We start from the raw sequence: 55,659 nt of genomic DNA, 5'->3' as shown, positions 1-55,659 counted from the left end.
AGTCGCTGAAGTCCATGAACTCCTCGGTCCACTCCTGGCCGATCGCGCGGGTCACGTCCGCCTCGCCGACGTCGCTGAACTTTTCGAACTCGCTCATACAACTCAGTGGTATCACGGCGTGGTTGAAAGAGGTTCCGGAATGGGTGTGAGACGGTGGCACCTCCGACCGGCGCGTGTTGGGCGGCCCTCGTGGCTGCCCCGATGTGCGCGAGGGACGACTGAGTGAGCAGAGCGAACGAAGGAGGAGGCTGGGGAGGTGTGAGGCCGGTGCTGTGCGGTCGCGGTAACTCATATGTGACGGCAGTAGCTAGCGGCAGCGTCGTATCGTCGCAAGATCGGATGCGGACACAACCCATCCGTCGCGATCGAAAACCGACCGAAACCCACCCGACACCCGTGATACCGCGACCCTCGGAAGCGTTATCCGTGCCTCGCCCCTCCCTATAGTTGCAATGGCGAAAGGAACTGTTGATTTCTTCAACGACACAGGCGGCTACGGTTTCATCTCTACCGACGACGCGGACGACGACGTGTTCTTCCACATGGAGGATGTCGGCGGCCCGGACCTCGAGGAGGGAACCGACATCGAATTCGACATCGAAGACGCCCCCAAGGGCCCGCGCGCGACGAACGTCGTCCGCGCGTAAGTCGGAAACCACGTCACACCGGGTGGCACACAGAACTGCGATTTTTGCGAGGACTCTATCACCGACGAGCCGACGTGCTGTTAGTGCAGCCGGCGCGCTGTTAGTGCAGCAGAAGTGCTGTTAGTCCAGCCGAAGCGCTGTCAGTCGAGGTCGCCCCGCCGAATCGCGCGCTCCGCTTCCTCCAGAGCCGCCTCGCGGTCGAACTCCGCGACGATCTCCTCCAGTGCCTCCTCGCTCGCGCCCGCCAGCTCCCGAGCGTGCGCCGTGATATTCGGAATCGCCCGGATGATGTTGTCGACGATCGGAATCGCGGCCGTCTGAGGCGAGCGCGACATCGGGTTCAGGTCCACCACGATCTCGGTCTTGCCCATCTCGGCCAGCGCCTCGGCGCGGTCGCCGTCCTCCAGGGGCACCAGCACCACGTCGGCCGCGTAGATGCCGTCATCGTCGACCTTCGCGCGCTCGTGGTCCAGCCCCGGGATCCGGGCGTCGGCCGCGAGGCCCTTCACGTCCTCGGCGCCGTGCTCCCGGAGGTGGTCGGCGATGGCCCGCATGCGCTCGTCGGTCCGGTTGAACAGGTTGACTTCCAGGTCCGCGTCGACCGCCTCCGCTAACTCCACCATCTCCTCCGGGACGAGCGCCGCGACGTTCCCGTTCACCGAGAGCACCGGGTGGTCGGCCAGCAGGAGCTGTGCCGCGGCGGCGCGCTCGGCCGCGTCGGCGCTGGGGATGGTCTCCTCGCCGAGCAGGTAGTCGAACGCCTCGCCGCGGCCCTCCGCGACCAGGCCCTGCCTGCTGGTGATGCCCAGTTCCACGCCCTCCTCGATGCGGTGGCGGGTGCGCAGCGACGCCGCCCGCGGGTGGTCCTCGGGGATCTCGGTCATACTCGACTCTTACTGCGGGCCACCGAAAAGGCGTCGTTCCGCCGAGCGCGGGCGGATGTCCCGGCAGGGACCCGCCGAACCGGAGGGACTCACTCGTCGTCCGCCGGCTCCAGGCGAGCGCCGCAGGGGTGGATCTCGCAGACCGCGGGGTCGTAGCCCGCCCGCGACAGTCCGTCGTCGAGCGCGAACACCGTCTCGCCGAGCATCGCCATCGCGGCCTCGCCGCCCTCGGCCCGCACGTCGTCGAGGACCTCGCGGACCTCGTCGGTGAGCAGGTCTGCCTCGCGGGCGAACTCCCGGGAGGCATCGAGCAACGTCGGCAGAGTGGGCACCTCGACGAGGCGGACGAGCATGTCGACGCCGACCTCCGAGAGCCGGTCGGTGTCGCCCGACAGCACCGCCTCGGTCGAGCGCTCGCCCAGCGTCAGGTACTCGACCCGGCCGCGGGCGGGCACGCCGTCGAGGCGGTTGTACTCCGGTGCGCCGGGGTCGAGCCGGATCGGGGCGCCGCCGCGGGCCTGGGCCACCACGTCGCCGAGTCCGGTCCCGGCCTCGACCTCGGCGGCGTGGGCGATCGCGACGAGTTCGTTCACCGAGCGCCCGCAGTCGAAGGTGTCGTTGGCGGCCAGCGCGGTTCCGAGCGCGGCCGCCCCGGAGACGCCGAAGCCCGCGCCCACCGGCAGGTCGGTCCGGGCGGTCACGCGGGCCTCGACGCCCAGCGCCGCCAGCACGCGGGTCACCGCCTCGACCGCGGCGGGCTCGTCGTTCAGCTGCATCGAGGTGTCCTCCGCGGGCTCGACCTCGACGGTCACGCCGTCCGAGAGGGTCAGGCCCGCGCCGCGCGAGCCCGCCTGTTCGGGGTCGTCGGCGTCGTGGACGCTGAAGAAGCCGGTGACGTGGCCCGGCACGAACGCCCGCGACGAGTCGTCGGTCATGTGCTGGTCTTGCGAGTCGGCCCGTATAACGTTTATAATCCGCGCCCGCCGGCCGACAGCGACTTCCGGGTCCCGCGGTTAGTCGGAGTTCCCAGTCACCGATGAGTTCCGACACCGACCCGTCTCCGACCTCCTACCGCGAGATACTGGGCCTCGAGATCGAGGAGGGACTGAGCCAACTGCAGCGCTCCAGCGTGGGCCTGGCGCTCTCCGGGCTCTCGGCCGGGCTGGACATCGGCTTCGGCCCCTTCCTGATGGCGGTCGTCTTCACGATGAGCTCGGGCGCGTTCTCCGACCCCGTGACCGGAATCCTGGTCGCGAACGCCTACGCCGTGGGGTTCATCTTCGTGGTGGTCGGCCGGTCGGAGCTGTTCACCGAGCACACCTCGCTGGCGGTCGTGCCGGTCCTCAACGGCCAGGCGTCGGTGGTGGACCTCGCCCGGCTGTGGGGAATCATCTACGTCTTCAACCTGATCGGCGGGACGATCTTCGCGGCGCTCGCGGTCCACATCGGCCCGCAGCTGGCGACCATCGACCCCTCGGCGTTCCGCCAGATCGCAAGCGGGCTGGTCCACTACTCGTGGTCGACGATGCTGCTCGCCGCGGTGCTCGCGGGGTGGCTGATGGGGCTGATGACGTGGCTGGTCGCGGCCGGACGCAACACCATCAGCCAGGCGTTCTTCGTCTGGCTGGTCGCGGTCGTCATCGGGCTGGCCCACCTCCCGCACTCGATCGCGGGGAGCGTGGAGGTCCTGTTGGGCGTGTTCTCCAGCTCCGCGATCACAGTCTCGGACTTCGGCCACTTCCTGCTGTGGTCGACCATCGGCAACGTCGTCGGCGGGTCGGTGTTCGTGGGCCTGCTCAAGTACGGCCACGGCATCTACGGCGGCACGGACCCCGAGGACATCGACGTGGACGTCGACGGGGGGTCCGCAGGACGGGAGTCGGGGTGACGGTCGGGTCGGCGGACCGTAACTTCATAAGTGATTACGGCGTACTACGATGTATACATGCCGTCTATCAGCGCTCGGATCCCCGACGACGAGGAGGCGACGCTGGAGGAAGTCGCTGAGTTGCTGGAGGAGGACAAGAGTACGACTATCAGAAAGGCACTTCGAGAGGGGCTTCGCGACATCCGCGTGCGAGTGGCCGCGGAGCGGTACCAGTCCGGCGAGGTCTCGGTAAACGAGGCGGCCAGAATTGCCGGTGTGTCGCTCGGCGAGTGGTTCGAAATCGCGCGAGAGCGGAACTTGACCTCGCAGTTATCGGCCGACGAACTGGAGTCCGACGCCGAATCAGCGCGCGAGCTATGAGGGTTCTGGTGGACGCGACGACACTCATCGCGTTAGGACAGGTCGGGGAACTCGATCTCCTGGCGTGGCTCGATGGTGAGTTGGTCGTGCCCGAGACGGCCCGGGCCGAGGTGTCGACAGAACCGGCTCGCACGAACGTTCAAAGCCACTCCGACTGCGTTCGACGGTGCGAGTGGGACTCACCGGGGCAACGGAACATGCTGTTCGCCCGGGCGAAGCAAACACTGGGTGAGGACACAGAGAACGGTGACGTAGCAATCGTTGCGAGCGTCCTCCGTTGGAGCGATCTCGAGGGACGCGATGTCGGTGTCGTCTCTGACGACCGGCGCGTGCGAACAGTTGCTCGAGGACTGGGGGCGACGGTTACCGGGACGGTCGGTGTTATCGTTCGGGCGGTCGAAGAACGCGGTACAACTGCCGAGGAGGGGAAGGAACTCGTCCGCCGGGTCGACAGCCACGGCCTCCACATGACCGGTGAACTTCGAGAGAAAGCGTACGAACTGGTCGCAGAAGCCGCAGAAAACGAGTAGTCGGCTTATGGCGACAGGCGCTGCCGGTCCCGCGAGACTCGCTCCGCTCGTCTCGCTGGCTCCCAGGGCTTGCCCTACGGGCTCAGCCGCTGGCGATCTCGCGGGAACACCGTCACTTCGCTCCGCTCGTGACGAGCTCCCCCTCGATAGGAGCGCCGTCGCCTACGGCGACAGGCGCTGGCGATCTCGCGGGAACAGCACGGCCTCGCGGATGTTCTCCAGGCCGAGCATCGTCATGACGAGGCGCTCGCCGCCGAGGCCCCAGCCGGCGTGGGGCGGCATGCCGTACTTGAACATCTTGGTGTAGTACTCGAACGCGTCGGGGTCGAGGCCCTGCTGCTCGAAGCCCTCGACGAGGCGGTCGTAGCGGTGCTCGCGCTGCCCGCCCGAGACCAGCTCCATGTTCGGGTGCATCAGGTCGAAGCCCGTCGAGAGGTCGGGGTCGTCATCGTGGTCCTTGATGTAGAACGGCTTGATCTCGCTGGGCCAGTTGGTGATGAAGTAGTGGCCGCCGACCTCGTCGCCCAGGGCCTTCTCGCCCTCGGTGGGCAGGTCGTCGCCCCACACCAGCTGCTCGTCGAGCTCGCCGGTGGCGTTGATGCGCTCGATGGCCTCCTCGTAGGAGAGCCGGGGGAACTCGCCCTCGGGCGCCTCGAAGTCCTCGTAGCCCAGGGCGTCGAGCTCCTCCCGGCAGTTCTCGGCGACGCCCTCGTAGGCGGCCCGCACGACGGTCTCGCAGGCGTCCATCGCGTCCTCGTGGTCGAAGAAGGCGCTCTCGAAGTCGATGGAGGTCGCCTCGTTGAGGTGGCGGGGCGTGTTGTGCTCCTCGGCCCGGAAGATCGGGCCGATCTCGAACACCCGCTCCAGTCCGGAGCCGACCATCAGCTGCTTGAACAGCTGGGGCGACTGGTTCATGAACGCCTCCTGGCCGAAGTAGGTGATGGGGAACAGCTCGGTGCCGCCCTCGGTCCCGGTGGCGACGATCTTCGGCGTGTTGATCTCGGTGCAGCCCAGGTCGCGGAAGGCGTCGCGGACCGACCGCAGCACCTCGGCGCGGATCTCGAAGATGGCCTTGGTCTCCTCCTTCCGGAGGTCCAGCGTCCGGTTGTCCAGCCGGGTCGAGAGGTCGGCGTCGACCTTCCCCGAGGGGTCCAGCGGGAGCTCGGGATCGGCCTCGGCGATGACCTCGACCGACTCGGGCACGATCTCGACGCCGGTCGGGGCGCGCTCCTCCTCCTCGACGTCGCCCGAGACCTTCACGACGCTCTCGCGGTTGACCTCCGTCCCGGTCTCGACGAGGTCGTCGTCCATCTCGTCCTTCTCGAACTTGACCTGGATCTTGCCCGTCGTGTCCCGGACGATGAGGAAGGCGATGCCACCGAGGTCGCGGATCTCGTGGGCCCACCCGGCCACGGTGACCGTGTCGCCGGGTTCGGCGTCCGCCGTGTACGTTCGGTGTTCCATGGGTCTGATTTTCTCCGGCGTTCTCTTAAACGCCGTCATTTCGCGACAGCAAATCGCGCTCGCATCGACGTATGTTTTCGGGACCCGTGCGACCGAGTGGCGCGTCAGGCTACCCGTCCGTCCGGGTCAACCCGGCCGCGACCGCCTCGATGAGCGCGTCCCGGACCGCCCGGTAGAACGCCTCGTCGTGGAACTGGTCCTTGTGGTACGCGACGAACTTCACCACGCCCATCGCGGCCGCCAGCACCTCGGGGTCGCCCTCGCGGAGTCGGCCCTCGGCCTGCCAGCGCTCGACGTAGGGCACCACGTAGCCCAGCGACTGGGCCTGCTCCTCGCGCAGCTCCTCGTCGCTGAACTGGGCCATCAGCCGCGAGAGGTCGCTGTCCGCGATCAGGCGCCTGACGAGCGGCTCGGTCTCCATCGCCTCGCAGATGCCGGTGAGGAACGCGACGATGGCGTCCTCCGGGTCGTCGCGGGCCTCGAAGGAGTCGGCGACGATCTCCTCGGCGAGCCGCTCGCCCTCCTCGCGGAGGATCTCGTAGTAGAGCTGCTCCTTCGACTCGTAGAACCGGTAGAACGTCCCGTTCGCGATGCCCGCCGGCCCGGTGAGGTCCGCGATGGTGGTCTTGTCGAGGCCGTAGCGCCCGAACAGCTCCCGACCGGTCTCCCGGAGCTGGCGGCGGATGCGCTCGCGCTCGTCGTCGTCGAAACCCCGCATTCAGTCTCCCCCTTCGTCCGTCACGCGATATCTCTCCTCCGGAACCACCACGCGGCCGCCGCGACCAGCGCCGCGGCCCCCGCCAGCAGGACGACCGCGCCGGCCCAGTCGTACTCGCCCCGGACCAGGACGGCGGTCGGGTCGTAGTACCGGGTCGGGCTGACAGCCCCGAGCCACCCGAGGTCGGCCGACTGGCTGACCGTCTCCACCAGGAACAGCCCGAAGATGGCGCCCAGCCCGCCCCGCTTGGCGACGTCCGCCGAGTCGAAGACGACCGACAGCACGAGGCCGATGGCGCCGCACGCCAGCAGGTACGGGATCGACAGCAGGTGGACCATCGCGAGGTCGGCGACGGAGATCGACTCGCCGATGGCGAGCACGGTGGCGTACACCGCGACGCCCACGACGACGTTGAGCGCGACCACGACCGGTACCAGCGAGAGGAACTTCTCGACGACCACGCGGCGGCGGGAGACCGGCGCCGCGAGCAGCACGTCCATCCGGTCGCGCTCGACGTCGCCCGCGATCAGGCCGCCGGCGACGTAGGCGGCGTAGATGCCCAGCATCAGCAGCCAGAAGAACTGGTAGAGCTCGACCGCCAGGAACCCCTCGATGGTCGTGAACGCGACCGCCCCGGTCGCGCCGAACGCGGCCCGCAGCGCGGGCGGGAGGCTCTCCATGTAGGCCTCGAAGTCGACGCCCGACGAGGCGATGGACGGGAAGAGGCCGACGAACAGCAGCGACAGCAGCGCCAGCAGGACCGCGAGGACGAGCGTGCCCCTGATGCGGCGCTCGGCCTCGTATCCCGCGATCTCAAGCATCGGACTCGCCTCCCGCGGACGCGGTCGTCTCGGCGGGCCCGCCGTTCGCGTCGGCGTCTCCGTCGCCCGCGGTCGGCGCGGCGTCGCCGTCGTAGAACTTCATGAACACGGCTTCGAGCGGCGCCTCCTCGATCTCGAGGTCCCGGACGCTGTAGCTCCGGAGGTGTTCGAGCAGCGCGTCGTACTCGCCCGTGAACATGAACGAGGCCTCGCCGTCGCCGACTTCGAGGTCGTGGACGCCCGCGAACCGGAAGTCGCCGGGGTCGAGCGACCCCGCGACGCTGACCCGGACCTGCTTGCCGCTCCGGTCGAGCAGTTCCTCGACGCCCTCCATCGCCGCGAGGCGCCCGTCGCGGATGATGCCCACGCGGTCGCAGACCCGCCGGACCTCGCTGAGGACGTGGCTCGAGAAGAAGAACGTCGTGCCCCGCTCTCGCTCGGTCTCGATGAACTCGTACAGTCGCTCCTGCATCAGCGGGTCGAGCCCCGAGGTCGGCTCGTCCATCACGACGAGGTCGGGGTCGTGCATGAACGCCAGTACCAGCGCGAGCTTCTGGCGGTTGCCCGTGGAGTACTCGCCGATCTCCCGGTCGACGGGCGCGTCGAACACCTCCAGCAGCTCGTCGCTGCGCTCGTCGCCCTTGAGGTCGGCGTGGTACCGGACGAGCCGGCGACCGGTCACGTCCTCGTCGAAGCCGGGGTTGCTCGGCAGGTAGCCGACCCGGCGCTTGGCCTCGATGAGCGCGGCCTCGTCGGTCACGTCCCGGCCCAGCACCGTCGCGGACCCGCCGGTGGGCTCGACGAACCCCAGCAGGGTCCGGATGGTCGTGGTCTTGCCCGCGCCGTTGGGGCCGAGGAAGCCGAACACCTCGCCCTCGCGGACCGTCAGCGAGAGGTCCTCGATGCCGCGGGTCTCCCCGTAGTACTTCGTCAGCCCGCTGGTCTCGATGGCGCTCATAACATCACGGTAACAGCTTCGCGCCGTGAATAGATGAACGATTCGGTTATGCGTTCACGAGCGGTCGATCCGACGCTGTCGACGGGTGGAGTACGCCGTCCGCGCATTCTGCGGGTCACGGGTTCCGGACCCACCACGGCCGGAAGAATGTAGGGGCGGCCTGAGTCGAGTCAGGCGACGTATAACGAAGTCGACACGGCGTTAAGCAAATACTGTCGGTCGACTCACGAGGTTAAGATTCGCATGTCAGGTGACCACCAGACGATTCAGACGACACGACCCGCCGCACGCGACGTCGAGCGCTCGATGGCGAAGACGGAGGTCGCGCTCCGGAACGAGGAAGCCGCCCAGATCGTCGAGGCGCTGCGGTGGTACGCGAGAGAGAACATCACCCCGCGGAAGCGGGCCCGGTGCGAGAAGCTCGCCGAGACCTTCGAATCGGGATTCGATATCTGAACCGGGCCGCAGCGAACAGAGTTCGGTCGGTCTCCGCCGGGAACGCCCGCCCGAGCGGGCCGAGGACCGGCGCCTCCCGAACAGACGAGGGACCGGCGCCTACACCGACTCGGGCGCGGCCGCCTCGGCGTCGTTCGCGCCCTCGACGGTCTCGCGGACGGCCTCGCAGCCCTCGTCGTGGACGAGGTCGCCGACCACGACGACGTCGGCGTGCTCGGCCATCGTCCGGGCCGACTCGTAGTCGTGGATGCCGCCGCCGTAGAACAGGGTCGCCTCTTCGAGGGCGTCGGCGGCGGCCTCGACGACGTCGGGGTCGCCGAAGGTGCCCGAGTACTCGACGTAGATGATTTCCTGGCCGTACATCTGCTCGGCGACCTCGGCGTAGGCCGCGACGTCCTCGGGCGTCTGGTCGCAGTCGGCGTCGGTGAGCTCGGCGACGCTGGCCTCGGGGTTCATGATGATGTACGCCTCGGTGGTCGTCCGGTCCCAGTCGACGTCGCTGGACTTCACCCACTCCTTGTGGAACCCGGTGGCCCAGGCGATGTCCCCGGCGTTGAGCACGGTCGGCACGAGGTAGCCGTCGAGCGCCTCGTGGTCCACGACGACCGCCGGGTTGCTCGGCTCCTGGTACAGCGGGACATCGTACTTCGCGCAGGCGTCGATGACCCGCTGCATCTTCTCCTGGGTCATGTCGAGCGTGCCGCCGATCTCGAGGGCGTCGGTGCCGGTCCGGCAGACGTCCTCGAACGTCTCGCCCTCGACGAGGGTCTTGTCGGGGTCCAGCTTGACGATGTGGTCCCAGTCGGACCAGGGTGTCGCGGTCATTGTTCGTGTAAACCGTACTGTCCGCTAAAACCTCTTCGGAACCACCTCTCGTGGGAAGTTGGGTGTGTTTACCGACAGTCTTAGGCGAAATACTCATCGGATTCGGGTTTCGCCCGACTGGACTTTCGACGCGAACAGACCGTAGTTTACCGCGAGCGAACGAACGTGAGCGAGCGGGCCAAGGAACCCTCGAAGGAGCGAAGCGACTGAGGGGGTGACGCAGTGCTTTTTCCCCACGTTTTTGCAAGGGAGCGCCTCTCGGGGCGCGACCGCAGGAAAAAGTGGGATTCAGTCGGCCTTCGCTTGCCAACCCCGCAGCCGATCTTCGCTCACGCCGGCGACCTCCGCGGCGACCGTCTCGACCTCGGCCTTCTTGAGGTCCTCGATGCTCTCGATGCCCGCGTCCGAGAGCTTCTCGGCGGTCTTCGACCCGATGCCGTCGAGGGTCTCCAGGTCGCTGCCCGACTCGCTCTCGCGGGCCTTGAACTCCCGGTAGTTGCAGATGGGACAGCCCAGCTCCCACGGCTCGTCGCCGCTGTGGACGACGAGTTCGGGCAGGTCGTGCTCCTCGCAGCGCTCGTCGGTGACCTCGATGTCGCCCCGGCGGGGCAGCGGCAGCGAGTAGTCGCAGTCGGGGTACCGGGTGCAGCCGACCAGCCGCGAGCCGTTCTGGAGGTGCTTGATGGCGAGCTCTCCGCCGTGTTCCTCGCCGCACTCGGGGCACTCGCCGATGACCTCGTCGTCCTGCTCTTCCGCCTCTTCGGCCTTGCAGAGCGGGCAGCCGTGGACGAACGTCTGGCGGCCCGCCAGCATCTTGACGTGGCGGAGCCCGTGGTCCTCGCACTCCTCGTCGAGGATGAGGGGCTTGCCCGTGTTCGGCAGCGGCAGGGTGTACTCGCAGTCGGGGTAGCCGTCGCAGCCCACGAAGTACGAGCCGTTGCGGCTCTGGCGCACGAGGAGCTCGTGGTCCGACTCGGGGCAGGGACCGAGCGTCTTGTCGGCCTTCAGCGACTCCTGGAGCAGGTCGCCGACCTCCTCGCGCGAGGACCGCAGCTCGTCGAACACCTGCTGGAGGTACTCGCGGGACTCGTCGGCCACCTCGCTCAGGTCGGCCTCGCCCTCGGCGATGGCGGTCATGTCCTGTTCGAGCTCGCGGGTCATCTCCTCGCTGACCACGAGGTCGGCGAACTCCTCGGCGGCGGTGACGACCGCCTTCGCCAGCTGGGTGGGTCGCGGCGGGTCGCCCTCGATGTAGCCGCGGTCGTAGAGCTTCTCGATGGTGTTGTGGCGGGTAGAGTTGTGAACGATCACACCGCCCTCGACGGCGAAGTTCGGTGCAGCCTCGTCGATGGTGAGGTCATAGACCTGTCCGTCGTAGTCGCGCTCCTCGATGTTCGTGATTGTCACGGTCGCAGGCTCGTCCCGAAGCGTCGCGTACACCGAACTCTCGAAGTCGCGTGCCGAGTAGTGGAAACTCCGGTTTCCGTCGCGACTACGATTACTCCCCTCGATGCGCGTCTCGACGTGGTCTTCCTCGTCGAGCTCACGGATTGCTGTCCGGATTGTAGCCACGGACTCGTCTAGCGTCTCGGCGAGTTCCTCGGAGGTCATCTCGTCCGCTGCCAGCGCTTCGAGGACGCGCGCCTTTCGTCGCGTGACAGGGTAAGTATCGAGCTTATCGAGGCCTCGATAGAACTTTTCGTCGGCAGCAATCGGAATCACGTCGAGGAATCGCTCCAGGTTCCGACGACCACGGACGTAGAGTTTGTGTTGGCTCTCGTTCAGCGTCGCGTCAATTCCCATGCTCTCGAGCATTGCGGAGACGCCACGCAGAAGTTCGTGGTCGATATTGGAGATGAACGCCTTTCCGTCGGTCGAGATGTGCCCTTCGTCGTCAAACAGTGCGCCGACAAATGCTGGCTGGAGTGTCGCTGGCACGGCGGGACATCCGTCTTCCGTCACTTCGTCGAGGATGAACTGGAGGACCCGAGCGAGTGCGACGGGAATGTGAACCTGATATTTCCGTTTGTGATGGTCTTCACGCCCGGGCCGGCTCGACACGGTCGGCTCGAAACCGAACACCGATTCGATGTCCGAGACGAATCTATCGATGAGGCGTCGATCCGTGTTGTGATACCTGATATCAACCGTGTTTTCCGTCTCGTTGACGTGAATCGAGCCGTCACCGAGGAGATTCCCGAGGAGTCTCGCCAGTTCTGGACTCCACGTAAGCGGGAACGGATTCTGGAACGTCGCGTCGTAGTTCAGGCCGTGAAGTTCGTCCGGTCTAATCCCGAGTTCTCCCAGCATCCAGGCTGGTACGTCCTTGTCGTCGCCCTCGTAATGGGAAATCTGAGTTCGGTATGTCCCGATTCGGTCGGCAAGTTCTTGCTGTGTTTCGCCACTCCCCTGACGATATTCTGCAAGTGCTTCGTTGCAGTCTACGCCATAGAGTTTCGACGACTTGTCACAAGATGTTGCGAACGCTTCCCACGTTGCTACGATTTCGTCACTCTCGTCGGGTACCACTGGCGTCTGTCGTGCCGCTATCAGTTCGTCACCCTCGTCAAGTTCTGCGAGCGGCACTACCTGAACGTCCCCGTCGATGCGGGCGTACACCGGATGGTCGTCGGTCGCCGAGAACTGCCCGGCCGTGGTTGTCACCTCGAAGACGTGTTCGCCGGACTCCAGTGGGCGGGCGCTTACCAGCGTCTTCTCTCGCTCGGTCAGTCGTTCGGTGTTCTCGTTCAGTGAGAGGACGGTCGGTCCGTCGTCGGTGACAGCGATGTCCGTATCGCCATCGGCCATGACCACTTGGCCTTCGTCGAAGACTTCCGCTATCGGTTTCCGCTCGACATCGTCCCCGTCTTGGACGAGGACTTCGGTGTCGCCTGTAAGACACTTCGTCCCGATCCCCATCTTCTCCATCGTCTCGATGAGCCGGGACTGGCCGTACCGGCGGGGCGGCTGGGTCTGCTTGTCCTCGATGCGGGCCTCGGTGACCGCGAGCTCCTCGCCCTCGGTCACGTCGGGCACGTAGTTCTCCGAGGTGTTGAAGTAGGGGTAGACCGCGTGGTAGCCCTCCTCCAGGAGGCGCTTGCCGTTGGACTTCAGCTTGTGGTCGCCGATCGCCGTGACCACCTTGAGGTGCTCCCAGGTCGCCGACTCGGCGACCGTCGCGAAGAACCGCCGGACGACGAGCTCGTAGACCTCCCACTCGTCGTCGCTCAGCTCGCCCTTCGTCGGGATGTCCTCGGTGGGGTGGATCGGCGGGTGGTCGGTGGTCTCCTCGTCGCCCTCCGTGGGCTCGAGGTCGTCGAGGTAGAGCAGGTCGTCGGCGTCGTCGCCGAAGTGGTAGTCGCCCGAGAACGCGTCGAGCAGCTCCTCGGGGTCGAGGTCGTCGGGGTAGACCGTGTTGTCGGTCCGGGGGTAGGTGATGTACCCCGCGGTGTAGAGGTCCTCGGCGATGCTCATCGCCTGCTGGGCCGAGTAGCCCAGGCTGCCCGCCGCCCGGATGAACTGCGTGGTGTTGAACGGCGCCGGCGGGTCGTCGGTCCGGGTGCGCCGGTTGACCCGGTCGACGACCGCCGCGCTCGCGGCGTCGAGCGCCTCGAAGACCGCCTCGGCGGTCTCCTCGTCCCAGACGCGCTCGGCCTCGTTGTCGTCCTCGTCGCGGTAGAAGTACTGGGCCTCGAACTCGGCGGTCTCGTCGCCGTCCTTCAGCAGGTCGGCGAACAGCTCCCAGTAGTCCTCGGGGTCGAACGCCTCGATCTCGCGCTCGCGGTCCACGATGAGCTTCAGGGTGGGCGACTGGACCCGGCCGACCGAGATGAAGTCCTCGCCGAGCTGGCGGGCCGACAGCGAGAGGAACCGGGTCAGCGCCGCGCCCCAGATGAGGTCGATCTCCTGGCGGGCTTCGCCCGCAGCCGCGAGGTCGAAGTCGAGCTCGTCGGGGTTCTCGAACGCCTCGGTGACCTCGTTCTGGGTGATGGAGGAGAACCGGACCCGGCGGATGGGCACGTCCTCGTTGACGTCCCGGACGAGCTCCCAGGCCTCCTTGCCGATGAGCTCGCCCTCGCGGTCGTAGTCGGTCGCGATGGTGACCTGGTCGGCCTTCCGGGCCAGCACCCGGAGCGTCCGGACGATGTTCTCCTTGGTGGCCTTCTTCTCGATGGGCGCGTCGATGAGTTCGACCGGTTCGACGTCGCGCCAGTCGTTGTACTCGTCGGGGAAGTCGACGCCCACCACGTGGCCCGACAGCCCGATGCACCGCCGGCCGCCCCACTTGTAGACGTTGACGCCGTTCTTGCGCTCGGCGTCGGCCGACTCGCCGCTCAGGATGTCGGCGATGCGCCTGGCCGCGTTGTCCTTCTCGGTGATTATCAGCTCCATGCCTCACCTCCCGCTTCGGGGGTCCGCCCGCAGCGCGGGGGGCGCTCCGGGAGTCGCTCGTCGGTCATCGTGTCCTCGGTAGGACAAGTGAGTGGGTAAAGCTTTCGCCGAGGAAATCGCCGGAGAGCGGCGGCCTACGGCGCGTGGGCGCGGTCGGACGCACGCGGCCGCGAGACCTGCCGGAACGCCCCGCGCGTCGTCGATCACCCGCCGGGCCGACGAGGCCGGCCCGGTCCCCTATAAACGGCGGCCAGTCACGAGACGACTCGGAGCGGGACAGCACGGCACTCGCAGCAAACCGCTTTAATCAACGACTATTGCTACAAAATATTCTCGACGTAGTTATCAAACGAGATAAGATGGGAAACGGTTATACTATGTCGATATCGACACCCAACGAATACCGAACGATGTCCGCCGACGCCACCTTCCTCGCCACGGCGACGCTCGCCTCGGTCGTCCCCCGCGCGCTGACGAGCATCCCGTTCCGACGACGGACGGGGGTCGTCGGCGGAGCGGTCGGCGGGGGCCCCACGGCGTCCGGGCGGCGGGTCCGGACCGGGCGCACTGCGGGAGGTGGCGGATGACTGCGACCGTGCTGGTCGTCGACGACGAACCGTCGCTCACGGCCGTCTACGAGTCGTGGCTGTCGGAGTACGAGGTGCTGGTCGCCCACGACGGGGCGGAGGCGCTGTCGACACTCGACCGCCGCGGTGACGACGTCGACGTCGTCCTCCTCGACAGGCGGATGCCGGGGACGAGCGGCGACGAGGTGTTGCCGGCGATCCGCGAGCGCGAGGTCGACTGCCGCGTGGCGATGCTCACCGCCGTCGCGCCGGGCTACGACATCGTCGACATGCCGTTCGACGACTACGTCACCAAGCCCGTCTCCGGCGACCAGTTGCGCGAGACGGTCGAGTCGCTGCTCGCGCGGGCCGACTACGTCGACGGGCTCGACCGCTACTACGCGCTCGTCGCGAAGCACGCCGCGCTGACCGCCGAGCGACCCCGCCGGGAGCTACTGGAGAACGAGCGGTTCGCGGAACTCGAGGCCGACATCCGCGAACTCGAACGGGAACTCGAGGACGCGGTCTCGTTCGAGGACCACGAGACGTTCCAGGGGCTGCTGCTCGAGGTTGCCAGGCGAGAACAGTAGTCCCGAGGCGAGGGTTTACGTAGGATGCCGGGCCGAACCCCGGGCGTGACCTGAGACGCGCCGCGAGGGCGTCGAGGCCGGTGCGCGGTGCGCCCCTCGCGGGAGCCGCCGGCACGTTGTCACGCACCGCCTGCTCGCCTCACTCGTCCAGCCGCTCGCGCAGTAGCTGGTTGACCGACCCGGGGTCGGCGCTCCCGCCGGTCTTCTGCATGACCTGGCCGACCAGGAAGTTGAGCGCGCCGTCCTCGCCGGCGTGGTAGTCCTCGACCGCGTCGGGGTTCTCGTCGATGGCCTCGTCGACGGCGCCCTCGACGGCGCCCTCGTCGGCCTTTCCGAGGTCCTCGCGCTCGATGACGGTCTCGGGGTCGTCGCCCTCGTCGAGCATCTCGCGGAGCACGACCTCCTCGGCGTTCTTGGTGGTGATCTCCTCCTCGGCGACGAGTTCGACCAGGCGCTTGAACTCGTCGAGGCGGTCGTCGACGTCCGTGATGGCCATGTCGCGGTAGTTGAGTTCGCCCAGCAGGTTGTCCGCGACCCAGGTCGCCGCGAGGTCGGGGTCGTACTCGCCGGCCACGTCCTCGTAGAAGTCCGCGACCTGCTTGGTGGAGGTGAGCTTGCTGGCGGCCTCCCCGCTCAGCCCGTACTCCTCGCGGAAGCGCTCGCGCCGGGCGTCGGGGAGCTCGGGGATCTCGAGCTTCCGCTTCCAGTCGCTGACCCGCAGCGGCGGCAGGTCGGCCTCCCGGAAGTAGCGGTAGTCCTTCTCCTCCTCCTTCGAGCGCATCGAGACCGTGATGCCCCGCGACTCGTCCCAGTGGCGGGTCTCCTGCTCGACCTCGCGGCCGCGCTGGACCGCGTTCTTCTGGCGCTGGGCCTCGTAGGACAGCGCCTTCTCGGCCCCCTTGTGGCTGGAGATGTTCTTGACCTCGGTCCGGTTGGCGGACGCGAGCGTCTCGGCGCTCACCTCGCCGTCGTCGCCGACCTCGTCGGCCTCGACCACGCTGAGGTTGGCGTCGATGCGGAGGCTCCCGTCGCGCTGGCTGTCGAACACGCCGAGGTACTCCAGCACCTCCTCGAGCTTCGCGAGGAACGCCCGGACCTCCTCGGCGCCCCGGAAGTCGGGCTCGGTCACGATCTCCATCAGCGGGACGCCCGCCCGGTTGTAGTCGACCAGGGTGTAGTCGGCGGTGTCGATGTTCCCGCCGGCGTGCTGGAGGCTGCCGGGGTCCTCCTCCAGGTGGGCGCGCTCGATGCCGACGGTCCGGCGCTCGCCCCCGACCTCGACCTCGAGCTCGCCGTCCTGGCAGATCGGCGCGTCGTACTGGGTGATCTGGAACCCCTTGGGGAGGTCGGGGTAGAAGTAGTTCTTCCGGTGGAAGGCGGTCTCCTCGGGGATGTCGGCGTCGATGGCCTTGCCGACCTTGACCGCGGCCTCGACGGCCGCCTCGTTCAGCACGGGGAGCGCGCCCGGCAGGCCCAGGCACACCGGACAGGTGTGGGTGTTCGGCTCGGCGTCGGCCACGTCGGTCGAACAGCCGCAGAAGATCTTGGTGTCCGTCTCGAGTTGGACGTGGACCTCGAGCCCGATGACGACCGCGAGGTCCGATTGCTGGACAGCCTGTGCAGTCATTACCCGCCCGTTCGCGGCGGCGCCGCTAAAGGCTAACGAACGCCGGTTCCGTCGGGACGAGGGACACGGACCGACTCGTCGGTCCGGGCCTCCCGTCGGCCCGTGCGGAACGGGGCGGTCGGTCCGTCGCCGATATGGTAAAAATTACGACATTCGTCTGACGTACGTTTATGGTCCTGCCGTGGTCCATCACGGACATGAGCGACCGAGACGAGCGCGTCGAGGAACTCGAATCGAAGGTCGAGCGACTCGAGGCGACGATCCACGGACTGACCGAGGAGCTGGTGGAGGTCCACGACCGGCTCGAGACGCTGGAGGGGGCCGCGGCCGACGCGGCGGCCGGCGGGTCGGCGGCGAGCGGTTCGGGAACCGAACAGCCCTCGACGTCGGAGCAGACCGACGCTCGCGGTCGAAACGACGAGAACGACGAGGCTAAAAGCGACGAGTCCCAGTCTGAAGACGAGACGGGGGGAGACTCCGAGTTGGGCGACGACATCATCGTCGCGTGACGGGAGCCCCACGTACGAGCAACCATGCACATCAAAAAGCTCGTCCTGGATAACTTCAAGAGCTTCGGACGACGGACCGAGATCCCGTTCTACGAGGATTTCACCACCGTTTCGGGTCCGAACGGCTCGGGGAAGAGCAACATCATCGACAGCGTCCTGTTCGCGCTGGGGTTGGCCCGGACGCGGGGGATCCGCGCCGAGAAGCTGACCGACCTCATCTACAACCCCGGCCACGCCGACGGCAGCGAGGAGTCGAGCGGGCCGCGGGAGGCCAGCGTCGAGGTCGTGCTCGACAACAGCGACGGTACGCTCGACCGGGCCCAGGTGGTCAATGCTGCGGGGTCGGAGAACGTCGACGCCGTCGACGAGATCACCATCAAGCGCCGGGTCAAGGAGACCGACGACAACTACTACTCCTACTACTACCTCAACGGCCGGTCGGTCAACCTCTCGGACATCCAGGACCTGCTGGCGCAGGCCGGGGTGACGCCGGAGGGGTACAACGTCGTCATGCAGGGCGACGTGACCGAGATCATCAACATGACGCCCCACGAGCGCCGCCAGATCATCGACGAGATCGCGGGCGTCGCGGAGTTCGACGCGAAGAAGGAGGACGCCCTGGCGGAGCTCGAGACCGTCAAGGACCGGATCGACGAGGCCGAGCTCCGCATCGAGGAGAAGCAGGAGCGGCTCGACCAGCTGGCCGACGAGCGCGAGACCGCCCTGGAGTACCAGGGGCTGCGCGACGAGAAGCAGGAGTACGAGGGCCACCTCAAGGCCGCCGAGCTCGAGGAGAAGCGCGAGGACCTCGCGCACACCCGCGAGGACATCGCCGACCGCGAGGACGAGCTGGCCGAGCTCCAGCAGGAGTTAGACGAGCGCCAGGGCAAGGTCATCCGGCTCGAGGACGAGCTCGAGGAGCTCAACGCCGAGATCGAGCGGAAGGGCGAGGACGAGCAGCTCCGCATCAAGAGCGAGATCGAGGAGGTCAAGGGCGAGATCTCGCGGCTCGAGGACGCCATCGAGTCGGCCGAGGAGAAGATCCAGGACGCCGAGAACACCCGCCGGCAGGCGTTCGTGGAGATCGACCGCAAGCAGGAGGACGTCGAGGAGCTCGAGGGCGACATCCGCGACATCAAGATCGAGAAGTCCTCGGTCAAGGCCGACGTCCAGCAGAAGGAGGCCGAGCTCGAGGAGGTCGAGGCCGAGATCGACGCCATCGACACCGAGTACGACGAGGTGAAGGCCGAGCTCGCCGAGCGCAAGGAGGAGCTCGAGGAGCACAAGAGCGAGAAGAACGACCTCCAGCGCGAGAAGGACCGGCTGGTCGACGAGGCCCGCCGGCGCTCGAACGCCGAGAGCGAGAAGGAGCGCGAGCTCGACGAGGCCCGCGAGTCCATCCCGGAGCTGGAGGCGAAGCTCGACGACCTCCAGGACGAGCTCGCCAAGGCCGAGCGCAACCGCGCCCAGATCGACGAGGTCGTCGAGGATCTCAAGCGCGAGAAGCGCGAGCTCCAGGACGACCTCGACGACGTCGAGGACGAGATCCAGGCCAAGCAGCAGGAGTACGCCGAGCTCGAGGCGAAGGCCGACCAGAGCGGCGACTCCTCGTTCGGCCGGGCGGTCTCGACCGTCCTGAACGCCGGCATGGAGGGCGTCCACGGCGCGGTCGCCCAGCTCGGCAGCGTCGCCGGGAAGCACGCCACCGCCTGCGAGACGGCGGCCGGCGGCCGGCTCGCCAACGTCGTCGTCGACGACGACGGCGTCGGCCAGCGCTGCATCGAGTACCTCAAGTCCCGGAACGCCGGCCGGGCTACCTTCCTGCCGCTGACCGAGATGCACACCCGCAACCTCCCGTCGGCGCCGTCGATGCCCGGCGTGGTGGACTTCGCGTACAACCTCGTCGACTTCGACTCCCAGTACGCCGGCGTGTTCGCCTACGTGCTCGGCGACACGCTGGTCGTCGAGGACATGGAGACCGCCCGGGACCTGATGGGCGACTACCGGCTGGTGACCCTCGACGGCGAGCTGGTCGAGAAGAGCGGCGCGATGACCGGCGGGTCGAAGTCCGGCTCGCGCTACTCGTTCTCGAAGTCCGGCAAGGGCCAGCTCGAGCGGGTCGCCCAGCGCATCAACGAGCTCGAGGACGAGCGCCGGTCGATCCGCGAGGACGTCCGGGACGTCGAGGACCGCCTCGACGACGCCCGCGACCGCAAGAGCGACGCCACCGACCAGGTCCGGTCGATCGAGTCGGACGTCGAGCGCACCGAGGCCGAGCTGGCCGAGGCCGAGCAGCGCATCGACGAGCTCGAGGACGAGCTCGAGGAGCTGGCGGCCGAGCGCGAGGAGGTCAACGAGCAGATGGCCGAGGTCGAGGAGCGGATCGACGAGCGCGGCGACGCCATCGCCGAGGTCGAGGCCGCCATCGCGGAGCTGGAGACCGAGCTCGAGGACTCCCAGATTCCGGAGCTGACCGCGAAGGCCGAGGACATCGAGGCCGAGATCGACGAACTCGAGGACCGCCTCGACGACCTCGACGGCGAGCTCAACGAGCTGCAGCTGGAGAAGCAGTACGCCGAGGACGCCATCGAGGACCTCCACGACGACATCGAGAAGGCCCAGAACCGGAAGGCCGAACAGGAGGAGAAGATCGCCGACCTCGAGAGCAAGATCGACGACCAGGAGTCGCTGCTCGAGGAGAAGCGCGAGGCGGTCGCCGAACTCGAGGACGAGCTCGCCGACCTCAAGGACGACCGCCAGGACGTCAAGGACGACCTCCGGGCGGCCCAGCAGGCCCGCGACGAGAAGCAGAACGAGGTCGAGACGGTGCAGAACCGCCTCGAGAGCCTCCGCCGGAGCGAGGAGCGCCTGGAGGAGGACGTCGCCGAGCTCGAGGCGGAGGTCGGCGAGTACGAGGCCGACGAGATCCCCGATCTGAAGGAGGTCGAGAAGAACATCGAGCGCCTCGAGCGCCAGATGGAGGAGCTCGAGCCGGTCAACATGCTCGCCATCGACGAGTACGACGAGGTGAAGGCCGACCTCGACGACATCGAGGAGCGCAAGTCGGTGCTCGTCGACGAGCGGGAGGCCATCCGCGACCGGATCAACTCCTACGAGGACCAGAAGAAGGCGACGTTCATGGACGCCTACGAGGCCATCGACGACCAGTTCCAGGACATCTTCGAGCGGCTCTCGAACGGGACCGGCGACCTCCACCTCGAGGACGACGAGGACCCCTTCGAGGGCGGGCTCACGATGAAGGCCCAGCCGGGCGACAAGCCCATCCAGCGCCTCGACGCGATGTCGGGCGGCGAGAAGAGCCTCACGGCGCTCGCCTTTATCTTCGCCATCCAGCGGTACAACCCCGCGCCGTTCTACGCGCTCGACGAGGTGGACGCCTTCCTCGACGCCGCGAACGCCGAGCGGGTCGGCGAGATGGTCGACGAGCTGGCGGGCGACGCCCAGTTCATCGTCGTCAGCCACCGCTCGGCGATGATGGAGCGCTCCGAGCGCGCCATCGGCGTCACGATGCAGGGCGACAACGTCAGCACCGTGACCGGCATCCAGCTCGGTGACGGCGACGGCGACGGGGAGGTGCCCGCCGATGACTAGGGAGACCCCGCAGGAGTCTCCGGATGCGAGCGGCGAGGAGCCACGCTCCCCGGAGAACGCGAGCGGCGACGACGCTCGCACCGACGGCGGCAAAATCCCGCTCAACATCGCGGGCCACGAAGAGGAGAAGCGCAAGCGCGAGGGCGACGAGGCCGACCCCTTCGGCGCGGGCGCCGACGACGGATCGCCAGATTCCGCCGGACCGACCTCCGACGAGAACGCGGCCGAGGGGGAGGTAGACGACTCGGACGCCATCCTGAGCGACGAGCTCGACGTGGACCCCGACCCCTCCGACGAGGAGGCCGAACCGGTCGAGCTGCTGGTCCAGCTGGCCGAGGACGGCGAGATCGAGCCGTGGGACATCGACATCGTCCGGGTGACCGACAAGTTCCTCGACCGGCTCGACGAGGCCGACCTCCGGACCTCGGGCCGGGCGCTGTTCTACGCCAGCGTGCTGCTCCGGATGAAGAGCGACGCGATGCTGGCCGACGACGACGAGGACGAGGAGCCCGAGGACCCGTGGGACGAGTGGGGCCCGGGCGCGGACGCGCCGATGGACCCCGCCGACGGCGACTTCGCGGACTTCGACCCGGTGGCCAAGCTCGAGGACGAGATGGAGCGCCGGCTCGACCGCAAGACCGCCCGCGGCACGCCCGAGACGCTCGACGAACTCGTCCACGAGCTCCGGGAGCGCGAGCGCGGGTCGTGGTGGAAGGACTCCCGGAGCTACGACACCAGCGACTCGCCGTCGGGGTTCCAGCGCGGCACCCAGACGCTCGACTACCGGATGGACGACGACATGCGGGTCGACGAGGAGCCCTCGGCCGACGACGTGACCGGCACCGCCCACGAGGAGGACATCGAGGCGGTCATCGACGAGGTGCGCGAGGAGCTCCGGAACCACTACGACCGGGGCCGCGACGAGGTGCTGTACGCCGAGATCGACGAGATCGGCGGCTCGCGCATCCAGACGTTCCTGGCGGTGCTGTTCCTCTCGCACCGCGGGACGGTCACCCTGGAGCAGGACGACCTGTTCGGCGACCTCTGGGTCATCGACGGCGAGGCGACCGACGGGACCGAGACGCCGGAAGCCATCGCCGACTGAGACGCGTCGTCTCCCCCGACGGGGCGACGTCGCTCGCCGTCCCCGCTGCGGTTCTCGCGTCCGCGATCCGACACGGCCCACAAGAGACAACCGCCGAGAGCGACAACCGCGAACCATGATTGCCGACCCCTCGGACCTCGTCTCGGACCTGCGCGACGACGTCGGCGAAGGACTGCGGGTCGTCGGCGAGTACTCCGCGGAGGGCTACGACCTCCACTACGTGCGGGAGGACGTCCGACCCAAGGTCGAGGAGATGAACACCGACCGCGTCCACCGCGAACTGGTGTTACAGGGCGTCGGCCGGGAGTACCTGGAAGACCTGTTCGACGCCGGGTCGCTCCAGTGCTCGGTCCACCGGTTCGACGAGCTCGCGGCCTACCACTTCGTCCGCGACGAGAACACGGGCGGCTACGTGAGCGTCGATACCGGCGCCACCGTCCGGCCCGGCTCGCTGGTCGAGACGGTCGGGCGGTACCTCTGACGGCCCGCGGGCCGACGTCGCGGGACGGCGACCGCGCCCCCGCGTCCGCCGACCTCAGTCCAGGTACTCGCCGACGAACAGGTCGACGCGCTCGCGGGTCTCCTCCGGAATCGCCTCGGTCGGCGTGTTGATCGTTCCTTCCAGCGCGTGGTCGCAGTCGCAGTCGCGCTCGTCGGGCATGTTCCGGACCGCGTGCTCGACGACCTCCTTGATGGCGTCCTCGTTCTCGGCGGCGTTGTCCAGCACCTCCTGGAGGGTGACCTCGCTGTCCTCCTTCCAGACGTCGTAGTCGGTGACGCCCGTGACGGTGGCGTAGCACATCTCGGCCTCGCGGGCCAGTTTGGCCTCCGGGATGGTGGTCATCCCGATGACGTCCCAGCCCTGGTCGCGGTAGAACTCGCTCTCCGCGCGGGTCGAGTACTGGGGCCCCTCGATGCAGACGTAGGTGCCGCCTTTCTCCGAGTCGGCGGCGGTCGCGGTCTGGCACGAGTCGGCCAGGTGCTCGACCATGTGCGGGCAGTAGGGGTCGGCGAACGGCATGTGGACCACGATGCCGTCGCCGAAGAACGTGGAGTCGCGGTGCTTGGTCCGGTCGAAGATCTGGTCGGGGACCAGCAGCGTCTGGGGCGGCAGGTCCTCGCGGAGGCTGCCGACCGCGTTGGACGACAGCACGCGCTCGACGCCGACCTGCTTGAGCGCGTGGATGTTGGCCTTGTACGGCGCGTTGGTCGGCGTGTGCTGGTGGTCGGGGCCGTGGCGCGGCAGGAACGCCACCTCCTCGCCGGCCAGTTCGCCGATGGTGACCGGCGCGCTCGGGTCGCCGAACGGCGTGGTGATCTCCTCCTCACGGGTGTTCTCCAGGGGGAGCGCCTCGTAGATGCCGCTGCCGCCGATGAAGCCTATCGTCATGGGGAACACTCCCGGCGGCGGCTACTAAACGGCTCTCCTTTCGGGCCGTCCCTCGTCGCGGAGACCGACACCCACCGCGTCGAAGCCCCAGTCCGCGGCGGACCCAGACCGAGCGGCGCTGCCGGTCAGCGCGCACCGAACCTCACGTCTCGCCGGTGCGCTCTCCGTCTGCAGTCCCGTCCGGCCGGTCCACGTCGGTGAACTCGAAGCGCGCGCCGCCCTCGTCGCTGTCGGTGACCGCACAGGTCCAGCCGTACGCGTTCGCGAGCTGAGTGACGAAGGTGAGACCGAGCCCCATGCCGTTATCCCCGGTCGTGTAGCCCGACTCGAACACCTTCTCCCGCTCTTCCTCCGGGATGCCCGTCCCGTCGTCGGCCACGTAGAACCCGCCCGGGAGGTCGCCGACCCGGACCGTCACGCCCGACCGGTCGTTGCCCTCCACGTCTTCGGCCATCGGCTGACGGCTCGTCGAGCCGTGCTCTACAGCGTTCCGGAACAGGTTCTCGAGGAGGTGCTGGAGGTGAATCGGGTCCGCCGCGACGCTCCGATCGGTTTCGACCGCGAACTCCGATTCGTCCGCCGCCACGTCCGCCCACGCCTCCGCGGCGACGTCGGCCAGCTCGACTGCCTCCCGGTCGATCTCCGAGTCGCTGCCCCGGGCGATGACGAGGAGGACGTCGATCAGCTCCTCGATGCGGTCGAGTGCGGCCGCTACCTCCTCGGCGGCGGCCGCGTCGCCGTCGGCGGCCGAGTCGCTGTAGAGCTGCGCGATGGTCAGCGGGTTGCGGAGTTCGTGGGCGAGCATGCTGGCGAACGACTCGAGGCGTTCGTTCTGGCGCTGGCGTTCGAGCTCCGCGCTCACCCAGTTGCTGAGCAGTTCGACGAACGTCACCTCCCAGTCGGAGAAGTCCGCGGACCGAGCCTCCATGTCGTAGAAGCAGAACGTCCCGTACGGCTCCCCGTCGACGGTCACCGGTGCACCGAGGTAACAGGAGATTCCCCACTCGGCGTTCCCCGCGCGGTCGGCTAACTCCGGCGCGTCCGTTTCGACGTCGTTGAGGACCAGCGTCCGCTCAGTCGCGACGACGCGCTCGCAGTTCGTCGCCTCCACGGGCACCGCGTCGCCCGGCTGGAGGTCGGCGTCGTCCGGGCACGCGACCGCCTCGAAGACGTACCGATCGCCCCGGACGTGCGAGAGCGTCGCGTAGTCCGTTCCGACTGCATTCCGCACGACGTCGAGGAGCGCGTCGACCTGTTCCGGGAACGAGAGGTCGGGGTCCGCGATGACCTCGTAAGCGCGGCGCAGGGACTCCTCCCGGGACTCGAGGGTATCCTGCTTCCCGACGCGGTCCGAGATGTCGCGGAGGTAGACGGACAGCCCCGTCTCCGAGGGGTACGCCCGCACCTCGAACCACGTATCGAGCGGCGGGTGGAACGCCTCGAACGTCACCGGGTCCTGGGTTTCCATCGCGCGCTCGAGCTCCGGCCGAAACGTCGACGCGACCGCGTCGGGTAACTCCTCCCAGACGACGCCCCCGCACGGAGTCTCCGGGTCGGAGTCGAAGACGCGCTCGGCCCGCTCGTTGAGATACGTCAACCGCCACTCCCCGTCCGACGCGAAGACGGCGTCGGTGACGCGAGCGAAGACGTCCTCCGCCGAGACGTCGTCGTGCCGGCCGTCCGGCCGAACGTTGTCGCTCATCCGCTTACAAGAATTGGCCTCGCCGCATAAATCTCTCGCCAGTTCGGGGCTTCCGGCCGAACACGACGATCCCGGTCACCAGTGCCGGGAACGTAGTTTCCTCGCCGTGGACCGACCGCTCAGGCCTGGACGCCCTCCTCGTTCTCGACCAGCCGCCACTCCTCGCCGTCGTCCGCGAGCACTCCCCGACGGACCATCTCGTCGAGCACCTCGTCCATCCGGTCTGGCTGGGCGATCTCCATCTCGATGCGCTCGATCTCGTGGTACTCCGAGAGCAGGTGGCGGATCTCCTCGGTGGTGAAGGCGTCGCCGTCGGCCTTGTCCATCACGCCCGAGGTCAGGTCGATCATGTCCTCGATGAAGTTCCAGGGGTAGACCACCCACGTCCACTCCTCCAAGCGCTCGCCGATGTAGTCGGGCTCGAACTCGCTCGTCTGGAGCAGCTGGAGCGTGGCGGTCCGGACCTCCCCGGCGTCGCGGTCGGTGACGTACTCGTAGGCGCGCTCGATGGAACCCCCGGTGTCGGCGATGTCGTCGATGATGAGGACGTCCTTCCCCTCGACGCTCCCCTCGGGCATCGGGTAGCGCACCTCGGGCTCGCCGGCCTTCTCGGCGGTCCCGACGTAGTGTTCCATCTTGAGGCTGGTCAGGTCGTCCAGTCCGAGGAAGTCGCAGATGCACCGCCCGGCGAACCACCCGCCGCGGGCCAGCGCGACCACCACGTCCGGTTCGAAGGAGTCGCCTTTCACCTGGTCGCTGACGTCGCGGCAGAGACCGTAGATGTACTCCCAGTTCGTAATCGTACATTTGAACTCGTCGGGGAGTTCGCTCATACCAACTCGGGACTCGCACTCCTGCGCACTTAACGATTTACAGGCACTCCCGCGCGCAGTCCTCGATTCCGACGAACAAATTACTAAGGGAGGCGGCCCATCGTCCCGACCATGGACACGCGACGCGCGCTGCTGGTCGACGCCTTCACCGACGACCCCTTCGCCGGGAACGCCGCCGGCGTGGTGCCCGACGCCGACGGGCTGACCGACGACCAGATGCAGGCCATCGCCGCGGAACTGGCCGTGAGCGAGACCGCCTTCCTCCGCGGGAGCGACGCCGCCGACCGCCGGGTCCGGTACTTCACCCCGACGACGGAGGTCGACCTCTGCGGGCACGCCACCATCGCCTCCCACGCCCGCCTCCACGAAGACGGGGTCGTCGACCCCGGGACCCACAGCCTGGAGACCAACGTCGGCGTCCTCGACATCGAGGTCGGCGACGACGGGACGGTCTGGATGACCCAGGACGACCCCGAGATCCGCGAGGTCGACGCCGACTACGACCGGGTGGCCGACGCGCTCGGGGTCGACCCCGCGGCGCTCCGGGACGTCGGCGCCGACCTCCCGCTCGCGGTCGCCTCGACCGGTCTCCCGTTCCTGGTGGTGCCGGTCAACTTCCTCGAACACGTCGGCGGGATGGACCCCGACCACCGGAAGATCGAGGCGATCAGCGAGGACGTCGAGGCCACCGGCATCTACGCCTTCACGTTCGACGCCGTGGACGCCGACTCGACGCTCCACGGCCGGATGTTCGCGCCCGCCGCCGGCGTGCCCGAGGACCCCGTGACGGGCACCGCCAGCGGCGCGACCGGGGCGTACCTCCGGGAGTACCGGGCCTTCGACGGCGAGTTCCCCGACGAGATGGTGTTCGAGCAGGGCCACTTCGTCGACCGACCGGGCCACGTCCGCGTGCGCGTGGGCGACGAGGTCCGGGTCGGCGGCAGGGCGGCCACGGCGTTCGAGGGCGAGTTGCGGGTCCCCGAGGCCGAGGACGACGACATCATCGACGCGACGGGGTAGGGCCCGGCAAGAGGACCGGCCCACTCGGTGCCCCAGAGACCCCGGTGCGCGCTGGTGGTGCGAGGCCGTGCGGTAACTCGTTTGTGACGGCAGTAGCTACCTGTACTTTCTTGACACCGCTTCGCGCGGGTGTCACGGACGAACCTTCAGTTCAACCGATTTCGAGCCCTCAGTCCACCAGGTCCAGCACCGCCCGCCGGTTCCGCTCGGCGACCGCTTCGCGCTCGGACTCCGGAAAGTCGCCGTACCACAGCGAGAACCAGCCCAGCGGGAAGAGCCGCGTCACGGCCAGGTAGAGCTCGCGCCGGCGCTCGGCGTCGGGGTCCCGCGGTAGCTCGCCCGTCTCCTCGTAGCCCTCGCGAAGTGCCGTACCGACGCGCTCCCGGAGCGGGTCGCCGTGGGCCGCCCACCCGCTGAGGTACTGCTCGGCGACGACGAGGTTGTACTGGGCCTCCATCGCGTGGGCGTTCCCCCAGTCGAGCACCGCCCGGGTCTCGCCGGTCGCGGGGTCGACCAGCAGGTTCCCCAGTCGGTAGTCGTCGTGGCCCAGTACCGGCGCGACGCCGCCGTCGGGTGCCCGGCCGTCGGGGAGCGCGTCGAGGCGGTCCTCGACGAACGCCCGGAGGTCGGGTTCGAGGTCGGCGAACCGGCCGCGGAGGTCGTCGAGGCAGTCGTCGGCCGTCGACTCGACCCGGTCGCGCCACGAGTCGGTCGCGGCGTCGCCGACCGCGAGGGTCCGTCCGTCGACGGCGATGCTACCGGCGGTCTCGTCGGTGCCGTCGGTACCGTCCCGCCCCGGCTCTCGCTCGACGTCCCGTGCGAGCCGGATCGGGCCGAACCGCTCGAACTCGCCGAGACCGTGGAGTTCGCCGAGCCAGCGCCCGGCGTCGCGGGCGATCCGCTCCATCGCGTCGGCGGGCAGCTCTCGCGCCCCGTTCTCGCGGACCTCGCCGTCGCGGCGCTCCATCAGGAAGAACGGCGCGGGCAGGTCCGGGTGGTCGTCGACCGCGCCGAGGACGCTCGGCACGGGGATCGACGTCCGGCGGTCGGCCAGCGTCAGCAGGTACGGTTCGGGCCGGAAGGCCTCGGGGTCGAGGAACTCGCAGGCCTTCAGGACGCACTCGCGGGGACCATCCGGCGTCTCGACGTCGAGGAAGTAGACGAGGTCGGTGCCCCCGTCGGCGGGCGCGGCCTCGCGGAGCGACCACTCGGGGCGCACCTCGCGGAGCATCCGCCGGAGGGTCGCGTCGGCCGGCGCCTCGTCGGTGTCCATGCTCCCGGAGTCGGGGGCGCGCGGTAGAAGTCTTGCCCCGGTTCGGGTGACGGTAACGATGCAGCGACCCGGAGGCGCACACCCTCGAAGCGGGGCGAACACCTCGGACCGAACTCAGTCCTGGTCGCCGAACTGGAACTCCTCGGCGGTGTCCTCGCGCTTGAGCTCCGACACCTGGCGGCGGGTCTCGGAGACGTCGTGCTCGACCTCCGAGAGGCGCTCGTCGAGCACCGACAGGATCTCGCTCTTGACCTTCTCGCTGTCGAAGCGCTCGCGCATCTGCTCCTCGACCGCGGCGGTGAACACCCGCACGAAGGCCGCGACGCTGCCGATCGCCCAGACCAGCACGCCGAGGACCGCGACCGCGAGGCCGGGCGCGGCGGTCGTCAGCGCCGCCGAGAGCGCCGCGCCGTTCGCCAGTCGTTCGTACCCGTCGCCGATGCCGAGGACGACGCCCGCGCCGACGAGCGCGCCACCGACCAGGGCGGCGGCGCCGGCGAGGACGACGTAGTACACTGCCCACCGAAGCGAGCGTTTCGCGTCCATGCGTGGGTGAGGCCGACCCGGGGTCATAAACCCATCCGATTTCGTGTCGGTGAGCGGAGAACTTCCGGCGGCCGCCGGACCGGTCGTCGCGGCGTTCCCGTGGCCGAGAGAATATCCGGTTTCGAGTTAATATTCTCCCCTCCGGCCGGTCGGAACATTCTTTATTCGCCTTCCTGTTCTCTCACATGCACCAATGGCTGTACTCTGGCTGGACGAAATCACCGCGGACGACCTCGAACTGGTCGGCGGGAAGGGCGCGTCGCTGGGGGAGCTCACCGGCGCGGGCCTGCCCGTTCCCTCGGGGTTCGTGGTTTCGGCCGGCACCTACCGCTCGTTCATCGAGGAGACCGGCATCGCGGAGGAACTGTTCGAGGCCGTGGACGTCGACACCGAGGACTCCGCGGCGCTCGCCGAGGCCCAGTCGCGGGCCAAGGAGCTCGTGCTGGAGACCGAGATGCCAGAGGAGATCCGCCGGGAGATCCTCGACTCCTACGACGACCTGGGGGACGACGAGGCGTTCGTCGCGGTCCGCTCCTCGGCGACCGCCGAGGACCTCCCCGACGCCTCGTTCGCGGGCCAGCAGGAGACGTTCCTCAACGTGACCCGCGAGGACCTCGTCGACCGGGTCAAGCGGTGCTGGGCGTCGCTGTTCACCCAGCGGGCCATCTACTACCGCCAGGAGAAGGGCTTCGCCCACGACGTGGTCGACATCGCGGTCGTCGTCCAGCGGATGGTCGACGCCGAGAAGTCCGGCGTGATGTTCACCAGCCACCCCTCGACCGGCGCGCCCAAGATCATCATCGAGGCCGCCTGGGGGCTCGGCGAGGCGGTCGTCTCCGGGTCGGTCTCGCCCGACAACTACGTCGTCGACCGCGAGACCGGCGCGGTCGAGGAGGTCACCGTCGCCGACAAGAAGACCAAGATGGAGAAGGACGAGGAGACCGGCGAGACCGTCGAGCGCGAGGTCTCGGAGGACCTGCGCGAGGCCCAGGTGCTCGACGAAGGCGACATCGAGCGCCTCGTGGAACTGGGCGAGTGCGTCGAGGACCACTACGGCAATCCCCAGGACGTCGAGTGGGCCATCGTCGACGGTGAGGTCTTCATGCTCCAGTCCCGCCCCATCACGACCATCGACGACGCCGACAGCGAGATCGCGACCGACGCGGAGGCGAGCGCCAGCGGCGCGAGCGACACCGTCGCGGACGCGAACGGCGCCAACGGCAGCCCGACCGAGGGCATCACCGACGGAAGCGGCGGCGTCGAGGCCGCCAGCCCCGGCGGCGACGCCGGGGGCGCGTCGGGCAGCGGCGACGTCCTGGTCTCCGGGCTGGGCGCGAGCCCCGGCATCGCGTCGGGCGCGGTCCGGATCGTCGACCAGCTCGACCAGCTCGACAAGGTCAGCGACGGCGACATCATCGTCACCGAGATGACCACGCCCGACATGGTGCCCGCGATGAAGCGGGCGGCGGGCATCGTCACCGACGAGGGCGGCATGACCAGCCACGCCGCAATCGTCTCCCGGGAGCTGGGCGTGCCGGCGGTCGTCGGCTCGACCGACGCCACCGAGACGCTGACCGACAACCAGCGCATCACCATCGACGGCGACAAGGGGACGGTCACCGAGGGCCGGCGCCAGACCGACCAGGAGCGCGAGCCCATCGAGGAGGCCCGGCCGAAGACCCCGGTCAAGCCGATGACCGCGACCGAGGTGAAGGTCAACGTCTCGATCCCGGAGGCCGCCGAGCGCGCCGCGGCCACGGGCGCCGACGGCGTGGGACTGCTCCGGATGGAGCACATGATTCTCTCGACCAACAAGACGCCCGCCAGGTACATCGAGGACCACGGCGTCGACGCCTACGTCACCGAGATCGTCGAGGGGGTCCGGACCGTGGCCGACGAGTTCTACCCCCGGCCGGTCCGGGTCCGGACGCTCGACGCGCCCACCGACGAGTTCCGCCAGCTCCAGGGCGGCGAGGACGAGCCCGACGAGCACAACCCGATGCTGGGCTACCGGGGCATCCGGCGGAGCCTCGACCGGCCCGACGTGTTCGCCCACGAGCTCGAGGCGTTCGCCCGGCTCTACGAGATGGGCTACGACAACGTCGAGATCATGCTGCCGCTGGTCAACGACGCCGAGGACGTCATCCAGGCCCGCAACCTCATGGCGGAGGCGGGCATCGACCCCGACAAGCGCACCTGGGGCGTGATGATCGAGACGCCGGCCTCGGCGCTCGGCGTCGAGGAGATGGCCGAGCAGGGCATCGACTTCGCCTCGTTCGGCACCAACGACCTGACCCAGTACACGCTCGCGGTCGACCGCAACAACGAGAACGTCGCCGACCGGTTCGACGAGCTCCACCCCTCCGTCCTGCAACTCATCAGCCAGACCATCGAGACCTGCCGGGCCCACGGCGTCGACACCTCGATCTGCGGCCAGGCCGGCTCGAAGCCCAAGATGGTCCAGCACCTGGTCAACGAGGGGGTCTCGTCCATCTCGGCCAACATCGACGCGGTCCGCGACGTCCAGCACGAGGTCAAGCGCGTCGAACAGAAGCTGCTGCTCGACTCGGTGCGGTAGGGCCGCTCCGGCGGCCGATATCGACCGGGTAAGCCCGACTTAGTCCGGATAATCGGTGGCTAAATCGAGAAAACGTCCCGGCATGGTACCGTCCGTTTATGGGTGCCGGCGACGGAGTACGAGGAAATGGATGCCCGTCGAGTCGCACTGCTCCTCGTAGCCCTGATGGTCGTCGTCGCCGGCTGCGCGGGCGGCGACCCGCCCGACGGACCCGACCGGGCGACCGCGACGACGACTCCGCCCGCCGGGACGCAGACCGGCGCCGGGAGCGAGCCCGCTCCGCCGGGGACCGCGACCACCACCGCGAACGCCTCGTCGAACGAGTCGCTCCCGCCGGGGGTCAACCGGACCGGCGTCGAGGACCCGTCGGCGCTGGTCGCCGCCCACCGGACCGCGCTCAACAACACCAGCTTCGCCTTCCGGTTCCACGCCAACGTCTCGGTCGGCCCGGCCAGCCAGTGGACCCGCCAGCGCGGCGCCGTCGAGGCCGGGCTGTCGCCGCTGATCGTCCACTCCGACAGCGTGCGCCGCCTCGGCGACGGCGGGACCCGGGTCGCCACCGACCTCTGGGCCAACGAGACGGCGGTGGTCGTCCGGTACCGCGGGACCAACCGGACCGAGCTCCGGCGGTACAACCGGAGCGGCGAGAACGTCGCCGACGAGACGTGGGCCCACCTGCCGCGGGCCGACCTCGACTCGCAGGTCACCCAGTCGTGGCTCATCGAGCTCGCGCTGGCCGCCGGCGAGTTCGACGTGGCCGGCGTCGAACAGCGGGACGGACGGACCGTGACCGTCCTTCGAGCGAACCGGGCCGTCGAGGCCGAGAACTACACCGACTTCGACGCCACGGTCGTCGTCGACGCGGCCGGCCAGGTCCACTCGCTGTCGCTGACCGCGGCCTACGCCGGTGACGACGCGACCCGCGTCCACTACGAGTTCGCGCTGACCGAACTCGGCGGCGTCACCGTCGAGCGCCCGACGTGGGTCGAGGCCGCGAGCCCGCCGACCACGACCGCCGGCGACGGGACCGCGACGACAGCCGCCAGCGGAGGCGGGACGACCGCGGCGGGCGGCGGCGAGACCGCGGCGCCGAACGGGACCGCAACGCCGAGCGACACCGAGACCGCGGCGCGAGGCACGTCGACGACGACCGACAGCTCCGGCTGAGTCCCCGCTCGTCGAGGACCCGGATTCCCTCGCTGCTCCGCCGACCGGGCTCCCTCTCCCCGTTCTCTGTCGTCGGCCGGGTTCCGAGTCGGTCGCACCATACGTCGCATCCGCCACGTTCAAGCCGTCTCGCTGCAAGCGTGGGAACATAACATGACACGCTCCGTGTGGCTCAAGGCCGACGACGCGGTCGGCGACTGGGACGACCGCCGCAGACGGATCACGGCGGGACTCGAAGCGGGCGTCGACTGGGTGCTGGTCGACGCCGCCGACGTCGAACGGGTGCGCGAGCTCGGCGACGTCAACGTCGCGGCGTTCACCGACGGCGACGCCGAACTCATCGACGAGGCCGAGTCCGGGGCCGACCCGGACGCCTTCGTCGTGGGCAAGGACGGCGAGGGCGACGGCACCGTCGACCTCCCCTCGGACTTCTCGGGGTCGGCCGACCTCTCGACGCTCCGGCGCGACGACGAGCGGGCCGAGGGCGCGTACGTCCGCATCCTGAGCGAGGACTACGAGGCGTTCGCCGAGGCGGCCGCCGAGGAGGCCGACTACACCATCGTCGTCGGCGAGGACTGGACCATCATCCCGCTGGAGAACCTCATCGCGCGCATCGGCGAGGAGACCGACCTCGTCGCGGGCGTCACCTCCGCCGAGGAGGCCAGGACCGCGTTCGAGACGCTCGAACTCGGCAGCGACGCGGTGCTGCTCGACTCCGACGACCCCGACGAGATTCGCGAGACCGTCGAGGTCCGCGACGAGGCCGAGCGCGAGCGCCTCGACCTCGACTGGGCGGCGGTCACCGCGGTCGAGCGGGTCGGCAGCGCCGACCGGGTCTGCGTCGACACGGGCAGCCTGATGGACCACGACGAGGGGATGCTCGTCGGGTCGATGTCCCGGGGCCTGTTCTTCGTCCACGCCGAGACCGCCGAGTCGCCGTACGTCGCCTCCCGGCCGTTCCGGGTGAACGCGGGCGCGGTCCACGCCTACGTCCGGACGCCCGACGGCGGCACCAAGTACCTCGCCGAGCTCAAGTCCGGCGACGAGGTCCAGGTCGTCGACCTCGAGGGCCGGACCCGCGAGGCGACGGTCGGCCGGGTCAAGATCGAGAAGCGGCCCATGTTCCGGGTCGAGGTCGAGTTCGACGACGGCGACCGGGTCGAGACGCTGCTCCAGAACGCCGAGACCATCAAGGTCGCCACCCGCGACGGCCGGACCGCGGTCACGGACCTGGCCGAGGGCGACGAGCTCCTGGTGTTCCGCGAGGGCGGCGCCCGCCACTTCGGCGAGACCGTCGAGGAGAGCATCATCGAGAAGTAGCGCGGACCGCGTCCGGGCGAGAGCCCTCCGTTCGAGAGTCGCTGTTCAGGACTCCCTCGTGCAGGGCCAGGTCGGTGAGAGACCGCTTCCGTTCGAATCGACGTCAGCGCGAGACGGCGTTGCTCTCCGTCGGCCCGTTCGGCCCGTCCCGCTCGGGGAGCGGGGTGGTGCACCACTGGCAGAAGTCGAGGTCGTCGTCGACCGGCTTGCCGCAGGCCGGGCACTGCTCGCCGTCCTCCTCGTCGCTCCGGGTCTGGAGCGCCAGCCAGTAGGCGTCGATGGCGCTGAACGCCCGCACGACCCAGATGGGCACCAGCGCCTCGAGCGGGAGGTCGCTGGTCGCCTCCATCGCGGCGTCCATCGCGGCGCCGACGCTCGTCGCGCCGGTCAGCGCCGCGTCCGGGAGCGGCACGAACAGCAGCACCGCGCTGACCGCGAAGGCGAACCACATCGCCGAGCGCAGCCACTCCCGGATGTAGACGTGGCCGAGTCCGGGCAGGAGGAACGACAGCAGCGCGCCCAACCACGGACGCTTCTCGGATTTCGTACGGGTCACTAGTCGCGGGTAGCCGACCGACGTTAATAAATGCTGTCCCCTCAGGCCGGTCTTAGCGGTCAATGTGGGCGTTCTATTTTAACTCCTCGCCGGTTCCGCGCATCGGGCGGGCCGGTTCGCCGGGTCACGACAGCTCGTCGACCAGCCGCGCCAGCGTCGCGAGGTCGTACTGGCCCGGCGCGGTGGCGTCGGCGGGATCGACCGGCGCGTAGCCGATTTTCGAACCGTAGAGCGGCGCGACAGCCCGCGAGTGGCGGCCGGGCGCGCCCATCGCCATCGTGGCGACGCGCTCGCCCGCGGCGGCGAACTCCCGGGTCACCGCCAGCAGGTCGAGCACGTCGTCCCGGCTCTCTGCCGTGACCGCCAGCTTCCCCACGTCGCCGCGGTCGGTGGCGGTCTCGAGCGTCCCGCGCAGGTCGGGTCTCGGCGGCGTGCGCTCGAAGTCGTGGACCGAGGCCACGACGGCGGTGCCGGCCCGGCGGGCGCGCTCGGCCACGCGCTCGCCGTCGCCGGCGGTCAGCGACCGGAGCTCGACGTCGACCGCGCCGACGCAGGCCAGTTCGGCGGCCTCCGCGAGCGCCGCCAGGCGGGCCTCGTCGTCGTCGGCCTCGCCGCCCTCCCACGCCGCCCGGTTGGTCGCGAGCACGGGGAGCTCGCCGCCGTAGTCGTCGAGCGCGGCCAGCGGGTCGTCGGCGAGGTCCATCCGGAACTCCACCGCGTCGGCGTGCTCGCGGGCCCGGGGCTCGGCGCCGAGGTCGGCGAGGCTCGCCGCGAGGACGAACTCCTCGAAGTCCATGTGGGGGTGTGTGTCGGGGGTGCGGAAAAGTGTACCCGTTGGTCGCGAGCGGGTGGACGTGTCGCTGCGACGAAATCGGATTCGAACAGAGGTAGCTAGCTACTGCCGTCACAACTGTACCGCACACCACCGCCACCGCAACCGCGGGCCTCACACCTCCCCGGCCTCGGCGGCCGCCTGAACACCGTCGGACGAACCGCGTCCGACGAGCCTGCGCGCACTTCGCTTGCGCAGACGCGGCCGCCTCCACCGTCAGAGCACGCTCTGACGGGCCTGCGTTCACTTCGCTCACGCAGACCTCGCACGCTTGGCGCGGACACTGACGGGCCGCGCCAGCGCGCGCCGAACGACCGAAATCGGCAGTCGACACTCGACGAATCGCCTCACTCCCCGCCGAACTCCTCGTGGGAGACCACGTAGCGGTCGCCGTCGCGCTCGCAGTCCGCCACGGTGTAGAGCTGTATCTGTCGCTCCTGGCTGGTCTTGACCCGGAAGTCGTAGTTCTCGGCCTCGTAGGCGAGCTCCTCGCCCTCGGCGAACTCCCGGTGGTCGGCCAGCCGCTCGCGGTTGCGCTCGTCGGCGAACGACTCGACGCCCGTCAGGCGGTCGTCGAACACCTCCCGGAACTCCCGGCTGAGCTCGTAGCCAACCGAGTCCCGGCCGGCGACCATCGCCGCCAGGGAGGTGGTCCCGGTGCCCCAGAAGGGGTCGAGCACCGTGTCGCCGTACACCGAGTACATGTTGATCAACCGGTAGGGGAGCTCGAAGGGGAACGCGCCCGACCGCTCGCGGAGCTCCGCGTGGTCCAACTGCTGGGCCTCGCCCCGGACGTCGGTCCACAGGTCCGAGAACCAGTCGTTGCGCTCCTCCCAGAAGTAGGCCGCCTCGTAGCGCCGGTCGGCGCCGGCCTCGAACGACCGGGACTCCCCGCCGTTCCGGAAGAGGAGGACGTACTCGTGTTCGAGGGTGGCGTAGGCGTTGGGCGGCACCATCCCCGAGCCCATGAACTTGGTGAGGCCGTTGGCCGGCTTGCGCCACAGCACGTCCGGCAGGAGGTCGAACCCCCGCTCGCGGAACCGCGAGATGAGCTCGGCGTGGTTGGGGTAGAGCTGGAACCCCTCGCCGCCGTTGCGGGTGGCGTCGCCGACGTTGACCGCGGCGACGCCGCCGTCGACCAGCACCCGCGCGAGCTCGTCCCAGACCGGGTCGAGCGCGTCGTGCATCGCCTCGAACGCGGCGTCCGAGTCGCCCGCGTCCAGCAGGTCGGCGACGTCGGGACGCAGCTCGGCGAACAGGTCGTCCCACATCTCGATCATGGGGTACGGCGGCGAGGTCACGACGAGCTCGACCGCGTCGTCGTCCAGCGCGGCCATCTCGCGGGCGTCGCCGACGTGGATGCGGTGTTCGGTCTCCATCCGCTCTGTAACCCACTCGTCGGGCGGACTGAACTCTCTTTCGGTTCCGAACTGTGTGGAACTAGAGAACTGTGCGGGGTCCGCGGCGCGCCGGCCGCGGGGACTCTCGGACGACCGTCTCAGGCCATCGCCGGGGCCTCTTCGGCCTCCAGCAGCTCGTGGTAGCGGTTCCGGATGGTGACCTCGCTGATGTCGGCCACCTCGCTGACCTCGGCCTGGGTGGTCTTCTCGTTGGTCAGCAGCGCGGCGGCGTAGACGGCGGCCGCGGCGAGGCCGACCGGCGACTTGCCGCTGTGGACGCCCTTCTCCTTGGCGGTCTGGAGCAGCTCGCGGGCGCGGTGCTCGGCCTCGTCCGAGAGGTCGAGCCCCGAGGCGAACCGCGGGACGTAGCTCTCGGGGTCGGCGGGCTTGACCTCGAGGTTGAGCTCGCGGACCACGTAGCGGTAGGTCCGGGCGACCTCGCTCTTCTCGACCCGCGAGACGTCCGCGATCTCGTCGAGGCTGCGCGGGACGCCGGCCTGGCGCGCGGCGGCGTAGACGCAGGCGGTCGAGACGCCCTCGATGGAGCGGCCCGGCAGGAGGTCCTCGTCGAGCGCCCGCCGGTAGATGACCGAGGCGGTCTCCCGGACGTTGTCCGGCAGCCCGAGCGCGGAGGCCATGCGGTCGATCTCGCCGAGGGCCTGCTTGAGGTTGCGCTCCTTGGAGTCGCGGGTGCGGAACCGCTCGTTCCACTTGCGCAGCCGCTGCATCTTCTCGCGCTGGCGCGACCCCAGCGAGTTGCCGTAGGCGTCCTTGTTGCGCCAGTCGATGTTGGTCGACAGCCCCTTGTCGTGCATCGTGTTGGTGGTCGGGGCGCCCACCCGGCTCTTCTCGTTCTTCTCCTTGGAGTCGAACGCGCGCCACTCCGGCCCGCGGTCGACCTGGTCCTCGTCGACGACCAGGCCGCACTCCTCGCAGACGGTCTCGCCGTGCTCGGTGTCGGAGATGATGTTGCCGCCGCACTCCGGGCACGCGGTGGACTCGTCGGTCTCTCGCTCGCTCTCTTCCTCTTCGGCTCGCTTGACTCTAGTGCTGACGTCGGACATGATGGCTCCTCGTTGACGGACAAGGCGTCGGCTACCGGGCAGGGAAAACCTGGAAAACCCCGGGCTCGGTTGCTTGACCTTGCGTTGTTCCGAAAGGTATTTAGTATTTTCGGAACTTCCTTGCTAGGGTCTCGTGAACGGGTGGCACACACCCCGAAACGTCGGTCTCCGCCGCCGACGGGATAATTTTAAGCACCCGTCCGTTGGACGAGCGCGGTCGGCGGTCGATTTAACCATCGGGGGTCCCAACCCGACGGTGATGGCAGCCCATCCCGAGCGGATCGTCTCGCTGGCCCCGAGCGCGACCGAGATCCTGCGGGCGCTCGACGCGACCGACCGCCTCGCGGGCGCGACCCACCACTGCGAGGCCGACGTCCCCGCGGTCGGCGGGTGGCTCAACCCCGACTACGACGCGGTCGCCGACCTGGACCCGGACCTGGTCCTGACCGCGGACGACCTCCAGGCCGACGTCGCGGCCGACCTCCGGGAGCGGGGTCACGAGGTGTTCCACGCCGCGCCGACCGCGCTCGACGAGGTGGTCGAGTCGTTCGCCGAGCTGGGGGCGGCGGTGGGGCTCCCCGACGAGGGCGCGGCGCTGGCCCGGCGGGCCGGGCACCGCCTCGACCGCGTCCGGCGGCTGACGCCCGACGACGGAGCCGACCGGCCGGTCGTCTACTGCGAGGAGTGGTCGGACCCGCCGATGGCCGCGGGCAACTGGGTGCCCGAGGCGGTCGAGACCGCGGGCGGGCGCTACCCCTTCGTCGACCCGGGCGAGCGCTCCCGGGAGGTGTCGGCGACCGAGGTCGAGACCGCCGACCCCGACCACGTCGTGCTCCACGTCTGCGGCCACGGCGCCTGCGCCGACCCGGCCGCCGTCGCCGATCGCGACTGGGACCTCTCGGCGGTCGACCGAGGCGACGTCCACGTCCTCGACGACTCGCTGCTCAACCAGCCCAGCCCCCGCCTCGTGGAGGGCATCGAGACGCTGGCCGGGACGCTCCACGGCGACGCGCTCGGCTCGTGAGGCCTATCTGTATCCATCTCACCGGCAACCCGGGACGCGCTCGGCGGGGCTAGCGACAGTCTGGGTGGACTGAACGGGGCCGGCCGGCGGCATTCTGACCGCCCTCTCCGATGGAGGCGGGAGGCGTAGCCGCGACACGACGAGAGAGCGTAACCGCCAAGTCCGCCGGGAGTCATCACACGGCCATGCGAGTCGGCGTCGGCAGCACCAACCCCGTGAAGCGCGCCGCGACCGAGGCCGCCCTGGGCGAGTTCCCCGGGACGGCGGTCGAGTCGGTCGGGGTCGAATCGGGCGTGAGCGAACAGCCTCGCGGCGAGCGCGAGACCGTCGAAGGCGCGGAGAACCGCGCGCGCAACGCCCTCGAAGCGGGCGACTTCGACCTCGGCGTCGGGCTCGAGGGCGGCGTCGCCGAGGTCGACGGCGCGGAGGGGCTCTTTCTCATCATGTGGGCGGCCGCCACCGACGGCGACCGCGTCGGCAGGGGCGCCGGCCCCCGACTGCGGCTCCCCGAGTCCATCGCCGTCAGAGTCCGCGACGGCGAGGAGCTCGGCCCCGTCATGGACGACGTGCTCGACATGGAGAACGTCGCGGAGAAGCAGGGCGCGGCGGGCGCGCTGACCGCGAACGCCATCGACCGCGAGGGCGCGCTCCGCCAGGCGGTCGCGGGCGCGCTCGGCCCGTTCGTGACCGACCTGTACGAGTAGGTGCGCCTCCGGAGCGGCGGTCGGCGCGTCGATAGAGAAGGGAGTCCGGCGAGTCAGTCGTCGGTCGGCTCCGCCGGGTCCGCGGCGGCCCGCGCGTCCTTGCTCTCCTCGACCGCGGTGGTCAGCGAGACGTTGAGCCAGAGCATCGACGCCACGCCGCCGACCAGCGTCACGATGTTCTTGACCGCGTGGTCGAGGATGGCCGCGCCGAGCGCGACGCTCCAGCCCAGCGGAGTCAGCCCGACCACCAGCAGGGTGAACGCGCCCTCGTAGAGGCCGACCCCGCCGGGCGACAGCGGCAGGACCTTCGCGAGGTTGCCCACGCTGACCGCGAAGAAGCACACGCCCGCGAGCAGCGGGATCGGGAGCTCGACGCTCGGGAACGCGCTCAGCACGAGCAGCGCGGTCACCACGTCGAGCGTCCAGATGGCGAGGCTGCTGGCGCCCACCGTGAGGAAGGCGCTGCGGTCGCCCGCGACCGTCTGGACGTCGCCGGTGAACCGCTCGATGACGCCCGCGACGTAGTCGGCGTACGAGTCGTTGCTGAGCCGGGAGACCACGCCCCGGACCAGGTTGCGGTCCGACCGGGCGCTGGCGACGATGGCCGCGACCGCGAGGATGGCCGCGAGGCCGACCCCGCCCGCGACGTAGAGGGCGGTCTGGCCGGCCGCGCCGTAGTCGCCGCCCTCGCCGCCGGTCGGGGCCGACCCGAACAGGGTCGACTCGAGCCCGGCGGTCGCGCCGCTGAGCGCGAGGCCGACGAGCACCACGCCCGCCAGCATCGTGATGGTCAGCAGGTCGAAGACCCGTTCGACCGCCAGCGACGCGAACCCGGTCGGGTACGGGATCGACCGCCGGGCCTTCACGACGTAGGCCCGGACCGCGTCGCCCGCCCGCGCCGGGAACACGAGGTTGCCGGTCTGGCTCACGAAGATGGCCCCCGTCAGGAAGCCCGCGTCCTCGGTGTAGTCCAGCTCCTCCAGGATGTCCTTGTACCGCGTCCCGCGGAGGGGCCACGAGATGACGTACACCAGCGCGGCCAGCGCGACCAGCGCGGGGTCGGCCGCGCTCATCTGGGCGACGACCTCCTCGAGCGGGAGGTACTGGCCCATCAGCAGCACCGCGACGACGGTCAGGAAGACGCCGGCCGCGATCGACACCCGGCGGGTGATGCGGGGCTGGACCGAGAACTCCCACCAGCACCGCATGATCTGGCTGCCCATCCCGAACACGTCCCGGACGATGTCGACCTTCGAGTCGCCCTTCGGGGTCCAGTCGACCGCGAACTCCTTGACGTCGTAGCCCCGGCGCTGGGCGCGCACCAGCACCTCGGTGTCCCAGAACCAGTGCTCGTCCTCGACGTCCTCGAGCACGTCGAACAGCGCGGTCCGGTCGAACGCCTTGAACCCGCACTGGTGGTCCCGCATCTCCGACCCGAGGAACGTCCGGGTCAGGCCGTTGAACCCCCGGCTCGCCACGTCGCGCTTGGCGGGCCTGCTGGCCTCCTCGCCGGGCATCCAGCGCGACCCGGTGGCGAACTGGTACGCCCCCGACCGGACGCTCTCGACCAGCTCCTCGAGGTGCTTCATGTCCGTCGCGAGGTCCGTGTCGAAGTACACCAGCGTGTCCCCGTCGGCGGCCTCGAACGCCCGGTTCAGCGCTCCCCCGCGGCCCAGCCGCTCGTCGCTGTGGTAGTGCCGGACCCGCGGGTCGTCCGCGGCCATCCGGTCGGCGATCTCCGGGGTGCGGTCGTCGCACCCGTCCTCGGCGACGATGACCTCGAACGTCCCCGCGGGGAGGAACTCGTCTAGCGTGGCGAGCGTCGTCTCGACCGTGTTCTCGATCGTCGCCTCCTCGTTGTAGGCCGGGAGGACGACGCTCACCTCGACTGCACGACCGCTCATTATCGAAGAGACTCAGTCCGGTCGCGTAAGTACCTTCTGCTCCGTTGCGGGCGCTTCACGGGTATAGGCCGCTCTTTGCGGCGTCGTTCATCCGTTTTCGGTCGCCGTTCAGCCCAGTTCAGTCGGAAACGCCTCGTGGAAGCGAGTCCAGCCGACGTTACGTCCGGTAATCCGGGATTATCCCCGGCTCTCGCCCCGCTCCGGTCGGCCGGGACCGAGGGTCGCGCGGAACGACCGCGAACAGACACGTCCGGGAAATTCCGGATTAACCAGCCGTACCAACGGACCCCCGGGGGATGGTTTAGTACGATATTTATTCCAGGAAAATAGCAAGACGGCGTGGCGTTAACTCCTCGTACCAAATCCACTAAGGCGATCTCCGTCCAAGCGAGAGGTACGTCATGAGCACGACCGCAACTGCTGGCACGACCACCCTGACCGACAAGCAACAGCGCATCCTCCAGTTCCTCCGCGAGAAGGGCCAGATGAAGACCTACTTCAAGTCCCGGCTCATCGGCGAGGAGCTCGGCATGACCGCCAAGGAGGTCGGCGCGAACATGACCGCCATCGCCGACGGCGAGTTCGACGTTGACGTCGAGAAGTGGGGCTACTCCTCCTCGACGACCTGGAAGGTCACGGTCTGAGCCGACGGACGCGACACCCGAACGCGGTAGTTGCCGGCGCGCTCGGGGGAGGTGGGTTCCGCCGTCCGTCCTCCGGTCCACGTCGTCCGCCCGCGATTCCCGCCGTCCACTTCCCGGTCCCCGCCGTCCACCCTCCGCTCCGCGCGTTTCCGGCCCTCAACTTTCCTATCTTCGACCCGACCGCTCACAGCGGCCGCCACGATCACTCACAGCGACCGCCACGACCGCTCGGGCGACCAGCCCAGCAGTCGCCGGGCCTTCCCGGTGTCGAGGAGGCTCTCGTGGCCCTCGAACGCGGCGCGGACCTCGGCGTCGTAGAGTTCTGCGAGCTCCGCGCTCGGCGCGTCGACGGTCGTGTCGGCCGCGGCGCCGAAGAACGCCTCGTGGCCCGCGAAGTCGGCCTCCAGTGCCCGGACCGCGAGGTCAGTCGCGTCGTCGAGGTGGACGTAGGCGAACAGGGTCTTGCGGGCCGTCTCGAAGAAGCCGGCCTCGCGGACCGCGTCGAGCGACCGGTCGGCCGCGGCGAACTCGTCCCGGAGCTTGGCCCCGGTCGCGACGAGCGGAAACCGGAGCGAGGCGACGGTCGTCGGCGCGCCCGCACGCCGGCCGAACCCGTCGCCGACCACCTCGGCGACCCGCTTGCCGAGCCCGTACGGGTTACTCGCTGTCAGCGGGTGGGCCTCGTCGACCGGGAGGTAGCGCACGTCGACCTCCGGCTCGAACCCCGCGCCCAGCGCCGAGAGGCTCGACGCCAGGACCACCGTCTCGATGCCCAGGGCCTCGGCGGCCGCCAGCACGTGGTAGGTCGTCTGGACGTTGCTCCGGAAGGTGACGTGGCCCGGCGACTCGTCGGGACGGGGAATCGTCCCGAAGTGAGCGACGGCGTCGGGGTCGGCGCTCGCGAGCGACCCGTACACCTCGCCCGGGTCGAGCAGGTCGGTCCGGAGGTACCGATCGGCGGCGTCCTCGCGGCGCTCGCCCCGGCTGAGGTTCGCGGTCCGGTACCCCCGGTCGGCGAGCGCCGCGAGCAGCGCCGAGCCGATCTCGCCGTTCCCGCCGGTGACGGCGACGGTGTCCATAGAGAAAGACGGGGCGGGGCGACCGAAAAGCTACGGGTCGAACGAGATGAGGCCGTCGGCCTGCGCGGCGAACGTCGCGGCGTCGGCGCCGAACGAGTCGGCGTACCGCACGAGCAGCGTGATGACCGTCTCGGGCTCGCTGACCGCGTAGCCGTCCTCGCGGTCGAGCAGTCCGGCCTCCTCCAGGTCGGCGGCGTACTTGCTCACGGTCGGTCGCGACACGTCCAGGGCCGCCGCGAGGTCGCTGCCCGTCGCGTCGGGGTCGCGCAGCAGCTCGATGAGCATCCCCCGCGGGGTGTCCCGCCGGAGGTAGCCCAGCGCGACCTGCTCGAACGGGGCGAACTGCTCGGCCGGGTAGAACCGGCGGTAGTCGCCGTCCCGGCGGCTCTCGACCACCTCGGCGTTGAGCAGCTGTCGGAGGTGGTGCTGGGCCTCCCCCGTCCCCAGTTTGAGGTCGTCGCGGATCTTCGAGAAGTGCGCGCCCGGGGTGGTGGCGACGTAGCCCGCGATGGCGTCGCGGGCCTCGCTCTCGCCGCCGGCCTCGCCGTCGCCGCCGAACTTGGCGAGCGGCGTCGCGGCCCCCAGGACCGCGAACCGGCGGAGGGTCGCCCGCTTATTTTCATCCACTTCGGAGCGCTCAACCATCTACAGGAGAACTGTCGTCGCGGGGGCCTAAAACACCTTCGGCTGGCAGACCGTCGCACGCCCGACTAATCCGGATATAGGCCGTGCGTACGCCGCGCGTGGGCTCGCGGCGGCTCCGGGAATCGCGTTTCAATGCTGGATAACTATTTAATAATGGTTTCTCACGGCGTGACGACCCGCGATCACCCGCGGTCGGGTGTCTCGGTACGCGCAGGAAAACGGAGGGCGAACGGAGGGGCTACTTCTCGAGTTCCGCGTCCAGCTCGGCCTTCACGTCCTCCACGTCGGGCGACTCCTCGTCCATCTGTTCGATGACCTCGTCGGCGCTCTTGATGTTGGCGGGGTCCTCGCCCTCCTTGATGGCCTGGGCCTCCTGCTCCATCGCCTCGACGTCCATCTCGGCCTCCTCGTCGATCTGGCCCAGGATCTCCTCGATGTCGTCGAGGCCGAGGAGTTCGCGGGTCTCCTCGTCGAAGTCGAGGCTGTCGAGTTGCTCGCCGTCCTCCTTCACGTCGCTGCCGGTGAGGTGCTTGCCGTACCGGCCGACCAGCGACGACAGCTCCTGCGGCAGGACGAAGGTTGTCGACTCGCCCTGCCCGATGGACTCGAGGGTCTCCATGCCCTTCTCGATGACCGCGCGCTCGCCCATCGACTCGGCGGACTTCGCCCGGAGCACGGTCGACACCGCGTCACCCTGGGCTTCGAGGATCTGGCTCTGCTTCTCGCCCTGCGCCCGGATGATGTTCGACTGCTTGTCACCCTCGGCGGTCTCGACGGCGCTCCGGCGCTCGCCCTGCGCCTCGAGGATCATGGCGCGGCGCTTGCGCTCGGCGGACGTCTGCTGCTCCATCGCCTGCTGGACGTCCTTGCTCGGGTTGACCTCCCGGACCTCGACGCTCTCGACGCGGATGCCCCACTCGTCGGTGGGCTCGTCGAGCTCCCGGCGGATCTTGGCGTTGATCTCCTGGCGCTTGTTGAGCGTGTCGTCGAGCTCCATGTCGCCCAGCACCGCGCGGAGGGTGGTCTGGGCGAGGTTCGACACCGCGCGCTTGTAGTCCTCGACCTCGAGGAACGCCTTCTTGGCGTCCATGACCTTGATGTAGACCACGGCGTCGGCGGTCACCGGCGAGTTGTCGCGGGTGATGGCCTCCTGCCGGGGCACGTCGAGGGTCTGCGTTCGCATGTCGAACCGGTGGGTCGCGCTCACGAACGGCGGCACGAAGTTGATGCCCGGTTCGAGCAGCTTGCGGTACTCGCCGAACACGGTCAGCGCGCGCTTCTCGGTCGCGTCGACGATCTCGACCGACTGCCAGATGGTGATGACGGCCAGCGCGAGGACCAACAGGGCGATGATCGTGAGACCACCCGTCGGGGCGGCCTGTAGTGGAACCAACATACCTGGAGTGTTAGAAAGAGGACGTGTTAAGCGTTCCCCTCACCGCCGCCCGATCGACGGCGGAACCGCCGTCTCGCCCCTCGACGGGCCTCCGTCAGGCCCCTTCGGTGTCGGTCTCGCGCTCCGGCTCGGGGCCTGTCTGAGCGTCCGCCTGCGGGTCGGTCTCGGCGTCTGCCTCCGCCCGGCCCTCGCGGAGCTGTCGGTCGATGGGGTCCTCGATGGCCTCCAGCGCCTCGACCTTCACGACGTTGCCGCCGCCGGGGTCGACCACCATCACCTCGGTCCCCTCCGGGATCTCGCCGTGGATGCTCCGGGCGGCGTAGTAGGGGTTGAACCCGCCGTCGTGGAGCTTGATCTGGCCGTCGTGGGTCGTGACCCGCTCGGTGACCCGGCCGGTCTGGCCCTTGAGCGAGTCGGAGTCGCTGGTCCGGGCGACGCCCTTGCCGCCGTAGAGGTCGAGCTCCCGGTAGGCGTACAGCGAGGCCGCGCCGAACCCGAGCACCAGCGCGGCCAGCACGAGCGGCGAGGCCGCCGGCCCCAGCAGCAGTCCGACGAACCCTGCGAGGACGAGCGCGACGCCGAGGACGATGAAGTGCGCCCCGGGAATCAGCGCCTCGGCGATCGCCAGCCCGATGCCGGCGACGAGGAGCAACAGCGGGAGCGAGTCCAGCAGCGGTGCCATACCATCGCCTTGGAATTCGGACCGGTTAACGTTTTGCAGTGACGGCGCCGGCGACGGCCGCCGCGCAGCCGACGCCGGTCGTCGGACCCGGGTCACCGGTCGGCGTCGAGGCCGCGGTCACCCCACGAGCATGACGACGCGGGCGAAGACGAACAGCGTCGTCGCGACGCCGAGCGCGACGAAGAAGGCGTTCTCGGCGGTCGGCGACCCCGGTTCGAGCGGTTCGAGCGGCTCGGCCCCGGGCTCGCGCTCCGCCGCGGAGTCGGGGTCCTCCGGGCCGTCGTCGCCGTCGTCGCCGACCTCGTCGATGTCGTACTTCCAGTCCGACATGGGTCGGGGTAGGCGCCCCACCGCCAAAAGGTTGGTCTCCGCCCCGGCGCGTCGCCCGCGACCGGAGGGTCGGCGTCTGCCCGCCGGCCACCCGAGGCCGGGCGGCCGGTCGTCCGCCTACGGCCGGTCGGCGTGGGTCACGTCGCCGTCGTAGACCACGCCGCGCTCGGCGTCGAGGGTCACCACGTCGCCGTCCCGGATGGTCGGGTCGAGCGGCGCGCCGCTCACCATCGGGATGTCGAGCTCGCGGGCGACCATCGCGGGGTAGCCGGTCATCCCCGGCCGGGCGTCGACGATGCCGACCAGCTTCGAGGGGTCGCCCGAGAACTCGCCGTCGAACTCGGGGTCGATGGCCAGCACCGCGCCGTCGGGCACGTCCGAGAGGTCGCCGTCCCGGGTCCGGGCGACCGGTCCGGCGACCCGGCCCCGGACCACGCTCCGGCCGGTGGCGATGGTCTCGGCCGCGACGTGGACCTTGAGCATGTTGGTGGTGCTGGTGTCCTCGAGTTCCGACATCATGCCCGAGACGACGACCACGGTGTCGCCGCTCTCGGCCACTCCCGCGTCGAGCGCGGCCTGGACGGCGTCCTCGATGATGGTGTCGACGCCCTCGGCGACCGGGGTGTACTCGGCGTTGACGCCCCACGAGAGCGCGAGCTGGCGGCGGACGTCGTCGTTCGGCGTGGTCGCCACCACCGGGACCGGGGGTCGGAACTTCGAGATCTTGAGCGCGGTGTACCCCGACTCGCTGGCCGCGACGATGGCCGACGCCCCGATGTCGCGGGCGAGGTAGCGGGCCGACCGCGCCAGGGCGTCGGTCCGGGCGTCGTCGGCCGCCGGCACGCGCTGCTCCTGGACCTCCTCGTACTCGGGGCTGGCCTCGACCTCCCGGACGATGCGATCCATCGTCTCGACGACCCGGACCGGGTCGTCGCCGATGGCGGTCTCGCCCGACAGCATCACGGCGTCGGTGCCGTCGAGCACCGCGTTGGCCACGTCGGAGGCCTCCGCGCGGGTGGGCCGGCGGGCGTGGACCATCGAGTCGAGCATCTCGGTCGCGGTGATGACCGGCGTGCCGGTCCGCTGGCACTTCCGGATGATGCGCTTCTGGATCATCGGGACGTCCTCCAGTGGGCACTCGACGCCCAGGTCGCCCCGGGCGACCATCACGCCGTAGGCCGCCCCGATGATCTCGTCGAGGTTGTCGACCGCGCCGCGGCGCTCGATCTTGGCGACGATGGGGATGTCGGCGCCCAGGTCCTCGAGCACCTCGCTGACCTCCAGGACGTCCGCGGCGCTCCGGACGAAGCTGGCGGCCACGAAGTCGGCCTGCTTCTCGGCGGCGAGTTCGAGGTCCCGGCGGTCCTTCTCGGTCACGACGTCGAGGTCGAGGTCGACGCCGGGGACGTTGACGCCCTTCCGGCTGCTCAGGTCGCCGCCGCTCTCGACCCGGGCGACCACCACGTCGCCCTCGCCGTCGCCGTCCTCGACCGCCTCGACGGTCGTCTCGATGCGGCCGTCGTCCAGCAGCACGGTGTCGCCGGGCTCGACGTTGGTGATGGAGTAGCTCAGTCCGACCTCCTCGGGCGTCGCGGTGTCGCCCTTCACGAACCGGACCGTCGAGCCGGTCTCGAGGTGGACGGGCTCGTCGACTTCCGCGGTGCGGATCTCGGGGCCCTGGAGGTCGACCATCACCGCGAGCGGGTCGGGCGTCGTCTCGTCGACGTCGCGCACGTGGTCGATGACCTCGGCGCGGTCGGCCCGCGTGCCGTGACTGGCGTTGAGCCGGGCGACCGACATGCCGGCGTCGGCCAGCTCCCGGATCGTACGCCGGGAGTCGGAGGACGGTCCCAGCGTACAGACGATCTTCGCGTTTCTCATGGGTCGGGGTAGGGCCGTCCGGGCCTAAAACCCACGTGATTGCGCCGAGATTAACTCGCCGACGAGTAGTCTCGCCGGCCACAACCCCTTCTTACATCCCTGTCCAAGCGGACAGCTATGCCCACCTACGCCTCGCTGGTCGACGTCCGGACGGACTTCCAGAACGCGCAGGAGCTCGCGTCGGTGTGGGGCGACATCCGCTCGGACCTCGACGAGCAGTCCGCGGACCTCCAGCACACCTACGCCATCCTCGGGGAGTACGACTTCCTGGTCATCATGGAGGCGCCCGACCGCGACGCCGCCTACCAGGCCGGCGTCGCGCTGGAGCGCCACGGCCTCGACGCCCAGACCATGGAGATCATCCCGACCGAGGAGCTCGCGCAGGTCGTCGACGACCTCTGAACCTGACTCGGCCAGCCTCGGACCGCCCCGTACTCTCCACTTCGGGCCCGTCACTCCCTTCGACCCGTCACTCGGGGAGCATGGCTCGGACCAGCAGCTTCCGATTCCCGAACCCCCGAACCTCGCCGTCCGCGAGCGTCACCCCGTACACCTCCTCCGCCTCCGGCGTCCGCACCAGTTCGGCCAGCCGCTCGCGGCGGTCCTCGCCGGGGTCGGTCCGGTCGACCCACGCTTCGTAGTTCAGCTTCCGGGTCATCGTCAGCGACTCCTCGATCTCGAATCCCGCCTCGCGGAGCCACGCCGTCCAGGTCGACCGGGGGTACGCCGCGACGTGGCTCGGGTCCCGCGTCCGCTCGAACTCGTCGAAGAAGTCGGCGAGCCGGCCGTCCTCGGGGGCGACGTTGTCCTCGAAGGCGAGGACGGAACCGGGTTCGAGCACCCGCGCCGCCTCCCGCAGGAACGCCCGGGGGTCCGGGAAGTGGTGGGCCGCGATGCGGCAGGTCACCGCGTCGAACGCGCCGTCCGCGAACGGGAGCCGCTCGGCGTCGGCGACCGCCCCCTCGACCGGGAAGTCGTCGGTCGCCGTCCGGACCATCTCGGCCGTCGCGTCGGCCGCGACGACGGTCGGCACCCCGGCGTCCGCGAGCGCGCCCGCCACGTGGCCAGCGCCGCAGGCCGCGTCGAGCGCCCGCGAGGCGCCGGCGCACCACTCGGCCAGCTGGTCGAGGTCCGCGCCCGCCCGGTGGACGTCGCTGTCGCGGTAGGCGTCGGCGGCCGCGGCGAACGAGTCCATCGCCGCGCGCTTCGGGTCGCCGTCGCCGGGGCGGTCGCCGTCCACGTGGCGGTCGTCGTCCACGTACTGGTCGTCGTCCGCGTGTCGGTCGTCCATGCGCGGACGAACGGCAGTCGCGGGTATTACCGTAGCGCCGTCGGAAAAGGAGTCGCGTTCGGTCCGAGCGGACCGGATCGCGTCGACCGGGCGCCGGCTACCGGATCTTCGTGCCCGGCTCGCTGTCGCCCTTCGTCGTCAGCAGGTCGGCGTCCTCGCCGGCCGCCAGCAGCATGCCGTCGCTCTCGACGCCGAACAGCTCGGCCTGTTCGAGGTTGGCCAGCACGACGACGCGCTCGCCCGGCAGCTCGTCGAGGTCGTGGAGCTGCTTGATGCCCGCGACGATCTGGCGGGTCTCGGCGCCGATGTCGACCTCGAGCCGCGCGAGGTCGTCGGCGCCCTCGATGGGCTCGGCGACCTCGATCTCGCCGACGCGGACGTCCAGGTCCTGGAACTCCTCGAAGCTGATGCGGTCCTCGCTGATGGGTTCGACGTCGGCGTCGCCGCTCGCGGATTCGTCGGCCGCGGTCCCGTCGCTTTCTCCGTCGGCCTCCTCCGAGGCCGCCTCCACGCGCTCCTCGAGGTCCGCGTTGAGCTCCTCGACGCGCTCGTCCTCGATCTGCTCGAACAGCTCGTCGGGCTCGTCGAACTCGCCCGGCGGCGACTCGAGCGCGGCGTCGAGCGGCGCGTCGTGGACGCTGCCGTCCTCGCCGAGCTGCTCCCAGAGCCGCTGGGCCTTGCCCGGGAGGATGGGCGCCGACAGCACCGCGACGGCCTTGGCGATCTGGACGCAGTCGTAGATGACCTGCTCGGCCCGGTCGGGCTCCTCGCCGGTCAGGTTCCACGGCTCGTTGCGCTGGATGTACTCGTTGCCGAAGCCGGCCAGCGAGACCGCGGTCTCGCCCGCCTCCTTGAGCGAGTAGTCGTTGACCGCGGCGCCGAAGTCCGCGACCGCGTCCTCGATGCGCTCGCGGACCTCCTCGGAGGTGTCGGCGTCGGGCGCGCCGCCGTAGTTGCGGGCCGCGAACAGCAGGCTCCGGTAGGCGAAGTTGCCCAGCGTGCCGACGAGTTCGCCGTTGACCCGCTCCTGGAACTTCTCCCACGAGAAGTCGACGTCGTTCTGGAACCCGCCGGTCGTGGTGAGGTAGTACCGGACCAGGTCGGGGTGGAACCCCTCGTCGAGGTAGTCGTCGGCCCACACCGCCCGGTCGCGGCTGGTCGAGAACGCCGCGCCGTCGAGGTTGACGAAGCCGCTGGCCATCACCGCGCGGGGCTCGTTGTAGTCGGCGCCCCGAAGCATCGCCGGCCAGAAGACGGTGTGGTGCTGGATGATGTCGCGGCCGATGACGTGGACGAGCTCGCCCTCGCCGTCGCGCCACGGCGTCGCCCAGTCGAACTCCTCGGCGCCGACGCGCTCGGAGTACTGCTTCGTCGACGCGATGTACTCGATGGGGGCGTCGACCCAGACGTAGAGGACGAGGTCGTCGCCGCCCTCGCCGGGGTAGTCGATGCCCCAGTCCATGTCCCGGGTGATACACCAGTCCTGGAGGCCGCTCTCGATCCACTCCCGGGGCTGGTTCCTCGCGTTGCTCGTCCCCTCGAGGCGGTCGAGGAACTCCGACAGGTACTCCTCGAACTCCGAGACCCGGAAGAACTTGTGGGTCCGCTCGCGGTACTCGGCCGGGTTGCCCGAGATGGACGAGACGGGGTCCTCGATCTCGCCGGGTTCGAGGTGGCGGCCGCACCCCTCGTCGCACTCGTCGCCGCGGGCCCGCTCGCCGCAGTAGGGACAGGTCCCCTCTACGTAGCGGTCGGGGAGCCACTGGTCGTCCTCGGGGTCGTAGGCGACCTGGATCTCCTTCTCGTAGACGTACCCCTTCTCGTCGAGGGTCCGGACGATCTCCCTGGTGAGCTCGGTGTTGGTCTCGTCGTGGGTGTGGCCGTAGTTGTCGAACTCGACGTTGAACCGGGGGAACGTCTCGGCGTACTTCTCGTGGTGGCGCAGCGCGAACTCCTCGGGGTCGACGCCCTCCTTCTCGGCGTTGACCGCCACGGGCGTGCCGTGCATGTCGGACCCGGAGACGAACGCGGTCTCCTGGCCCAGCGTCTCCAGCGCCCGGGCGAAGGCGTCGCCGCTGATGTACGTCCGGAGGTGACCGATGTGGAGGTCGCCGTTGGCGTACGGCAACCCGCAGGTCACCACCGCGGGGTTCTCCGTGGGGAAGTCGTCGTGGCTCATACTATCCAGTCCTCCTTCGCGGGTGTAAAACCCGCCGATTTCCGTGTTCGTGCATGTCCGTCGTCGTGTGGTCCGTGCGGTCGCGACCGGCTGGCGGTACCGTCGGTGAGTCGGGTTTCGCCACCGCGAGAAACCGTCCGCGCGCCACGGTCCGGGCGGGTCCTCCCGACGCTACGCGTCGCTGCGCATGCGCATAGCGCGGGCGGGCCGGCCGGCCGCCGAACGGGGTCGGACCGTGATTGGCACGGTCCGTGGTTGGTCGGCTCGGTATTTAAACGTTGGTTCGGTGTGGCGATCGGTGGAGCTCCGTGACGAGACGCGATAGGCCGACCAACGACCAACCCTCTCGCCGCGCGCTGGCGTCTCGGCGAGCGGAGCGAGCCGAGGCTCGTGGGAGCAAGCTCCCACGGCGGACCCCTGTGGTCCGCCGATATGCGCGAGGGACGACCGAGCGAAGTGAGGGAGGAGGCTGGGGAGGTGTGAGGGCGGTGCTGTGCGGTTGCGGTACTTCATCGGTGACGGCAGTAGCTAGCTTCTCGTTTCCTTTCCTCTGTTACGCAATGTACGAAGCCGAAAATCACGATTGCGGCTGTTCGTCACCTCTCGTCACGAACCCACCGCTACCCGGAACTCGAATAACCGCGAGTCGACCGCAGAAACTACAGAGTTACAGCAGCCCCGTCTTCTGGAGCTTCATCAGGTCCTCGGTGTCGAGGGTCTCGCCGTCCTTGAACTGCTGGTAAATCTCCTCGGCCTCCTCCTTGGCCTCTTCGCGCTCCTTCTCCTTCTCGGACTTGCGCTCCTCCTCCTCCTGCTTGTCGAGTTCGCGCAGGCGCTTCTGGACGCGCACGAAGTCCTCGTGGTGCTGGTCGGCGGCCTCCTGGGCCTCCACGAAGCTCTCGTGCATCTCGTCGGCCTCGTCGCGGATCTCGTCGGCCTCCCGATAGGCCTCGATCATCTGGTTGTGGTGCTCCTGGGCCTTGTCGGCGAGCTCGGTCACCTTCTCGTGGTGCCGGCTGGCCTCGGCGCGGACCTCCTCGGCCTCCTCGACGAGCTCCTCGAGATCCTCGCTGTCGTCGAGCTTCTCCTTCCGCTCCTGGAGCTTCTCGCGCTTGTCCTCGATCTTCTCGATGAGCTCGCGCTCCTCCTCGGTCGAGAGCACCTCGGTCTGCTGCTTGAACTCGAGGTCCTCGATCTCGGACTCGAGCTCCTCGATGTCCTTGCCCTCGTTGAGCTCGAGGTCGGACTTGCGCTGCTCGACCTCGTCGAACAGCTCGTTGGCCTTCGCGTTGAGCTCGTTGCGCTTCTCCTTGTGCTCCTGGACCTTCTCGTTGAGCTCGTCGCGCTTCTCGCGGTGCTCCTGTGCCTCGTCGACCTTCTCGCGCGTCTTGGCGTTCAGGTCGTCGCGCTTGGACGCGCGCTTGCTGGCCTTCTGGTTCAGCTCGTTGCGTCGGTCTCGGAGCTGGCCCGCGAGTTTGATCAGTTCGCCCTTCGACTTGGTCTGGAGTTCCTCTTCGGTTACACTTACCATGCTAATTAGACCTCGATTCCATACCCGCCACGGCGTTCGGCGAGCCAGCGGAGGACAGCGGCGGCTGTCGTCGGCTGGCAGTCGACCGGTGACAATAGTCCCATGTCATTTGTCGCGCGATGCTTGCCGAACGCTCGTGGCGTTCTGGTATCAGCAAATATTCGCCGTGGCTATATAAATGTTGCGCAGAATCGGCGCGTGGAAAGGGTTCACACGCCCGCTACCGGCCGTGTAACGCCGTCCCACACCTTTCGAGGGGATATAAAGAGAGGGCCGACCCGTGCGGGCGCGTTCGCGGCGACGGGCGGTCCGTCGCCTCGCAGAGGTGCGTTCCGCGGTGGTCTCACAGCGGGTAGCGGTTCCGGACCGACCCGTCGGCGGTCCCGAACGAGAGCTCGACCGCCTCGGCGTCGGCGGGCACGTCGAGGGTCCCGGCCCGCTCCCGGCCGTAGGCCCCGACCTCGACGTCGCTCCCGCCGGTCCGGTCGCCCGCGGTCCACGAGACGGTGCCCGACACCGCCTCGGGCGTGTCGTTGAGCACGGTCAGCTCCCGGGTCGCGCCGGTGGCGGGATACGCGTCGAGGACGACCTGCACCGGTTCGAGCGAGGCCGCCATCGCGGCGTAGCCGGGCTTCTCCGAGCCGTCGGCCGCCAGCACGCCCATCCCGGCGCCGGCGTCGGCGTCCCGGAGCGCGTCGGCCGCGAGCAGCCCGGTCCCCCGGCGCCGCAGCGTCTCGGTCACGTCCTTGAGCACGCGGGTCTGATAGACCTGCGAGGCGTCGACCGCGCTCCCGTCCTCGCCGGCCAGTTCCGCGACCCGGCCGGCGACGTAGGCGTCGTGGGCGTCGGCGTCGAACCCGGCGGCGTCGCCGCCCTCCTCGGCGGTCAGCGACCCGGCGCCGAACGCGCCGACCGCGCCGTCGCAGCCGTACCGGTCGAGCACCCACTCGGCGTCGCTCGGGTCGCCGAACTCCCACCCGGGGTAGACGTGGGCGGCGTCGGGGTCGACGCCCGGCGCGCCCGAGACCGGGAACACCGCGGCGTCGTCGGGCAGCGATGCGGCGAGGTCGCGGTCGGCGCCGGCGTCGAAGCTCGCCCGCCACGCCCGCCAGCGCACCTTGTAGCGGGCGAGCCGCGAGGGGCCGACGCCCGCGAGGTGGTCGGTCGGGTCCGCCCGGACCCCGAACGCGGCCACACAGGGGTGGCGCTCGACCGACGACGCGAGGGTGCCGGCCAACTCCGCCGCGGCGTCGGGGTCGTACTCGTCGGCCCCGACGATCGGCAGGTCCTGCCAGACCAGCAGCCCCGCCTCGGCGGCGGCCTCGTAGAACTCCGCCGGCGGGACGTGGCCGTACGCCCGGACCAGGTTGGCGTTCGCGTTGGCCGCCCGCTCGACGTCCCAGGTCGGGTCGCCGGTGGGGAGCAGCGAGAACCCCCGCGCCCGGACCCGCTGGCCGTTGACGACCAGTCCGTCGCCGTCGTCGCTCTCCCGGACCTCGCAGAGCCCGGTCCGGACCACGCGCTCGGAGTCGCCCAGCCTGGCCCGGACCGCGTACCGGTGCTGGGGGCCGTGGCCCGCGGGCCACCAGTAGGCCGGGTCCCGGAGCTCGAGGGTCTTCGACACGGTCACGCGCTCGCCGGCGTCGGCCTCGATCCGGGCCCGCTCCATCACGCCGCCGCCCCGGAACCCCTGGGGTCGCACCGACAGCGAGATCCGGTCGTCGAGGTCCTCGCCCGCCTCGACGGCCAGCTCGGCGTCGATGACCGCGCCGTCGTCCGTCCGGCGGGGCGTCAGCGAGAGCGTATCGACGAACGTCTCGGGGTGGGTGTCGAGTTCGGCGCCCCACCAGATGCCGGGCACCGCCCGTTCGTCGGGCACCCGGTCGGTCGCGTAGACGCCGCCGAACGACTCCGGGGCACGGCACTCGACGACCAGCTCGTTGTCGGCGTCGGGGTCGAGTTCGTAGCGCGCGGGGACGAAGTAGGCGTCGTGTTCGCCGAGCAGCTCGCCGTTGAGCCACACGCGAGCGTCGGCGTACAGCCCCCGGAGCTCGAGGGTCGCGCGCTCGTCGCCGTCGCGCGGGTCGGCGAACTCGGTCCGGTACGCGACGGCGTCGGCGCCGGCGAACCGCTCGGGGCGACCCGGGACCTCGACCGGGTGCCACTCGTCGGGGGAGGGCGGCCCGTCCTCGGCGGACGCGTCGACCGCCGCGCCCGTCCAGTCGGTGAGGGACATACTGGGGCAACTAAACCCACACCAGATAGGTTTTACGTCCCGCATCCGACCACTTTCACTTTCGCCCCGGGCATGGCTCAATTTAAGTAGGATGGCGGGACCAGCGTCAGGTATGCTCGAAGACCTCCGGTGCGCCTGCGACGCGCCCGACTGCCAGCGCGCCCTCGGCGAGAACCAGCTGATGCTCCGGATGACGACCGAGGCGGGCGAGCGCCGGGCCTACGAGTGCGCCTGCGGTGCGGTCACGGTGACCGTCGTGCGGTAAGGGTCGCTGGTGCGGTGGTCCGCCGGGCAGCGACGCCCGGTCGATTTCCGGCGATTCAAGTGCCCGCTGACGAAAATCGGGTGCATGAAAGAGGTCCTCCACGCGCGCGGCCACGAGAACGTCTCGGCCGCCCACGCCAGCACCTTCGAGGTGACGACCGACGACTACCTCACGCCCGCCGGCGACTGCATTCTCGGCATCGAGGCCGACCGCGCGCCCGCCGACTTCGATTCCG

General features: G+C 69.4%; 50 protein-coding genes and 1 pseudogene (2 of these 51 only partly in view). 21 read left to right on the top strand and 30 right to left on the bottom strand.

Annotated elements, in window-relative coordinates:
• Positions 1-97: the 5' end (the start) of a sulfide-dependent adenosine diphosphate thiazole synthase gene (locus ACQUQF_RS15515; RefSeq protein ID WP_435180006.1), read on the bottom strand. The gene continues 833 nt to the left of window position 1, outside the view; only the first 97 of its 930 coding nucleotides appear in the window; its start codon is at positions 95-97; the stop codon falls past the left edge of the window.
• A 355-nt stretch (positions 98-452) separates the two neighbouring features.
• Between ACQUQF_RS15515 and ACQUQF_RS15510 the strand changes: the two genes are divergently transcribed.
• Positions 453-647: a cold-shock protein gene (locus ACQUQF_RS15510; protein WP_435180005.1), complete on the top strand. Its 195-nt coding sequence runs from the start codon at positions 453-455 to the stop codon at positions 645-647.
• Between the two features lie 140 nt (positions 648-787).
• Here the strand turns inward: ACQUQF_RS15510 and ACQUQF_RS15505 are convergent, their stop codons facing one another.
• Positions 788-1,531 (bottom strand): 4-phosphopantoate--beta-alanine ligase, encoded by a 744-nt coding sequence (locus ACQUQF_RS15505; RefSeq protein WP_435180004.1) that lies wholly within the window; start codon positions 1,529-1,531, stop codon positions 788-790.
• An 89-nt stretch (positions 1,532-1,620) separates the two neighbouring features.
• The gene (locus ACQUQF_RS15500; RefSeq protein WP_435180003.1) at positions 1,621-2,466 is read right to left on the bottom strand and encodes a pantoate kinase; all 846 of its coding nucleotides are present in this window, start codon (positions 2,464-2,466) and stop codon (positions 1,621-1,623) included.
• A 101-nt stretch (positions 2,467-2,567) separates the two neighbouring features.
• On the opposite strand from ACQUQF_RS15500, the gene ACQUQF_RS15495 reads away from it, so the two are divergent.
• From ACQUQF_RS15495 to ACQUQF_RS15485, 3 genes are read left to right on the top strand one after another with little or no spacing between them, the layout of a single operon-like run.
• Positions 2,568-3,419 carry a formate/nitrite transporter family protein gene (locus tag ACQUQF_RS15495; RefSeq protein WP_435180002.1) on the top strand — a complete coding sequence of 284 codons (852 nt, stop codon included), beginning with the start codon at positions 2,568-2,570 and terminating at the stop codon, positions 3,417-3,419.
• A gap of 57 nt (positions 3,420-3,476) precedes the next feature.
• Entirely contained in the window at positions 3,477-3,779 is a 303-nt protein-coding gene (locus ACQUQF_RS15490; RefSeq protein WP_435180001.1) for a UPF0175 family protein, read from the top strand.
• On the top strand, positions 3,776-4,309 hold the full coding sequence (locus tag ACQUQF_RS15485; protein ID WP_435180000.1) for a hypothetical protein: 534 nt from the start codon (positions 3,776-3,778) through the stop codon (positions 4,307-4,309). Before ACQUQF_RS15490 ends, ACQUQF_RS15485 begins: the two co-directional genes overlap by 4 nt.
• Positions 4,310-4,471: 162 nt before the next feature.
• Here the strand turns inward: ACQUQF_RS15485 and aspS are convergent, their stop codons facing one another.
• The 4 genes from aspS to ACQUQF_RS15465 all read right to left on the bottom strand — a co-directional run bounded on the left by aspS (position 4,472) and on the right by ACQUQF_RS15465 (position 8,270).
• Positions 4,472-5,773 (bottom strand): aspartate--tRNA(Asn) ligase, encoded by a 1,302-nt coding sequence (aspS, locus tag ACQUQF_RS15480; RefSeq protein WP_435179999.1) that lies wholly within the window; start codon positions 5,771-5,773, stop codon positions 4,472-4,474.
• A gap of 109 nt (positions 5,774-5,882) precedes the next feature.
• On the bottom strand, positions 5,883-6,491 hold the full coding sequence (locus tag ACQUQF_RS15475) for a TetR/AcrR family transcriptional regulator (protein WP_435179998.1): 609 nt from the start codon (positions 6,489-6,491) through the stop codon (positions 5,883-5,885).
• A gap of 20 nt (positions 6,492-6,511) precedes the next feature.
• Positions 6,512-7,312, bottom strand: coding sequence for an ABC transporter permease (locus tag ACQUQF_RS15470; protein ID WP_435179997.1), 801 nt, complete (start codon positions 7,310-7,312; stop codon positions 6,512-6,514).
• Positions 7,305-8,270: an ABC transporter ATP-binding protein gene (locus tag ACQUQF_RS15465; RefSeq protein WP_435179996.1), complete on the bottom strand. Its 966-nt coding sequence runs from the start codon at positions 8,268-8,270 to the stop codon at positions 7,305-7,307. The genes ACQUQF_RS15470 and ACQUQF_RS15465 overlap by 8 nt, the downstream gene beginning before the upstream one ends.
• Before the next feature lie 243 nt (positions 8,271-8,513).
• Here ACQUQF_RS15465 and ACQUQF_RS15460 point away from each other — a divergent pair, with 243 nt between their 5' ends.
• The gene (locus tag ACQUQF_RS15460; protein WP_435179995.1) at positions 8,514-8,726 is read left to right on the top strand and encodes a hypothetical protein; all 213 of its coding nucleotides are present in this window, start codon (positions 8,514-8,516) and stop codon (positions 8,724-8,726) included.
• Between the two features lie 99 nt (positions 8,727-8,825).
• Here ACQUQF_RS15460 and ACQUQF_RS15455 read toward each other — a convergent pair whose 3' ends face one another.
• Both ACQUQF_RS15455 and ACQUQF_RS15450 read right to left on the bottom strand, forming a co-directional pair.
• Positions 8,826-9,551, bottom strand: a complete 726-nt coding sequence (locus tag ACQUQF_RS15455) for a phosphoglycerol geranylgeranyltransferase (protein WP_435179994.1) — start codon at positions 9,549-9,551, stop codon at positions 8,826-8,828.
• 288 nt (positions 9,552-9,839) lie between these two features.
• Positions 9,840-13,943, bottom strand: a pseudogene (locus tag ACQUQF_RS15450) (DNA topoisomerase I); the annotation flags it as partial.
• A 410-nt stretch (positions 13,944-14,353) separates the two neighbouring features.
• Here ACQUQF_RS15450 and ACQUQF_RS15445 point away from each other — a divergent pair.
• Positions 14,354-14,530, top strand: coding sequence for a hypothetical protein (locus ACQUQF_RS15445; protein ID WP_435179993.1), 177 nt, complete (start codon positions 14,354-14,356; stop codon positions 14,528-14,530).
• Positions 14,527-15,099: a response regulator gene (locus ACQUQF_RS15440; RefSeq protein WP_435179992.1), complete on the top strand. Its 573-nt coding sequence runs from the start codon at positions 14,527-14,529 to the stop codon at positions 15,097-15,099. The genes ACQUQF_RS15445 and ACQUQF_RS15440 overlap by 4 nt, the downstream gene beginning before the upstream one ends.
• 139 nt (positions 15,100-15,238) lie before the next feature.
• Here ACQUQF_RS15440 and gatB read toward each other — a convergent pair whose 3' ends face one another.
• Positions 15,239-16,726: an Asp-tRNA(Asn)/Glu-tRNA(Gln) amidotransferase subunit GatB gene (gatB, locus tag ACQUQF_RS15435; protein ID WP_435179991.1), complete on the bottom strand. Its 1,488-nt coding sequence runs from the start codon at positions 16,724-16,726 to the stop codon at positions 15,239-15,241.
• Positions 16,727-16,923: 197 nt separating this feature from the next.
• Between gatB and ACQUQF_RS15430 the strand changes: the two genes are divergently transcribed.
• From ACQUQF_RS15430 to ACQUQF_RS15415, 4 genes are all read left to right on the top strand, one after another.
• Positions 16,924-17,235 carry a DUF7518 family protein gene (locus tag ACQUQF_RS15430; protein ID WP_435179990.1) on the top strand — a complete coding sequence of 104 codons (312 nt, stop codon included), beginning with the start codon at positions 16,924-16,926 and terminating at the stop codon, positions 17,233-17,235.
• A gap of 24 nt (positions 17,236-17,259) precedes the next feature.
• Entirely contained in the window at positions 17,260-20,847 is a 3,588-nt protein-coding gene (smc, locus tag ACQUQF_RS15425) for a chromosome segregation protein SMC (RefSeq protein ID WP_435179989.1), read from the top strand.
• Entirely contained in the window at positions 20,840-21,952 is a 1,113-nt protein-coding gene (locus ACQUQF_RS15420) for a segregation/condensation protein A (protein WP_435179988.1), read from the top strand. Before smc ends, ACQUQF_RS15420 begins: the two co-directional genes overlap by 8 nt.
• 115 nt (positions 21,953-22,067) lie before the next feature.
• Complete coding sequence (locus tag ACQUQF_RS15415) at positions 22,068-22,433, top strand: hypothetical protein (protein WP_435179987.1); 366 nt, start codon at positions 22,068-22,070, stop codon at positions 22,431-22,433.
• A 54-nt stretch (positions 22,434-22,487) separates the two neighbouring features.
• On the opposite strand, the gene mtnP is transcribed toward ACQUQF_RS15415, so the two are convergent.
• From mtnP to ACQUQF_RS15400, 3 genes are all read right to left on the bottom strand, one after another.
• Positions 22,488-23,342: an S-methyl-5'-thioadenosine phosphorylase gene (mtnP, locus tag ACQUQF_RS15410; RefSeq protein WP_435179986.1), complete on the bottom strand. Its 855-nt coding sequence runs from the start codon at positions 23,340-23,342 to the stop codon at positions 22,488-22,490.
• A 142-nt stretch (positions 23,343-23,484) separates the two neighbouring features.
• Positions 23,485-25,044, bottom strand: coding sequence for an ATP-binding protein (locus tag ACQUQF_RS15405; protein ID WP_435179985.1), 1,560 nt, complete (start codon positions 25,042-25,044; stop codon positions 23,485-23,487).
• 119 nt (positions 25,045-25,163) lie between these two features.
• A complete protein-coding gene (locus tag ACQUQF_RS15400; protein WP_435179984.1) occupies positions 25,164-25,877 on the bottom strand; it encodes a phosphoribosyltransferase in 714 nt (237 codons plus the stop codon).
• Between the two features lie 111 nt (positions 25,878-25,988).
• Here ACQUQF_RS15400 and ACQUQF_RS15395 point away from each other — a divergent pair, with 111 nt between their 5' ends.
• Positions 25,989-26,897, top strand: a complete 909-nt coding sequence (locus ACQUQF_RS15395; RefSeq protein WP_435179983.1) for a PhzF family phenazine biosynthesis protein — start codon at positions 25,989-25,991, stop codon at positions 26,895-26,897.
• Positions 26,898-27,066: 169 nt separating this feature from the next.
• Here ACQUQF_RS15395 and ACQUQF_RS15390 read toward each other — a convergent pair whose 3' ends face one another.
• Complete coding sequence (locus tag ACQUQF_RS15390) at positions 27,067-28,170, bottom strand: phosphotransferase family protein (RefSeq protein WP_435179982.1); 1,104 nt, start codon at positions 28,168-28,170, stop codon at positions 27,067-27,069.
• Between the two features lie 114 nt (positions 28,171-28,284).
• Entirely contained in the window at positions 28,285-28,716 is a 432-nt protein-coding gene (locus ACQUQF_RS15385; protein WP_435179981.1) for a hypothetical protein, read from the bottom strand.
• Between the two features lie 193 nt (positions 28,717-28,909).
• Here ACQUQF_RS15385 and ppsA point away from each other — a divergent pair, with 193 nt between their 5' ends.
• The 3 genes from ppsA (at position 28,910) to ACQUQF_RS15370 (ending at position 33,781) form a co-directional block, all read left to right on the top strand.
• Positions 28,910-31,294 (top strand): phosphoenolpyruvate synthase, encoded by a 2,385-nt coding sequence (gene ppsA, locus ACQUQF_RS15380; RefSeq protein ID WP_435179980.1) that lies wholly within the window; start codon positions 28,910-28,912, stop codon positions 31,292-31,294.
• 126 nt (positions 31,295-31,420) lie between these two features.
• A complete protein-coding gene (locus tag ACQUQF_RS15375; protein ID WP_435179979.1) occupies positions 31,421-32,461 on the top strand; it encodes a hypothetical protein in 1,041 nt (346 codons plus the stop codon).
• A gap of 153 nt (positions 32,462-32,614) precedes the next feature.
• A complete protein-coding gene (locus ACQUQF_RS15370; RefSeq protein WP_435179978.1) occupies positions 32,615-33,781 on the top strand; it encodes a 3-dehydroquinate synthase II in 1,167 nt (388 codons plus the stop codon).
• Positions 33,782-33,884: 103 nt separating this feature from the next.
• On the opposite strand, the gene ACQUQF_RS15365 is transcribed toward ACQUQF_RS15370, so the two are convergent.
• The 4 genes from ACQUQF_RS15365 to ACQUQF_RS15350 form a co-directional block, all read right to left on the bottom strand.
• A complete protein-coding gene (locus ACQUQF_RS15365) occupies positions 33,885-34,337 on the bottom strand; it encodes a DUF7575 domain-containing protein (protein WP_435179977.1) in 453 nt (150 codons plus the stop codon).
• Between the two features lie 124 nt (positions 34,338-34,461).
• On the bottom strand, positions 34,462-35,133 hold the full coding sequence (locus tag ACQUQF_RS15360) for a type I 3-dehydroquinate dehydratase (RefSeq protein ID WP_435179976.1): 672 nt from the start codon (positions 35,131-35,133) through the stop codon (positions 34,462-34,464).
• Positions 35,134-35,516: 383 nt separating this feature from the next.
• Entirely contained in the window at positions 35,517-36,548 is a 1,032-nt protein-coding gene (locus tag ACQUQF_RS15355; protein WP_435179975.1) for a DNA-methyltransferase, read from the bottom strand.
• Between the two features lie 119 nt (positions 36,549-36,667).
• Positions 36,668-37,633, bottom strand: coding sequence for a transcription initiation factor IIB (locus ACQUQF_RS15350; RefSeq protein ID WP_435179974.1), 966 nt, complete (start codon positions 37,631-37,633; stop codon positions 36,668-36,670).
• Between the two features lie 259 nt (positions 37,634-37,892).
• Between ACQUQF_RS15350 and ACQUQF_RS15345 the strand changes: the two genes are divergently transcribed.
• Positions 37,893-38,657 (top strand): cobalamin-binding protein, encoded by a 765-nt coding sequence (locus tag ACQUQF_RS15345; protein ID WP_435179973.1) that lies wholly within the window; start codon positions 37,893-37,895, stop codon positions 38,655-38,657.
• Between the two features lie 185 nt (positions 38,658-38,842).
• A complete protein-coding gene (gene yjjX, locus ACQUQF_RS15340) occupies positions 38,843-39,361 on the top strand; it encodes an inosine/xanthosine triphosphatase (protein ID WP_435179972.1) in 519 nt (172 codons plus the stop codon).
• Positions 39,362-39,414: 53 nt separating this feature from the next.
• Here yjjX and ACQUQF_RS15335 read toward each other — a convergent pair whose 3' ends face one another.
• A complete protein-coding gene (locus tag ACQUQF_RS15335) occupies positions 39,415-41,265 on the bottom strand; it encodes a flippase-like domain-containing protein (protein WP_435179971.1) in 1,851 nt (616 codons plus the stop codon).
• Between the two features lie 401 nt (positions 41,266-41,666).
• On the opposite strand from ACQUQF_RS15335, the gene ACQUQF_RS15330 reads away from it, so the two are divergent.
• Positions 41,667-41,909, top strand: a complete 243-nt coding sequence (locus ACQUQF_RS15330) for a DUF7123 family protein (RefSeq protein WP_435179970.1) — start codon at positions 41,667-41,669, stop codon at positions 41,907-41,909.
• 206 nt (positions 41,910-42,115) lie between these two features.
• Here the strand turns inward: ACQUQF_RS15330 and ACQUQF_RS15325 are convergent, their stop codons facing one another.
• The 6 genes from ACQUQF_RS15325 to pyk all read right to left on the bottom strand — a co-directional run bounded on the left by ACQUQF_RS15325 (position 42,116) and on the right by pyk (position 47,922).
• Positions 42,116-42,988 carry an NAD-dependent epimerase/dehydratase family protein gene (locus tag ACQUQF_RS15325; RefSeq protein WP_435179969.1) on the bottom strand — a complete coding sequence of 291 codons (873 nt, stop codon included), beginning with the start codon at positions 42,986-42,988 and terminating at the stop codon, positions 42,116-42,118.
• 30 nt (positions 42,989-43,018) lie between these two features.
• On the bottom strand, positions 43,019-43,633 hold the full coding sequence (locus ACQUQF_RS15320) for a winged helix-turn-helix transcriptional regulator (RefSeq protein WP_435179968.1): 615 nt from the start codon (positions 43,631-43,633) through the stop codon (positions 43,019-43,021).
• Between the two features lie 238 nt (positions 43,634-43,871).
• Complete coding sequence (locus tag ACQUQF_RS15315) at positions 43,872-45,029, bottom strand: SPFH domain-containing protein (RefSeq protein WP_435179967.1); 1,158 nt, start codon at positions 45,027-45,029, stop codon at positions 43,872-43,874.
• Positions 45,030-45,123: 94 nt separating this feature from the next.
• Positions 45,124-45,711: an NfeD family protein gene (locus ACQUQF_RS15310; RefSeq protein ID WP_435179966.1), complete on the bottom strand. Its 588-nt coding sequence runs from the start codon at positions 45,709-45,711 to the stop codon at positions 45,124-45,126.
• A gap of 117 nt (positions 45,712-45,828) precedes the next feature.
• Positions 45,829-46,041 (bottom strand): DUF7312 domain-containing protein, encoded by a 213-nt coding sequence (locus ACQUQF_RS15305; protein ID WP_435179965.1) that lies wholly within the window; start codon positions 46,039-46,041, stop codon positions 45,829-45,831.
• 117 nt (positions 46,042-46,158) lie between these two features.
• Positions 46,159-47,922 carry a pyruvate kinase gene (gene pyk / locus ACQUQF_RS15300; RefSeq protein WP_435179964.1) on the bottom strand — a complete coding sequence of 588 codons (1,764 nt, stop codon included), beginning with the start codon at positions 47,920-47,922 and terminating at the stop codon, positions 46,159-46,161.
• Positions 47,923-48,039: 117 nt separating this feature from the next.
• On the opposite strand from pyk, the gene ACQUQF_RS15295 reads away from it, so the two are divergent.
• Positions 48,040-48,324, top strand: a complete 285-nt coding sequence (locus tag ACQUQF_RS15295; protein WP_435179963.1) for a GYD domain-containing protein — start codon at positions 48,040-48,042, stop codon at positions 48,322-48,324.
• A gap of 67 nt (positions 48,325-48,391) precedes the next feature.
• On the opposite strand, the gene ACQUQF_RS15290 is transcribed toward ACQUQF_RS15295, so the two are convergent.
• The 4 genes from ACQUQF_RS15290 to ACQUQF_RS15275 form a co-directional block, all read right to left on the bottom strand.
• Positions 48,392-49,117, bottom strand: a complete 726-nt coding sequence (locus ACQUQF_RS15290; protein WP_435180402.1) for a class I SAM-dependent methyltransferase — start codon at positions 49,115-49,117, stop codon at positions 48,392-48,394.
• A gap of 193 nt (positions 49,118-49,310) precedes the next feature.
• Entirely contained in the window at positions 49,311-51,392 is a 2,082-nt protein-coding gene (gene metG / locus ACQUQF_RS15285; RefSeq protein ID WP_435179962.1) for a methionine--tRNA ligase, read from the bottom strand.
• A gap of 667 nt (positions 51,393-52,059) precedes the next feature.
• The gene (locus ACQUQF_RS15280; protein ID WP_435179961.1) at positions 52,060-52,923 is read right to left on the bottom strand and encodes a coiled-coil protein; all 864 of its coding nucleotides are present in this window, start codon (positions 52,921-52,923) and stop codon (positions 52,060-52,062) included.
• A 343-nt stretch (positions 52,924-53,266) separates the two neighbouring features.
• On the bottom strand, positions 53,267-55,159 hold the full coding sequence (locus ACQUQF_RS15275) for a hypothetical protein (protein ID WP_435179960.1): 1,893 nt from the start codon (positions 55,157-55,159) through the stop codon (positions 53,267-53,269).
• 112 nt (positions 55,160-55,271) lie between these two features.
• Between ACQUQF_RS15275 and ACQUQF_RS15270 the strand changes: the two genes are divergently transcribed.
• A complete protein-coding gene (locus tag ACQUQF_RS15270) occupies positions 55,272-55,424 on the top strand; it encodes a hypothetical protein (protein ID WP_435179959.1) in 153 nt (50 codons plus the stop codon).
• Positions 55,425-55,508: 84 nt separating this feature from the next.
• On the top strand, positions 55,509-55,659 hold the 5' end (the start) of the coding sequence (locus tag ACQUQF_RS15265) for a DUF371 domain-containing protein (RefSeq protein ID WP_435179958.1). The gene runs 269 nt beyond the window's last position; the window shows 151 of its 420 coding nt (coding positions 1-151); it begins with the start codon at positions 55,509-55,511; its stop codon lies off the right edge, out of view.

The organism is Halorussus sp. AFM4, assembly GCF_051194995.1.
GTDB lineage: Archaea > Halobacteriota > Halobacteria > Halobacteriales > Haladaptataceae > Halorussus.
This window is presented reverse-complemented; position numbering and strand designations above follow the sequence as displayed.

What these genes read in the sequence shown, in the direction of transcription:
- ACQUQF_RS15510 (WP_435180005.1), top strand. Translation starts at nt 453, where the DNA reads ATGGCGAAAGGAACTGTTGATTTCTTCAACGACACAGGCGGCTACGGT.
- ACQUQF_RS15505 (WP_435180004.1), bottom strand. Translation starts at nt 1,531, where the DNA reads ATGACCGAGATCCCCGAGGACCACCCGCGGGCGGCGTCGCTGCGCACC.
- ACQUQF_RS15500 (WP_435180003.1), bottom strand. Translation starts at nt 2,466, where the DNA reads ATGACCGACGACTCGTCGCGGGCGTTCGTGCCGGGCCACGTCACCGGC.
- ACQUQF_RS15495 (WP_435180002.1), top strand. Translation starts at nt 2,568, where the DNA reads ATGAGTTCCGACACCGACCCGTCTCCGACCTCCTACCGCGAGATACTG.
- ACQUQF_RS15490 (WP_435180001.1), top strand. Translation starts at nt 3,477, where the DNA reads ATGCCGTCTATCAGCGCTCGGATCCCCGACGACGAGGAGGCGACGCTG.
- ACQUQF_RS15485 (WP_435180000.1), top strand. Translation starts at nt 3,776, where the DNA reads ATGAGGGTTCTGGTGGACGCGACGACACTCATCGCGTTAGGACAGGTC.
- aspS (WP_435179999.1), bottom strand. Translation starts at nt 5,773, where the DNA reads ATGGAACACCGAACGTACACGGCGGACGCCGAACCCGGCGACACGGTC.
- ACQUQF_RS15475 (WP_435179998.1), bottom strand. Translation starts at nt 6,491, where the DNA reads ATGCGGGGTTTCGACGACGACGAGCGCGAGCGCATCCGCCGCCAGCTC.
- ACQUQF_RS15470 (WP_435179997.1), bottom strand. Translation starts at nt 7,312, where the DNA reads ATGCTTGAGATCGCGGGATACGAGGCCGAGCGCCGCATCAGGGGCACG.
- ACQUQF_RS15465 (WP_435179996.1), bottom strand. Translation starts at nt 8,270, where the DNA reads ATGAGCGCCATCGAGACCAGCGGGCTGACGAAGTACTACGGGGAGACC.
- ACQUQF_RS15460 (WP_435179995.1), top strand. Translation starts at nt 8,514, where the DNA reads ATGTCAGGTGACCACCAGACGATTCAGACGACACGACCCGCCGCACGC.
- ACQUQF_RS15455 (WP_435179994.1), bottom strand. Translation starts at nt 9,551, where the DNA reads ATGACCGCGACACCCTGGTCCGACTGGGACCACATCGTCAAGCTGGAC.
- ACQUQF_RS15445 (WP_435179993.1), top strand. Translation starts at nt 14,354, where the DNA reads ATGTCCGCCGACGCCACCTTCCTCGCCACGGCGACGCTCGCCTCGGTC.
- ACQUQF_RS15440 (WP_435179992.1), top strand. Translation starts at nt 14,527, where the DNA reads ATGACTGCGACCGTGCTGGTCGTCGACGACGAACCGTCGCTCACGGCC.
- gatB (WP_435179991.1), bottom strand. Translation starts at nt 16,726, where the DNA reads ATGACTGCACAGGCTGTCCAGCAATCGGACCTCGCGGTCGTCATCGGG.
- ACQUQF_RS15430 (WP_435179990.1), top strand. Translation starts at nt 16,924, where the DNA reads ATGAGCGACCGAGACGAGCGCGTCGAGGAACTCGAATCGAAGGTCGAG.
- smc (WP_435179989.1), top strand. Translation starts at nt 17,260, where the DNA reads ATGCACATCAAAAAGCTCGTCCTGGATAACTTCAAGAGCTTCGGACGA.
- ACQUQF_RS15420 (WP_435179988.1), top strand. Translation starts at nt 20,840, where the DNA reads ATGACTAGGGAGACCCCGCAGGAGTCTCCGGATGCGAGCGGCGAGGAG.
- ACQUQF_RS15415 (WP_435179987.1), top strand. Translation starts at nt 22,068, where the DNA reads ATGATTGCCGACCCCTCGGACCTCGTCTCGGACCTGCGCGACGACGTC.
- mtnP (WP_435179986.1), bottom strand. Translation starts at nt 23,342, where the DNA reads ATGACGATAGGCTTCATCGGCGGCAGCGGCATCTACGAGGCGCTCCCC.
- ACQUQF_RS15405 (WP_435179985.1), bottom strand. Translation starts at nt 25,044, where the DNA reads ATGAGCGACAACGTTCGGCCGGACGGCCGGCACGACGACGTCTCGGCG.
- ACQUQF_RS15400 (WP_435179984.1), bottom strand. Translation starts at nt 25,877, where the DNA reads ATGAGCGAACTCCCCGACGAGTTCAAATGTACGATTACGAACTGGGAG.
- ACQUQF_RS15395 (WP_435179983.1), top strand. Translation starts at nt 25,989, where the DNA reads ATGGACACGCGACGCGCGCTGCTGGTCGACGCCTTCACCGACGACCCC.
- ACQUQF_RS15390 (WP_435179982.1), bottom strand. Translation starts at nt 28,170, where the DNA reads ATGGACACCGACGAGGCGCCGGCCGACGCGACCCTCCGGCGGATGCTC.
- ACQUQF_RS15385 (WP_435179981.1), bottom strand. Translation starts at nt 28,716, where the DNA reads ATGGACGCGAAACGCTCGCTTCGGTGGGCAGTGTACTACGTCGTCCTC.
- ppsA (WP_435179980.1), top strand. Translation starts at nt 28,910, where the DNA reads ATGGCTGTACTCTGGCTGGACGAAATCACCGCGGACGACCTCGAACTG.
- ACQUQF_RS15375 (WP_435179979.1), top strand. Translation starts at nt 31,421, where the DNA reads ATGGATGCCCGTCGAGTCGCACTGCTCCTCGTAGCCCTGATGGTCGTC.
- ACQUQF_RS15370 (WP_435179978.1), top strand. Translation starts at nt 32,615, where the DNA reads ATGACACGCTCCGTGTGGCTCAAGGCCGACGACGCGGTCGGCGACTGG.
- ACQUQF_RS15360 (WP_435179976.1), bottom strand. Translation starts at nt 35,133, where the DNA reads ATGGACTTCGAGGAGTTCGTCCTCGCGGCGAGCCTCGCCGACCTCGGC.
- ACQUQF_RS15355 (WP_435179975.1), bottom strand. Translation starts at nt 36,548, where the DNA reads ATGGAGACCGAACACCGCATCCACGTCGGCGACGCCCGCGAGATGGCC.
- ACQUQF_RS15350 (WP_435179974.1), bottom strand. Translation starts at nt 37,633, where the DNA reads ATGTCCGACGTCAGCACTAGAGTCAAGCGAGCCGAAGAGGAAGAGAGC.
- ACQUQF_RS15345 (WP_435179973.1), top strand. Translation starts at nt 37,893, where the DNA reads ATGGCAGCCCATCCCGAGCGGATCGTCTCGCTGGCCCCGAGCGCGACC.
- yjjX (WP_435179972.1), top strand. Translation starts at nt 38,843, where the DNA reads ATGCGAGTCGGCGTCGGCAGCACCAACCCCGTGAAGCGCGCCGCGACC.
- ACQUQF_RS15335 (WP_435179971.1), bottom strand. Translation starts at nt 41,265, where the DNA reads ATGAGCGGTCGTGCAGTCGAGGTGAGCGTCGTCCTCCCGGCCTACAAC.
- ACQUQF_RS15330 (WP_435179970.1), top strand. Translation starts at nt 41,667, where the DNA reads ATGAGCACGACCGCAACTGCTGGCACGACCACCCTGACCGACAAGCAA.
- ACQUQF_RS15325 (WP_435179969.1), bottom strand. Translation starts at nt 42,988, where the DNA reads ATGGACACCGTCGCCGTCACCGGCGGGAACGGCGAGATCGGCTCGGCG.
- ACQUQF_RS15320 (WP_435179968.1), bottom strand. Translation starts at nt 43,633, where the DNA reads ATGGTTGAGCGCTCCGAAGTGGATGAAAATAAGCGGGCGACCCTCCGC.
- ACQUQF_RS15315 (WP_435179967.1), bottom strand. Translation starts at nt 45,029, where the DNA reads ATGTTGGTTCCACTACAGGCCGCCCCGACGGGTGGTCTCACGATCATC.
- ACQUQF_RS15310 (WP_435179966.1), bottom strand. Translation starts at nt 45,711, where the DNA reads ATGGCACCGCTGCTGGACTCGCTCCCGCTGTTGCTCCTCGTCGCCGGC.
- ACQUQF_RS15305 (WP_435179965.1), bottom strand. Translation starts at nt 46,041, where the DNA reads ATGTCGGACTGGAAGTACGACATCGACGAGGTCGGCGACGACGGCGAC.
- pyk (WP_435179964.1), bottom strand. Translation starts at nt 47,922, where the DNA reads ATGAGAAACGCGAAGATCGTCTGTACGCTGGGACCGTCCTCCGACTCC.
- ACQUQF_RS15295 (WP_435179963.1), top strand. Translation starts at nt 48,040, where the DNA reads ATGCCCACCTACGCCTCGCTGGTCGACGTCCGGACGGACTTCCAGAAC.
- ACQUQF_RS15290 (WP_435180402.1), bottom strand. Translation starts at nt 49,117, where the DNA reads ATGGACTCGTTCGCCGCGGCCGCCGACGCCTACCGCGACAGCGACGTC.
- metG (WP_435179962.1), bottom strand. Translation starts at nt 51,392, where the DNA reads ATGAGCCACGACGACTTCCCCACGGAGAACCCCGCGGTGGTGACCTGC.
- ACQUQF_RS15280 (WP_435179961.1), bottom strand. Translation starts at nt 52,923, where the DNA reads ATGGTAAGTGTAACCGAAGAGGAACTCCAGACCAAGTCGAAGGGCGAA.
- ACQUQF_RS15275 (WP_435179960.1), bottom strand. Translation starts at nt 55,159, where the DNA reads ATGTCCCTCACCGACTGGACGGGCGCGGCGGTCGACGCGTCCGCCGAG.
- ACQUQF_RS15270 (WP_435179959.1), top strand. Translation starts at nt 55,272, where the DNA reads ATGCTCGAAGACCTCCGGTGCGCCTGCGACGCGCCCGACTGCCAGCGC.